Source organism: Streptomyces sp. NPDC033221 (genome assembly GCF_055577005.1).
Genome location: NZ_JBVIQN010000011.1, coordinates 1 through 57,671, shown reverse-complemented (window position 1 = coordinate 57,671; position 57,671 = coordinate 1). Strand labels below are relative to the sequence as shown.

At 72.3% G+C, this 57,671-nt stretch carries 44 protein-coding genes (1 of these 44 running past the window's edge); 27 read left to right on the top strand and 17 right to left on the bottom strand.

The window, feature by feature from the left end:
- Window positions 1–133, top strand: the end of a protein-coding gene (locus ACZ53K_RS16845; protein WP_468836643.1) for a hypothetical protein. It extends 1,277 nt beyond the left edge of the window; only the last 133 of its 1,410 coding nucleotides appear in the window; its start codon lies off the left edge, out of view; its stop codon occupies window positions 131–133.
- A gap of 71 nt (window positions 134–204) precedes the next feature.
- Here ACZ53K_RS16845 and ACZ53K_RS16840 read toward each other — a convergent pair whose 3' ends face one another.
- Window positions 205–1,734, bottom strand: a complete 1,530-nt coding sequence (locus ACZ53K_RS16840) for a peptide MFS transporter (RefSeq protein WP_468836640.1) — start codon at window positions 1,732–1,734, stop codon at window positions 205–207.
- A gap of 520 nt (window positions 1,735–2,254) precedes the next feature.
- On the opposite strand from ACZ53K_RS16840, the gene ACZ53K_RS16835 reads away from it, so the two are divergent.
- Window positions 2,255–2,935: a response regulator transcription factor gene (locus tag ACZ53K_RS16835; RefSeq protein WP_385238189.1), complete on the top strand. Its 681-nt coding sequence runs from the start codon at window positions 2,255–2,257 to the stop codon at window positions 2,933–2,935.
- Window positions 2,936–2,994: 59 nt separating this feature from the next.
- Window positions 2,995–4,242 carry an ATP-binding protein gene (locus ACZ53K_RS16830; RefSeq protein ID WP_468836637.1) on the top strand — a complete coding sequence of 416 codons (1,248 nt, stop codon included), beginning with the start codon at window positions 2,995–2,997 and terminating at the stop codon, window positions 4,240–4,242.
- A gap of 65 nt (window positions 4,243–4,307) precedes the next feature.
- Here ACZ53K_RS16830 and ACZ53K_RS16825 read toward each other — a convergent pair whose 3' ends face one another.
- Window positions 4,308–4,838 (bottom strand): GtrA family protein, encoded by a 531-nt coding sequence (locus tag ACZ53K_RS16825; RefSeq protein ID WP_468836634.1) that lies wholly within the window; start codon window positions 4,836–4,838, stop codon window positions 4,308–4,310.
- A 135-nt stretch (window positions 4,839–4,973) separates the two neighbouring features.
- Window positions 4,974–5,411, bottom strand: a complete 438-nt coding sequence (locus ACZ53K_RS16820; protein WP_468836632.1) for a protease inhibitor I42 family protein — start codon at window positions 5,409–5,411, stop codon at window positions 4,974–4,976.
- Between the two features lie 165 nt (window positions 5,412–5,576).
- Here ACZ53K_RS16820 and ACZ53K_RS16815 point away from each other — a divergent pair, with 165 nt between their 5' ends.
- The 3 genes from ACZ53K_RS16815 to ACZ53K_RS16805 all read left to right on the top strand — a co-directional run bounded on the left by ACZ53K_RS16815 (window position 5,577) and on the right by ACZ53K_RS16805 (window position 8,490).
- On the top strand, window positions 5,577–6,695 hold the full coding sequence (locus ACZ53K_RS16815; protein WP_468837047.1) for a 5-(carboxyamino)imidazole ribonucleotide synthase: 1,119 nt from the start codon (window positions 5,577–5,579) through the stop codon (window positions 6,693–6,695).
- Between the two features lie 107 nt (window positions 6,696–6,802).
- The gene (gene purE / locus ACZ53K_RS16810) at window positions 6,803–7,306 is read left to right on the top strand and encodes a 5-(carboxyamino)imidazole ribonucleotide mutase (RefSeq protein ID WP_468836629.1); all 504 of its coding nucleotides are present in this window, start codon (window positions 6,803–6,805) and stop codon (window positions 7,304–7,306) included.
- 8 nt (window positions 7,307–7,314) lie between these two features.
- Window positions 7,315–8,490 (top strand): dipeptidase, encoded by a 1,176-nt coding sequence (locus tag ACZ53K_RS16805; RefSeq protein WP_468837045.1) that lies wholly within the window; start codon window positions 7,315–7,317, stop codon window positions 8,488–8,490.
- An 89-nt stretch (window positions 8,491–8,579) separates the two neighbouring features.
- Here the strand turns inward: ACZ53K_RS16805 and ACZ53K_RS16800 are convergent, their stop codons facing one another.
- Window positions 8,580–9,920, bottom strand: coding sequence for a UDP-glucose dehydrogenase family protein (locus ACZ53K_RS16800; protein WP_468836627.1), 1,341 nt, complete (start codon window positions 9,918–9,920; stop codon window positions 8,580–8,582).
- Window positions 9,921–10,119: 199 nt separating this feature from the next.
- Between ACZ53K_RS16800 and ACZ53K_RS16795 the strand changes: the two genes are divergently transcribed.
- The gene (locus ACZ53K_RS16795) at window positions 10,120–11,292 is read left to right on the top strand and encodes an acyl-CoA dehydrogenase family protein (RefSeq protein ID WP_468836625.1); all 1,173 of its coding nucleotides are present in this window, start codon (window positions 10,120–10,122) and stop codon (window positions 11,290–11,292) included.
- Between the two features lie 109 nt (window positions 11,293–11,401).
- Here ACZ53K_RS16795 and ACZ53K_RS16790 read toward each other — a convergent pair whose 3' ends face one another.
- Both ACZ53K_RS16790 and ACZ53K_RS16785 read right to left on the bottom strand, forming a co-directional pair.
- The gene (locus ACZ53K_RS16790; RefSeq protein ID WP_468836622.1) at window positions 11,402–11,638 is read right to left on the bottom strand and encodes a hypothetical protein; all 237 of its coding nucleotides are present in this window, start codon (window positions 11,636–11,638) and stop codon (window positions 11,402–11,404) included.
- A 179-nt stretch (window positions 11,639–11,817) separates the two neighbouring features.
- The gene (locus ACZ53K_RS16785; protein WP_468836620.1) at window positions 11,818–13,131 is read right to left on the bottom strand and encodes an LCP family protein; all 1,314 of its coding nucleotides are present in this window, start codon (window positions 13,129–13,131) and stop codon (window positions 11,818–11,820) included.
- A 228-nt stretch (window positions 13,132–13,359) separates the two neighbouring features.
- On the opposite strand from ACZ53K_RS16785, the gene ACZ53K_RS16780 reads away from it, so the two are divergent.
- Window positions 13,360–13,911 (top strand): acyl-CoA thioesterase, encoded by a 552-nt coding sequence (locus tag ACZ53K_RS16780; RefSeq protein WP_468836618.1) that lies wholly within the window; start codon window positions 13,360–13,362, stop codon window positions 13,909–13,911.
- Window positions 13,912–14,106: 195 nt separating this feature from the next.
- On the opposite strand, the gene ACZ53K_RS16775 is transcribed toward ACZ53K_RS16780, so the two are convergent.
- Window positions 14,107–15,558: an LCP family protein gene (locus ACZ53K_RS16775; RefSeq protein ID WP_468836616.1), complete on the bottom strand. Its 1,452-nt coding sequence runs from the start codon at window positions 15,556–15,558 to the stop codon at window positions 14,107–14,109.
- A 255-nt stretch (window positions 15,559–15,813) separates the two neighbouring features.
- Between ACZ53K_RS16775 and ACZ53K_RS16770 the strand changes: the two genes are divergently transcribed.
- The 3 genes from ACZ53K_RS16770 to ACZ53K_RS16760 all read left to right on the top strand — a co-directional run bounded on the left by ACZ53K_RS16770 (window position 15,814) and on the right by ACZ53K_RS16760 (window position 19,740).
- On the top strand, window positions 15,814–16,875 hold the full coding sequence (locus ACZ53K_RS16770) for a glycosyltransferase family 2 protein (protein ID WP_468836613.1): 1,062 nt from the start codon (window positions 15,814–15,816) through the stop codon (window positions 16,873–16,875).
- Window positions 16,876–17,147: 272 nt separating this feature from the next.
- Entirely contained in the window at window positions 17,148–18,578 is a 1,431-nt protein-coding gene (locus ACZ53K_RS16765) for an MFS transporter (protein WP_468836611.1), read from the top strand.
- Window positions 18,579–18,633: 55 nt separating this feature from the next.
- Entirely contained in the window at window positions 18,634–19,740 is a 1,107-nt protein-coding gene (locus ACZ53K_RS16760; RefSeq protein WP_468836608.1) for a polyprenyl synthetase family protein, read from the top strand.
- Here the strand turns inward: ACZ53K_RS16760 and ACZ53K_RS16755 are convergent.
- From ACZ53K_RS16755 to ACZ53K_RS16740, 4 genes are all read right to left on the bottom strand, one after another.
- A complete protein-coding gene (locus tag ACZ53K_RS16755) occupies window positions 19,728–21,824 on the bottom strand; it encodes an LCP family protein (RefSeq protein ID WP_468836605.1) in 2,097 nt (698 codons plus the stop codon). The two genes, ACZ53K_RS16760 and ACZ53K_RS16755, sit on opposite strands and share 13 nt — an antisense overlap.
- A gap of 108 nt (window positions 21,825–21,932) precedes the next feature.
- Window positions 21,933–23,732 carry an LCP family protein gene (locus ACZ53K_RS16750; protein WP_468836603.1) on the bottom strand — a complete coding sequence of 600 codons (1,800 nt, stop codon included), beginning with the start codon at window positions 23,730–23,732 and terminating at the stop codon, window positions 21,933–21,935.
- A 239-nt stretch (window positions 23,733–23,971) separates the two neighbouring features.
- A complete protein-coding gene (locus tag ACZ53K_RS16745; RefSeq protein WP_468836601.1) occupies window positions 23,972–25,297 on the bottom strand; it encodes an LCP family protein in 1,326 nt (441 codons plus the stop codon).
- Window positions 25,298–25,493: 196 nt separating this feature from the next.
- The gene (locus ACZ53K_RS16740) at window positions 25,494–26,246 is read right to left on the bottom strand and encodes a TIGR03089 family protein (protein WP_468836598.1); all 753 of its coding nucleotides are present in this window, start codon (window positions 26,244–26,246) and stop codon (window positions 25,494–25,496) included.
- Window positions 26,247–26,373: 127 nt separating this feature from the next.
- Between ACZ53K_RS16740 and ACZ53K_RS16735 the strand changes: the two genes are divergently transcribed.
- From ACZ53K_RS16735 to ACZ53K_RS16725, 3 genes are all read left to right on the top strand, one after another.
- On the top strand, window positions 26,374–27,801 hold the full coding sequence (locus tag ACZ53K_RS16735; protein WP_468836596.1) for a peptidoglycan recognition protein family protein: 1,428 nt from the start codon (window positions 26,374–26,376) through the stop codon (window positions 27,799–27,801).
- A gap of 73 nt (window positions 27,802–27,874) precedes the next feature.
- Entirely contained in the window at window positions 27,875–28,957 is a 1,083-nt protein-coding gene (gene manB / locus ACZ53K_RS16730; protein WP_468836593.1) for a mannose-1-phosphate guanylyltransferase, read from the top strand.
- A gap of 111 nt (window positions 28,958–29,068) precedes the next feature.
- Window positions 29,069–29,983, top strand: coding sequence for a DNA-3-methyladenine glycosylase family protein (locus tag ACZ53K_RS16725; RefSeq protein WP_468836591.1), 915 nt, complete (start codon window positions 29,069–29,071; stop codon window positions 29,981–29,983).
- A 33-nt stretch (window positions 29,984–30,016) separates the two neighbouring features.
- Here ACZ53K_RS16725 and ACZ53K_RS16720 read toward each other — a convergent pair whose 3' ends face one another.
- Genes ACZ53K_RS16720 through ACZ53K_RS16710 form a run of 3 tightly spaced genes read right to left on the bottom strand, consistent with a single transcriptional unit; the run spans window position 30,017 to window position 32,966 of the window.
- On the bottom strand, window positions 30,017–31,435 hold the full coding sequence (locus ACZ53K_RS16720; RefSeq protein ID WP_468836588.1) for a coenzyme F420-0:L-glutamate ligase: 1,419 nt from the start codon (window positions 31,433–31,435) through the stop codon (window positions 30,017–30,019).
- On the bottom strand, window positions 31,432–32,388 hold the full coding sequence (gene cofD / locus ACZ53K_RS16715; RefSeq protein ID WP_468836586.1) for a 2-phospho-L-lactate transferase: 957 nt from the start codon (window positions 32,386–32,388) through the stop codon (window positions 31,432–31,434). Before cofD ends, ACZ53K_RS16720 begins: the two co-directional genes overlap by 4 nt.
- Before the next feature lie 41 nt (window positions 32,389–32,429).
- The gene (locus tag ACZ53K_RS16710; protein WP_468836583.1) at window positions 32,430–32,966 is read right to left on the bottom strand and encodes a cysteine dioxygenase; all 537 of its coding nucleotides are present in this window, start codon (window positions 32,964–32,966) and stop codon (window positions 32,430–32,432) included.
- Window positions 32,967–33,691: 725 nt separating this feature from the next.
- Between ACZ53K_RS16710 and ACZ53K_RS16705 the strand changes: the two genes are divergently transcribed.
- From ACZ53K_RS16705 to ACZ53K_RS16695, 3 genes are all read left to right on the top strand, one after another.
- A complete protein-coding gene (locus tag ACZ53K_RS16705) occupies window positions 33,692–33,955 on the top strand; it encodes a WhiB family transcriptional regulator (protein ID WP_003983763.1) in 264 nt (87 codons plus the stop codon).
- Window positions 33,956–34,249: 294 nt separating this feature from the next.
- Window positions 34,250–38,161, top strand: coding sequence for a glycosyltransferase (locus tag ACZ53K_RS16700; RefSeq protein ID WP_468836580.1), 3,912 nt, complete (start codon window positions 34,250–34,252; stop codon window positions 38,159–38,161).
- Complete coding sequence (locus ACZ53K_RS16695; RefSeq protein WP_468836578.1) at window positions 38,158–39,690, top strand: DUF5719 family protein; 1,533 nt, start codon at window positions 38,158–38,160, stop codon at window positions 39,688–39,690. The genes ACZ53K_RS16700 and ACZ53K_RS16695 overlap by 4 nt, the downstream gene beginning before the upstream one ends.
- 84 nt (window positions 39,691–39,774) lie before the next feature.
- Here ACZ53K_RS16695 and ACZ53K_RS16690 read toward each other — a convergent pair whose 3' ends face one another.
- Complete coding sequence (locus tag ACZ53K_RS16690) at window positions 39,775–40,314, bottom strand: metallopeptidase family protein (protein WP_468836576.1); 540 nt, start codon at window positions 40,312–40,314, stop codon at window positions 39,775–39,777.
- 271 nt (window positions 40,315–40,585) lie between these two features.
- Between ACZ53K_RS16690 and ACZ53K_RS16685 the strand changes: the two genes are divergently transcribed.
- From ACZ53K_RS16685 to ACZ53K_RS16655, 7 genes are all read left to right on the top strand, one after another.
- On the top strand, window positions 40,586–41,029 hold the full coding sequence (locus ACZ53K_RS16685) for a DUF3499 domain-containing protein (RefSeq protein ID WP_468836574.1): 444 nt from the start codon (window positions 40,586–40,588) through the stop codon (window positions 41,027–41,029).
- Between the two features lie 201 nt (window positions 41,030–41,230).
- The gene (locus tag ACZ53K_RS16680; RefSeq protein WP_468837042.1) at window positions 41,231–42,868 is read left to right on the top strand and encodes an L-lactate permease; all 1,638 of its coding nucleotides are present in this window, start codon (window positions 41,231–41,233) and stop codon (window positions 42,866–42,868) included.
- Between the two features lie 173 nt (window positions 42,869–43,041).
- The gene (locus ACZ53K_RS16675; protein ID WP_468836572.1) at window positions 43,042–44,400 is read left to right on the top strand and encodes a phosphomannomutase/phosphoglucomutase; all 1,359 of its coding nucleotides are present in this window, start codon (window positions 43,042–43,044) and stop codon (window positions 44,398–44,400) included.
- Window positions 44,401–44,607: 207 nt separating this feature from the next.
- On the top strand, window positions 44,608–44,790 hold the full coding sequence (locus tag ACZ53K_RS16670; RefSeq protein ID WP_468836570.1) for a Trm112 family protein: 183 nt from the start codon (window positions 44,608–44,610) through the stop codon (window positions 44,788–44,790).
- 64 nt (window positions 44,791–44,854) lie between these two features.
- Window positions 44,855–45,997 carry an SIS domain-containing protein gene (locus ACZ53K_RS16665; protein ID WP_468836568.1) on the top strand — a complete coding sequence of 381 codons (1,143 nt, stop codon included), beginning with the start codon at window positions 44,855–44,857 and terminating at the stop codon, window positions 45,995–45,997.
- A 177-nt stretch (window positions 45,998–46,174) separates the two neighbouring features.
- Window positions 46,175–47,482, top strand: a complete 1,308-nt coding sequence (gene manA / locus ACZ53K_RS16660) for a mannose-6-phosphate isomerase, class I (RefSeq protein ID WP_468836566.1) — start codon at window positions 46,175–46,177, stop codon at window positions 47,480–47,482.
- Between the two features lie 167 nt (window positions 47,483–47,649).
- Complete coding sequence (locus ACZ53K_RS16655; RefSeq protein WP_468836563.1) at window positions 47,650–48,609, top strand: cation diffusion facilitator family transporter; 960 nt, start codon at window positions 47,650–47,652, stop codon at window positions 48,607–48,609.
- A gap of 271 nt (window positions 48,610–48,880) precedes the next feature.
- On the opposite strand, the gene ACZ53K_RS16650 is transcribed toward ACZ53K_RS16655, so the two are convergent.
- Complete coding sequence (locus ACZ53K_RS16650; RefSeq protein ID WP_468836561.1) at window positions 48,881–51,364, bottom strand: fructose-specific PTS transporter subunit EIIC; 2,484 nt, start codon at window positions 51,362–51,364, stop codon at window positions 48,881–48,883.
- Between the two features lie 1,396 nt (window positions 51,365–52,760).
- On the opposite strand from ACZ53K_RS16650, the gene ahcY reads away from it, so the two are divergent.
- Both ahcY and ACZ53K_RS16640 read left to right on the top strand, forming a co-directional pair.
- Entirely contained in the window at window positions 52,761–54,218 is a 1,458-nt protein-coding gene (gene ahcY, locus ACZ53K_RS16645; protein WP_468836559.1) for an adenosylhomocysteinase, read from the top strand.
- 141 nt (window positions 54,219–54,359) lie between these two features.
- A complete protein-coding gene (locus ACZ53K_RS16640; RefSeq protein ID WP_468836557.1) occupies window positions 54,360–54,974 on the top strand; it encodes a hypothetical protein in 615 nt (204 codons plus the stop codon).
- Between the two features lie 118 nt (window positions 54,975–55,092).
- Here the strand turns inward: ACZ53K_RS16640 and ACZ53K_RS16635 are convergent, their stop codons facing one another.
- Window positions 55,093–56,109: an RDD family protein gene (locus tag ACZ53K_RS16635; RefSeq protein ID WP_468836555.1), complete on the bottom strand. Its 1,017-nt coding sequence runs from the start codon at window positions 56,107–56,109 to the stop codon at window positions 55,093–55,095.
- A 129-nt stretch (window positions 56,110–56,238) separates the two neighbouring features.
- Between ACZ53K_RS16635 and ACZ53K_RS16630 the strand changes: the two genes are divergently transcribed.
- Window positions 56,239–57,246 carry a stage II sporulation protein M gene (locus ACZ53K_RS16630; RefSeq protein ID WP_468836552.1) on the top strand — a complete coding sequence of 336 codons (1,008 nt, stop codon included), beginning with the start codon at window positions 56,239–56,241 and terminating at the stop codon, window positions 57,244–57,246.
- Window positions 57,247–57,671 lie beyond the last annotated feature (425 nt).

The following is a 57,671-nucleotide window of genomic DNA, read 5'->3' as shown; positions in this document are numbered from 1 at the left end:
GGGCGGCCTCGCGGAGACCGGCGCGAGCGGCCACGGCGGCCTGCGCGCCCTCGCCCTCGTCGCGGGCACGGTGGTCCTGCTGGGCGGGGCGGTCTTCACCTTCGTACCCGGCCGGAGGCCAGGGCGCCGCTGACCGACGCCAGAGGGGCCCGGTGCCCTCTGGCACCGAGCCCCTCCGCGAATCAGGGACGCGCTACGGCAGCGTCAGTGGACGTCGCCCATGGACGTCTCGATCTTCTTGCGGGAGGTCCAGATCGCGAAACCGGCCAGGACGGCCAGGGCCGCTTCGGCCGCCACCACCCCGACACCGCTGAGGTCGGCACCGGCCAGGGAGACCAGGCTGACCACGCAGTCACCGGTGGTGACGGCGAGGAACCACACGCCCATCATCTGGCTGGCGTACTTCTGCGGCGCCATCTTGGTGGTCACCGACAGGCCGACCGGGGAGAGGCACAGCTCACCCATGGTCTGGATCATGTAGACGCTGATCAGCCACATCGGGCTGACCTTGTCGCCGCCGGACGACATCTGCATCGGCACGATGAAGACGAAGTACGAGGCGCCGACGAGCAGCATCGACATCGCGAACTTCACGACGGTGGTGGGCTCCTTGGAGCGCCGGGCCAGGGCCGTCCACATCGCGGCGAAGATCGGCGCGAGCGCCAGGACCCAGGCCGAGTTCACCGACTGGAACCAGGTCGACGGGAAGTGCAGGCCGAAGACCGTGTCCGCGGTGTTCTTGTCGGCGAAGACGTTCAGCGTCGAACCGGCCTGGTCGAAGATCATGAAGAAGATCGCGGCGGCGACGAAGAACCAGATGTAGCCGCTGACCTTGGTCTGCTCGGACTGCGTCAGCTCCTTGTCGCGCTTGATGCGCACCAGGACCGAGATCGGAATGATCATGCCGAGCAGGCTGATCGGGATCAGCGCCCAGTTCAGCGTGAAGGAACCGGTGGCCACGACGATGCCGTAGAAGACGGCCGCGACGACGGTCCAGATCAGCCCCTTGCGCAGCCAGCCCATGCGCTCTTCACGGGTGAGCGGGGTCGGGACCTCGCTGCTGCGCGGGTTCAGGTTGCGGGTGCCGAACAGGAAGCCGACCAGACCCAGCGCCATGCCGAGACCGGCGGTCGCGAAGCCCACGTGCCAGTTGATGTTCTGGCCGATGGTGCCGACCACCAGGGGAGCGGCGACGCCACCGAGGTTGATGCCGATGTAGAAGATCGTGAAGCCGGCGTCGCGGCGCGGGTCCTGCGGGCCGTCGTAGAGCTGGCCGACCATCGTGGAGATGTTGGCCTTGAGCAGACCCGAGCCCAGCGCCACCAGCGCCAGACCGGCGAAGAACGTGCCCTGGCCGGGCAGTGCCAGCGTGAGGTGACCGACGATCACGACCATCGCGCCGATGACCACGGTCTTGCGCGGGCCCCAGACCCGGTCGCCGAACCAGCCGCCGGGCATGGCGAGCAGGTAGACCATCGCCATGTAGACCGCGTAGATCGCCGAGGCGGTCGCGGCGGTCATGGCCAGGCCACCGCCCTGCTCCCCCACCTTGGCGTCGGCGCCGCCCGAGATGAGGTAGAGGACGAGGAGCGCCCTCATGCCGTAGAAGCTGAACCGCTCCCACATCTCGGTCAGGAAAAGAGTGGCCAGTCCGCGGGGGTGGCCGAAGAAGGTTTTGCCGTCGCTGGCAGGGTTCCCCTGCGCGCCGGCGTCCTTCGTCAGGCTGGACGCCATGGTGCTTCCTAGGTGTGCTCGGGACGCGTGAGGAGACCGCAGCGCGCCCGGGTCGGCTGACCGGCACCGGCGTCACGTTGCCCGCCCCGCGTCCTCGGGGGCCGATGCCACTGGAAGAGGAATCGGCGGGACAGTCGCGACACCGGGATCCACGCCCCCGTGCTGCTCGCGCGGTGGACCCGGTCGACAGGTCATTCACTGTGCAGCAGGACTGGTGGTTCCAGCCCTGCACACAACAGGGACCGATGACGTCTCTTGAGAGTCATGGGTCCCGAGGCTGTGCTACGGACGTTGGGACACCATACGTCCAGCAGCCGCACCGGTGGGACGAGTGAGACAACGGTCACATGATCAACCGGGAACCGTACCGGGGGTTGCGCCTGCCGCCTCCCCCGTGCCCCGTGATCACCCGCCGGTCGCGATCACGCCGCCGCCACGCCGCCCGCGGGTCGTTTTCCGGCCACCTCCGGGCGCACCGGGTCCGGCCCGTGGAGGTAAGACCTGGGACTACCATCGGCCCATGACCCGTGTACTGCTCGCCGAGGATGACGCGTCCATCTCGGAGCCGCTCGCCCGCGCCCTGCGCCGCGAGGGTTACGAAGTCGAGGTGCGCGAGGACGGCCCCACGGCGCTCGACGCCGGTCTGCAGGGCAACATCGACCTGGTCGTCCTCGACCTGGGCCTGCCCGGCATGGACGGCCTGGAGGTGGCCCGCCGGCTGCGCAACGAAGGCCACAGCTTCCCCATCCTCGTACTCACCGCCCGCGCCGACGAGGTCGACACCGTCGTCGGCCTGGACGCCGGTGCCGACGATTACGTCACCAAGCCCTTCCGGCTCGCCGAACTGCTCGCCCGCGTCCGCGCCCTGCTGCGCCGCGGCTCGTCCGTCGAGCCGCAGCAGCCGCCCGCGACCCACGGCGTACGCATCGACGTCGAGTCGCACCGCGCCTGGATGGGGGACGACGAACTCCAGCTCACCGCGAAGGAGTTCGACCTGCTGCGGGTGCTGGTACGGGACGCCGGCCGGGTCGTCACCCGCGACCAGCTGATGCGCGAGGTCTGGGACACGACCTGGTGGTCGTCCACGAAGACGCTGGACATGCACATCTCCTGGCTCCGCAAGAAGCTCGGTGACGACGCGGCCAACCCGCGCTACATCGCCACCGTGCGCGGCGTCGGCTTCCGCTTCGAAAAGAGCTGAGCGCCCGCCGCCGGGCGGGAAGAAGTAGAAGAACGAACGCATCCCGCCCGGAGGACACCGTGCGCCGCCGTCTGATCAATTCCACCCTCGCCGTGGTGCTCGTCGTGATCGCCGTCTTCGGCGTCTCGCTGGTCATCGTCGAGACCCGCACCATCCAGTCGGGGGCGCAGGACAGCGTCGCCTCCGAGGCCGTACGGCTCGTCGGCATCGTGGAGAGCCGGCTGGGCAGCGGCGAGAAACTGACCCCCGAGATCCTCTCGGAACAGATCACCGCGAAGCGGTACGCCGAGATCAGGGTGCCCGGCCGGGCGCGTATCGAGATCGGCTCCCGGCCGACGGGCGACGTGATCGCCTCGACCCAGCACGGCGACCGCGGCGAGACCGTCACCGTCCAGGAGCCGCGCTCCGCGGTGAGCGCCGAGATCGGCCGGACGCTGCTGGTCATCCTGGCCGTCGCGATCCTGGCGATCCTGGCCGCCGTGGTGCTCGCCGTGCAGCAGGCCCGCCGGCTGACCGCACCGCTGACCGACCTCGCCGAGACCGCCGAACGCCTCGGCTCCGGCGATCCGCGCCCACGCCACCGCCGCTACGGCGTGCAGGAGCTGGACCGGGTCGCGGACGTGCTGGACGCCAGCGCCGAGCGGATCGCGCGGATGCTCACCGCCGAGCGCCGGCTCGCCGCCGACGCCTCCCACCAGCTGCGGACGCCGCTGACCGCGCTGTCCATGCGGCTGGAGGAGATCACCCTCACCGACGACCCGGACACGGTGAAGGAGGAGGCCACCATCGCGCTGGGCCAGGTCGAGCGGCTGACCGACGTCGTCCAGCGGCTGCTGACCAACTCCCGCGACCCGCGTTCCGGCTCCGCCGTCGCCTTCGATCTCGACGAGGTCGTCAAGCAGCAGGTCGAGGAGTGGCGCCCGGCCTACCGCAGCGCCGGCCGGGCCATCGTCCGCTCCGGGAAGAAGGGGCTGCGGGCGGTCGGTACGCCCGGGGCGGTGGCCCAGGTGCTCGCCACCCTGATCGAGAATTCGCTGATGCACGGGGACGGGACGGTGGCGCTGCGTACCCGCGTCACCGGCAACCAGGCGGTCGTCGAGGTCACGGACGCGGGCCGGGGCGTACCGCCGGATCTCGGTTCGCGGGTCTTCGAGCGGACGGTCAGTGGCCGGAATTCGACGGGGCTGGGGCTGGCCGTGGCCCGCGATCTGGCGGAGGCGGACGGCGGGCGGCTGGAACTGCTCCAGCAGTACCCGCCGGTGTTCGCCCTGTTCCTCGCCCGCGAGGCCGAGCCGTCCACGGAGTGATCCGGGACGCGCCGGCCGTTCGTCCCCGGCTGCCCGGCTGCCCGGCTGCCCGGCCGCCCGCGTTCCTAGTCGCGTGGCCGCTCGGCGGCGGCCGCGCTCGCGGCCTGCTGGGTCTGCGCGCCCTCGGCCAGGAAGGATTCCGCGGTTTCCACGGCCTCGCGTGCGGGCAGCGCGCGGAACACCCAGGTGCGGTAGGACCAGAAGCGGAAGAGGGTGGCCAGGCCGATGCCGAGGAACTTGAAGACGTTGCTCTGCAGTGACGTGTCCCACCCGAACCCGTACGTCGCCACGTACAGGACACCGTTCTCGATGATCAGGCCGATGACGCTGAACAGCAGGAAGAGCGTGAGCTCCTTGGTGCGTCCGTTCTTGTCCCGGTCCCGGTAGGTGAAGTAGCGGTAGCCGAGGTAGTTCGTGCCGGTGGCCACGACGGTCGCGACGATGCTGGCCCGGACGACGGGCAGCTCGGTCAGGTGCCGTACGAGGTTGAAGACGGCGAAGTTGACGAGGACCCCCGCACCCCCGACGGCGCCGAACTTCATGAGTTCGCGGGCCAGCGCGTCCAGTCGGGCCCGCAGTGCGCTCCGTTCACTCATCGTGATCGTTCAGCTCCTGTGGTGGGCGTTCTTGGGCGTCTTTGTGCGGTCGTCCTCATGCAACCGCACGCTCATGCTAACCAGGGGACCTGTGTGCTGCCTGCCACCCGGGACGGCAGGGGCGTGCGGGTTATGTCAGTCCACGGTCACACGGAACCGCAGCGTCCTGCCGTTCTCGTCCTGTTCGTCGGCCTGCGGGGTGCCACAGCGGAAGCAGTATCTGAGTGTCACCTCGGTACGTCCGGCGCCCCGCGCCATGAAATCGACGTAACGGATGCCACCCGACCCCGGGCGGACCGGCTCGTCGGCGTCGTAGTGGCCGCCGGTCCGCTTCAGTACGGCCGGGTCCGGCTCCGGCGCAGCCAGGACCCATCGGAAGCCGGTGGCGGGCCGGTCCGCGAGGCGGATCGAGAAGGGGGTGCCGGAGGAGACCGTGATCTCGCGGTCGTCCTCGCCGAAGACGACCGGGCCGGTCAGCTGGGTCACCACCGCGTAGACCGCGGCGGCCAGGGCCGCCACCGATACGACGATGCCCACGGTTCTGGTGCGCCCGGGTATCCGGCCGTCGCTCATGCGTTCCTTCCCCTCCGCGCGGGCGGCGAGCGTACCGCCCCCGCCGATCTTCGGGGGCCGGAACGGCGAGGATGGCGCACTTGTATTCGTACGTTCCTCCAAGGGGGCGGCGGGGCTCCGCGGGCGGGCGGATACCCTGGGGGCGTGACGTTCCCGGTAGTCGGCATGGTCGGCGGCGGCCAGCTCGCCCGTATGACCCACGAGGCGGGCATCCCCCTCGGCATCAAGTTCAAGCTCCTCAGCGACACCCCGCAGGACTCGGCGGCCCAGGTGGTGAGCGAGGTCGTCATCGGCGACCACCGCGACCTGGACACGCTGCGTGCCTTCGCCCGTGGCTGTGATGTGATCACTTTTGATCACGAGCATGTCCCCACCGAGCACTTGAGGGCTCTGGAGGCCGACGGTATCCCCGTACGGCCCGGCCCCGACGCGCTCGTGCACGCCCAGGACAAGGGGGTGATGCGAGCGAAGCTGGACGCGATCGGGGCCCCCTGCCCCCGGCACCGTATCGTCGACGATCCGGCGGATGTGGGGCGGTTCGCCGAGGAGATCGGGGGCTTCCCGGTGATCCTCAAGACGGTCCGCGGCGGCTATGACGGCAAGGGCGTCTGGGTCGTACGATCCTCCAAGGAGGCCGCCGAGCCGTTCCGTGCCGGAGTGCCGGTTCTGGCCGAGGAGAAGGTTCCCTTCGTACGGGAACTGGCCGCCAACGTCGTCCGCTCGCCGCACGGCCAGGCCGTCGCGTACCCGGTCGTGGAGTCCGTCCAGGTCGACGGCGTCTGCGACACGGTGATCGCGCCCGCCCCCGGCCTGAGCGACGAGCTGTCCGGCCAGGCGCAGGAACTGGCGCTGCGCATCGCGCACGAACTCGGCGTGATCGGCCACCTCGCGGTCGAGCTGTTCGAGACCGCCGACGGCCGCATCCTCGTCAACGAGCTGGCCATGCGCCCGCACAACTCCGGCCACTGGACCCAGGACGGCGCGATCACCTCGCAGTTCGCCAACCACCTGCGGGCCGTCCTCGACCTCCCGCTCGGCGACCCCCGCCCGCGCGCGCGGTGGACGGTGATGGCCAACGTCCTCGGCGGCGACTATCCGGACATGTATTCCGCGTACCTCCATTGCATGGCACGGGACCCGCAGCTGAAGATCCATATGTACGGAAAGGACGTGAAGCCCGGCCGCAAGGTCGGACACGTCAACACCTACGGCGACGACCTGGCCGACGTGCGCGAGCGCGCCGCGCACGCCGCCGGTTATCTGCGAGGAACCATCACCGAATGAGCGCCCGCCCGTCGCCCGACCACCGCCCCTCAACGAGCTCCCCCACACTCCGTGCGGGGGGACCCCCAGCGCGCCCCTACGATTCCTCTCCCCTGATCGGCATCGTCATGGGCTCCGACTCCGACTGGCCCGTCATGGAGGCCGCGGCCAAGGCCCTCGACGAGTTCGAGATCCCCTACGAGGTCGACGTCGTCTCCGCCCACCGCATGCCGCACGAGATGATCGCGTACGGCGAGCAGGCAGCCGGGCGGGGCCTGAAGGCGATCATTGCGGGCGCCGGGGGAGCGGCTCACCTGCCGGGGATGCTCGCGTCGGTCACGCCGCTGCCGGTCATCGGCGTGCCCGTACCGCTGAAGTACCTGGACGGCATGGACTCGCTGCTGTCCATCGTGCAGATGCCGGCCGGCGTGCCGGTCGCCACCGTCTCGGTCGGCGGCGCCCGCAACGCCGGGCTGCTCGCCGCCCGGATGCTCGCCGCCCACGACCCGGACCTCCAGGCCCGGATGCGTGAGTTCCAGCAGCACCTGAACGAGCAGGCCACCGAGAAGGGCAAGCGGCTGCGCAACAAGGTCGCCTCCCCGGCCGGCTTCGGCTTCGGGAGCGGCAAGTGAGCGCCTCCATGGAGGCGGCCCGCGCGCTGCTGGCCGAGCACCCCGTCGTCGACGGCCACAACGACCTGCCGTGGGCCCTGCGCGAGCAGGTCCGTTACGACCTCGACCGGCGCGACATCGCCGGTGACCAGGCCGAGCACCTGCACACCGACATCCCCCGGCTGCGGGCCGGCGGTGTCGGCGCGCAGTTCTGGTCGGTGTACGTACGGACCGATTACACCGGCGACCAGGCGGTCAGCGCCACCCTCGAACAGATCGACGTGGTGCGGCAGCTCGCCGCCCGTTACCCGGACGACCTGCGCCTGGCGTACACCGCCGACGACATGGAGGCGGCCCGCTCCGACGGCCGGATCGCGTCCCTGATGGGTGCCGAGGGCGGCCACTCCATCAACAACTCGCTGGCCACCCTGCGCGCGCTGTACGAACTGGGCGTGCGCTACATGACGCTCACCCACAACGACAACATCGCCTGGGCCGACTCGGCCACCGACGAGCCCCGCGCACACGGCCTGACTGCCTTCGGCCGCGAGGTCGTCCGCGAGATGAACCGCCTCGGGATGCTCGTCGACCTCTCGCACGTCTCCGCCGACACCATGCGCGACGCGCTGGACACCAGCGTCGCGCCGGTCGTCTTCTCGCACTCCTCCGCCCGCGCGGTCTGCGACCACCCGCGCAACATCCCGGACGACGTGCTGGAGCGGTTGCCCGCCAACGGCGGCATCGCGATGGCCACCTTCGTACCGAAGTTCATCCTGCCCGAGGCTGTCGACTGGACGCTGCGGGCGGACGAGAACATGCGCGCGCACGGCCTCCACCACCTGGACACCACCGCCGAGGGCATGGCCGTGCACCGCGCCTTCGAGGCGGCGAACCCCCGCCCGCTCGCCACCGCCGCCACTGTCGCCGACCACCTCGACCACATGCGCGAGGCCGCCGGGATCGACCACCTCGGCATCGGCGGCGACTTCGACGGCACCGCCTTCACCCCCGCCGACCTCGCCGATGTGTCCGGCTACCCGAACCTGATCGCCGAACTGCTCGACCGCAGCTGGTCCGCGGCCGACCTGGCCAAGCTGACCTGGCAGAACGCGGTCCGTACGCTGCGCGGCGCGGAGGACGTCGCAAGGGCGCTGCGCGCCGGGCGCGGACCGTCCAACGCGACGCTCGAACAGCTCGACGGCTGAGGACGCGCGGGACGCACGGGAAGCGACAACGGCACGAGGGGCCGTACTCCGCGGAGTACGGCCCCTCGTGTGCGTTCCGTCTCAGGGCCTCACGCCTGCGGACGGCCCAGCGCCCGGTACGTCCAGCCCGCCTTGCGCCACAGCTCCGGGTCGAGCGCGTTGCGCCCGTCCAGGATGCGCGGCGAGGCCACCACCTCGGCCAGCGCGGCCGGGTCCAGCTCCCGGAACTCCCGCCACTCGGTCAGGTGCAGCACCACGTCGGCGCCGCGCACCGCCTCCTGCGCCGACTCCGCGTACCCCAGCGTCGGGAACACGCGCCGCGCGTTCTCCATGCCCTTGGGGTCGTACACCGTCACCTGGCCGCCCTGGAGGTGGATCTGCCCGGCGACATTGAGCGCGGGCGAGTCCCGTACGTCGTCCGAATCCGGCTTGAAGGTGGCGCCGAGGACGGCGACCCGGGTGCCGAGGAAGGAACCGCCGACCGCCTCCCGGGTCAGCTCGACCATATGACCGCGGCGCCGCATGTTGATCGAGTCGACCTCGCGCAGGAACGTCAATGCCTGGTCGGCGCCCAGCTCACCGGCGCGCGCCATGAACGCCCTGATGTCCTTCGGCAGGCAGCCGCCGCCGAACCCGATACCGGCCCGCAGGAACTTCTTGCCGATCCGCTCGTCGTGGCCGATCGCCTCCGCCAGCTTCACCACATCGCCGCCGGCCGCCTCGCACACCTCCGCCATGGCGTTGATGAACGAGATCTTCGTGGCCAGGAAGGAGTTGGCGGACGTCTTGACCAGCTCGGCGGTGGGGAAGTCGGCCACCACGAACGGCGAGCCCTCGGCCACCGGCGTCGCGTACACCTCGCGCAGCAGCTCCTCGGCCCGCCCGCCGTCCACACCGATCACGATGCGGTCCGGGTGCAGGGTGTCCTGCACGGCGAAGCCCTCGCGCAGGAACTCCGGGTTCCAGGCCAGCTCCACGTCCGCACCGGCCGGCGCCAGCTCCACGAGCCGCTTCGCCAGCCGCGCCGCGCTGCCCACCGGGACCGTCGACTTGCCGACCACCAGCGCCGGGCGCCGCAGCAGCGGGGCCAGCGACTCGACGGCCGACTCGACGTACGACATGTCACAGGCGTACTCGCCGTGCTTCTGCGGCGTGTTCACGCACACGAAGTGCACATCGCCGAAGTCCGCCAGCTCTTCCCACGAGGTGGTGAAGCGCAGCCGGCCGCTGGCGCCCTCGATGCCCGCGACGTGCGCGCGCAGCAGTTCCTCCAGACCGGGCTCGTACATCGGGGTCTCGCCCCGCTCCAGCATCGCGATCTTCGCCGGGTCGATGTCCAGGCCCATCACCTCGAACCCCAGCTCCGCCATGGCCGCGGCATGCGTCGCGCCGAGGTAGCCGGTGCCGATCACGGTGATCTTCAGGGCCATGGGTGCTCCAGGTGCATACGGGGAGAAGTGCGCTGCCTGAGCATAGTCCGGCCGGTGTCCGGCGGTCCGGGCCCGGTGGCCGGGACCGTACGGGTGCTGTCGGCAAACTCACGTATCCCCAGTGCCGTACAGCCCCCTAGAATTCGGGTTACTTAACAGTAGTTAGCACTGCAGTCAGCTCTCAGGGGAGTGAGAAACCTTGGCGGGAACCGCTGATTTCGATCTGTACCGGACGTCCGAGGAGCACGACATGCTCCGCGAGTCGGTGCGCTCGCTCGCCGAGGCGAAGATCGCCCCGTTCGCCGCCGAGGTGGACGAGGAGGCCCGCTTCCCGCAGGAGGCCAGGGACGCGCTGACCCTCAACGACCTGCACGCCGTCCACGTACCGGAGGCGTACGGCGGTGCCGGCGCCGACGCGCTCGCCACCGTCATCGTCATCGAGGAGGTCGCCCGCGTCTGCGCCTCCTCCTCGCTGATCCCCGCGGTCAACAAGCTCGGCTCCCTCCCCGTGATCCTCTCCGGCTCCGAGGAGCTGAAGAAGAAGTACCTGGGCCCGCTCGCCAAGGGCGACGCGATGTTCTCGTACTGCCTCAGCGAGCCCGACGCGGGCTCCGACGCGGCCGGCATGAAGACCAAGGCCGTACGCGACGGCGACCACTACATCCTCAACGGCGTCAAGCGCTGGATCACCAACGCCGGCGTCAGCGAGTACTACACGGTCATGGCCGTGACCGACCCGGAGAAGCGCTCCAAGGGCATCTCCGCCTTCGTCGTCGAAAAGGACGACGAGGGTGTCTCCTTCGGCGCCCCCGAGAAGAAGCTCGGCATCAAGGGCTCGCCGACCCGCGAGGTCTACCTCGACAACGTCCGCATCCCCGCCGACCGCCTCATCGGCGCCGAGGGCACCGGCTTCGCCACCGCCATGAAGACCCTCGACCACACCCGCATCACCATCGCGGCCCAGGCCCTCGGCATCGCCCAGGGCGCCCTGGACTACGCCAAGGGCTATGTCCAGGAGCGCAAGCAGTTCGGCAAGCCGATCGGCGACTTCCAGGGCGTGCAGTTCATGCTCGCCGACATGGCCATGAAGCTGGAGGCCGCCCGCCAGCTCACCTACGCCGCCGCCGCCAAGTCCGAGCGCATCTCCGCCGGCGGCAAGCCCGAAGACCTCACCTTCTTCGGCGCCGCCGCCAAGTGCTACGCCTCCGACGCCGCCATGGAAATCACCACCGACGCCGTCCAGCTGCTCGGCGGCTACGGCTACACCCGAGATTACCCGCTGGAGCGCATGATGCGCGACGCCAAGATCACCCAGATTTATGAAGGCACGAACCAGGTGCAGCGGATCGTGATGGCGAGGAACCTGCCGTAGGGCGGCCCCGGCCAACCAGACGAACGCCCCGGCCTTGACGGTTCGGGGCGTTCGTGGCCAGAGGGTGTGCCTTCCTGGAGAAACAGTGAAAGGCCGGTGAAGGGCAGGCTCAGAACTGGCACTGATCCGGCTTCGGAACGTACAGAACGCCGGGGGCGAGAGCCGTCGCGGACTGCTGAAGAGGCCCGTGCAGCATGGATCCGTTATTTTCGCGCATCGCACTGGTCACGTTGTCGACCAGCAATTCCGCCTCGGACGGCAACAGGACCATTTCCGTGTCCGCCATATGCCGGCCGTTCTTCGTGAGCCACATCGGGAGGCTGCGTTTCTTCGGTTCGGTCGGCATGGTTACATCGTCGGCCACTCAGGCGGAGAATTCCAGCCTTATTCGCGTTGTCGGCGGGTAGAAGATCATGGTCAGGCCCCGCTCCGGCGGATCGCCATGGCGCGGAAACCGCCGTGGCGAGGCGGACACGAAGAGGCCCCCGCCGAGGCGGGGGCCTTCTCGTGCGGTCCGTGGAGTGGCTACTCGTTCCCGCTCACCGTCACCGGATCGTCGTTCTTCAGTTGTTCGACGAGCTTGGAGACCTTGGACTTGTCCCAGACGAGGTTGCCGCCGCGGGTGCCGGAGACGGGCATGTTCATCGACTTGCCGTCGCCGCCCGTGACGCCCTTCATGGCGAAGAACATCGAGCCGAGGTCGAACAGGCCCATGTCCTTGTCGACGATCACGGTGTCCAGGCCCGCGCCCATCGTCGGGTAGAGCTTGAAGGGGTTGATGATCGTGCCGGGGGTGGCCGTCTGGCTCGCCAGGGCCGCGAGGAACTTCTGCTGGTTCTTCGTGCGGTCCAGGTCGCTGCCCGCGAAGGCGTAGCGGGTGCGGACGAAGGCGAGGGCCTGTTCGCCGTTGAGGGTCTGCTTGCCGGCCTGGAAGTCGGCGCCGGACTTCTTGTCCTTGAAGGCCTTCGGGATGTCCATCTCGACGCCGCCGATCGCGTCCACGATATTGGCGAAGCCGGCGAAGCCGATCTCGACGTAGTGGTCGATGCGCAGGCCGGTGTTGTGCTCGACGGTGCGTACGAGCAGTTCGGGGCCGTCCTCGGCGTAGGCCGCGTTGAGCTTGGTGTGGCGGCCCTTGGCCGCGTACTTCTTGCCGGACTTGGAGCCGACGAACGAGGGGATCTCCACGTCGGAGTCGCGCGGCAGGGAGATCAGGGTCGGGCCGTTGCCGCCGTCGTGCAGGATCATCATCGAGTCCGTGCGCTTGCCCTCGGCGGAGCCGGTGTGCAGCTTCTTCTTGTCCTCGTCGGACATGCCCTCGCGGCTGTCGGAGCCGACGATCAGGTAGTTGGTGCCGTCGCCTTCCTCGGGCCGGTCGATGACCTTGCTCAGGTCGACCTCGCGGCGCAGCTTGCCGTCGGCCCAGAAGTACGTGGCGACCGAGGTGACGAGGAGGACGGCGACCAGCGTCAGGACGGTCCACTTGATGCGGCGGCCCCAGTTGGGGGCGGGACGCGGGGTACGGCCGCCGCCGCCTTGCCCGCCGCCCTGTCCGCGGCCGCCGCCGTAGACCTGGCCGGTGTTGTAGCCGTCGGCGTGCCCGCCGTCGTAACTGTTGCCGTACGGTTCCTGGCCCTGGCCCTGGTGGGGGACCGAGGGGGGGCGGCGCGGCGAGAGGTGCGGCGGCAGCGGCGGCTCGGGCGGCTGCTGTCCCGGCCCGGGTACGGGGCCGCCGGGCCCGTCGCGCCGTACGTGCGGCAGGGCGCGCGCGCCCTCCGGCTCGGCGCCGCTGCCACGTCCGTACCGGTCTCTGTTGTCGGACCCAGGCCACTCGTTCATGAGGGAAGTCTGCCTGGCCTACGGGGCCCCCATACAGGCCAGGTACGAGATCGGGCCGTCGCTGTTGCAGAGCTGATGCAAAGTGACGCGGGGCGTCGCTTGCGTAATACGGGCGGAGGGGATTATTCGGGTGGGGGGAGGTGGAGGGGGCTTGGGGTGAGAGGGGGCGTGGGTGGTGTGGGGTGGGCGCCGGGGAAGGAGTGTGCGCCCCGCGCATAAGCTGGGCGCATGACCGATCTCGTCACCACCGGCCCGGAGGGCGACCTTCCGGGCAAGCCCACCTCCGTCTCCCGTACGACGCTGTCGCACATCATGACGGCGGGGGACACGAACCTGCTGGGCACCGTGCACGGTGGCGTGATCATGAAACTTGTCGACGACGCGGCCGGCGCGGTCGCGGGACGGCACTCCGGCGGGCCCGCGGTCACCGCCTCCATGGACGAGATGGCGTTCTTGGAGCCGGTCCGGGTGGGGGACCTGGTGCATGTGAAGGCCCAGGTCAACTGGACCGGGCGGTCCTCGATGGAGATCGGGGTGCGGGTGCTGGCCGAGCGCTGGAACGAGTCGACGCCCGCGACGCAGGTCGGCTCGGCCTATCTGGTCTTCGCGGCGGTGGACGAGGACGGCAAGCCGCGCGCCGTACCGCCGGTGGTCCCGGAGACCGAGCGGGACAAGCGCCGTTACCAGGAGGCCCAGATCCGCCGTACCCACCGGCTGGCCCGGCGGCGCGCGATCAAGGAGCTGCGGGCCCAGCGGGTGGCGGACGGGATCGACGAGTAGGCAGGACGCGGTCGGTAACGGTCGCGGTCACGGGGCTCCGGCCCGGGGTTCGCGGTCGGATCGGCGGGGCGAGGGGGCGGCTCGTAACGGTCGTGGTTACGGGGTCTCCGGCCGGGTCAGGCCGAGGGATGCTTCGGCGGTGATCTCGTAGGCGCGGCGGATGCGGCCCGCTTCGGTGAGGGGGAGGTCTCAAGCTCAGGGACACGCCGCCTCGTCCCCGGTCAGCGTCCCGAAGTCGCCGGAGCCCGACGGCTGGGTCGGGTCGTCGGAGCGGACCCGGTGGACCGCCTTGAAGTCCTTGCCGACCGTGACGCGCAGCACCGGGCCCTGGCTGGGGGCCTGGCGCAGGGCCGCCCCGGGCAGGGCGGCGGCGAGGGAGCGTACCGAGCGGTTCCAGCGCGGGTCGTAGGTGATCGCGGTCTGCCGTACGCGGGTGGTGGCGTTGCCCGGGGCGCCGGTGGTGTCGAAGCCGGTCGCGCGCAGGGACTTGTCCACCGCGCGGCCCAGCCCCGTGCGGCCCGCGCCGTTGTCGACCTGTACCCGGATCGTGGCGGGTGGCACGTCCACGACCGTCGCGCGCTGCCGGCCGGACCGCCGTACGGCCAGCGGCCGGTCCTCGCGCAGGGCCTGGAAGAGTCTCCTGGCCTTCTCCTCGTTCCACATCACGGTCGAGCCCACATTGGGCACCTGGAAGTCGATGTCGCCCAGCGGTACGGAGGCGAATTCGGAGGACGACGGGTTGAAGCCGCGCAGGGCCTGGCCGAGGTCGACCATCTCGTCCGCGCCGAAGCCCTCGTCGGCCCGTACGGACTCCAGCAGCGCGTCGGTGATCTCCTTGAACCGGCCCGGGTGGAGCAGCGCCCCGGAGCTGGTGATCTTGTGCATCAGAGCGGCGAGGAAGCGCTGCTGGCGCTGCATCCGCCCGAGGTCGGAGGCGCTGTCCAGGTGCCGGGCGCGGACGTACTGCAGGGCCTGGCCGCCGTTGAGCCGGGAGCGTCCGGGGGGCAGGTCCAGCCCGCTGTAGCTGTCCTTCAGGGGGCGCGTGGTGCAGACGTTCACGCCGCCGACCGCGTCCACCGTCTTCATGAAGCTGGTGAAGTCGACCTCCAGGTAGTGGTCGATGTGCACACCGGTCATCCGCTCGACGGTCCGGATGGTCAGGTTGGGCCCGCCCTCGGCGTACGCCGCGTTGAGCTTCACGGGGTGGCCGTGGTGCTGCTTGCCGGTGGTCGCGTCGGTGTGCGGGGGCGTCTGCGCGTACGAGTCGCGCGGCAGGCTGACCACGCTGGCGCGGTTCCGGTCGGCGGACAGGTGCACCATCATGATCGTGTCCGTGCAGTGGCACGGCTCGCCGCCCAGGTGGTACCTGCGCTTCTCCTCGGGGGACAGCTTGTTCCGGCCGTCCGTGCCGACGACCAGGAAGTTCATACCGTCGCCGCCGCTGTTGTCCGGCCGGTTGCCCATGTTCTTGAAGGCGTCCACGCGGGCGATGCCGTCCTCGACGCCGGTGACCATGGCGTGCCCGATTCCGCCCGCGGCCAGCAGTAGCAGCGAGGCGCCCGCGGTGATGCGCAGACCCCAGCGGGGCCGGCCGCCCGGTCGCCGGTGACGGGCGGGCGGGCGGGGCGAGCGGGACGGTGCGGTCACGGGGGACACCTCCGCGGCGGGGTCGGGGCGAAACGGAGTGGGGGGCGGAGTGGGGGAGGAGAGGGCGGAGCGGGGGAGGAGGTGGAGGAGAGCGGCGGGCGCGGGGCCGGGACGGGCCGGGCGGAACGGGAACGAGCGGGCCGGGTCACCGTAGGCCCATATGATCGGCTGTAAAGCGCCACACGCCGGGTGCCGCCCCCAGGGCCACCCGGCTGCCGTCGGCCTCCGTCCCCCATACGCGGTAACGTGACCGCGATGAACGCCACGCCACCGCAGCAGCTCCCGGCCGTCTCCGTGATCATGCCGGTGCTCAACGAGGAACGTCATCTGCGCAGCTCCGTCCGGCACATCCTGGAACAGGAGTACGCCGGTGAGATGGAGGTGGTGATCGCGCTCGGACCCTCGACGGACCGTACCGACGAGATCGCCGCCGAGCTGGTCGCCGAGAACGCCGCGAACGAGCGCGCCCGGGTGCTGACCGTGCCCAACCCCACCGGCCGCACCCCGGCCGCCCTGAACGCGGCGATCAAGGCGTCCCGCCACCCGGTGGTGGTGCGCGTCGACGGCCACGGGATGCTCTCGCCGAACTACATCGCGACCGCGGTGCGCCTCCTGGAGGAGACCGGCGCGCAGAACGTCGGCGGCATCATGCACGCCGAGGGCGAGAACGCCTGGGAGGACGCGGTGGCCGCCGCGATGACCTCCAAGATCGGCGTCGGCAACGCCGCGTTTCACACGGGCGGCGAGGCGGGCCCGGCCGACACGGTCTACCTGGGCGTCTTCCGGCGCGAGGCGCTGGAACAGCAGGGCGGCTACAACGAGGAGTTCATCCGCGCCCAGGACTGGGAGCTGAACTTCCGCATCCGCGAGGCGGGCGGGCAGGTCTGGTTCTCGCCCGAGCTGCGGGTCCAGTACCGGCCGCGGCCCAGCGTCCGCGCGCTCGCCAAGCAGTACAAGGACTATGGGCGCTGGCGCCATGTCGTGGCCCGCTACCACGCCGGTTCGATCAACCTGCGGTACCTGGCGCCGCCGACCGCCGTGTGCGCCATCGCGGCGGGCACCGTCGTCGGCGCCCTCGTCACGCCGTGGGGCTTCGCCGTCCCGGCCGGATACCTGGCCGCCATCGCGGCGGGCTCGGTCCCGGCGGGCAAGGGCCTGCCGCTGAAGGCCCGCGCCCAGGTCCCGGTCGCGCTGGCGACCATGCACATGTCGTGGGGCTGGGGCTTCCTGACCAGCCCGCGGTCGCTGGCCAAGAAGGTCATCGCCAGCCGCCGCCCGGCGGTGACCGCGCCGCGGCAGACCGCCGCGGCCGAGTGAGCACGCGGACGGTTCGCTCACCTGACTGACGCGGGCGGCGCCCGTACCCGTACCGGATGCAGAACTTTCGGTACGGGTACGGGCGCCGACGCGTATCGGCGGCCTCCCAAAGCCCTCCGGAGTCCTCCGGCCCGTGCCGCCGCCCCTCCCGCACCACCCACCCCATTCGCCCCACCAGCACACGCGGGCTGGGCACAGACGCATCGGCATGGTTACGATACGTGCCTCAACCGTCACGTACCGTGCTCGATGACCGGCTGGAGGTGCCTCCCGTGCGTCCATGGGCGGCGCTGGTTGTCCTGTTGTGCGGCACGTTCCTCGCCAACCTCGATGTCTTCATCGTGGTCGTGGCGATGCCCGCGCTGGAACGGGACCTGGGCGCGGACGGCGGACAGCAGCAGCTCGTCCTCGCGGGCTATCAGCTGGTCTACGCCCTCGGCCTGGCCGCCGGCGGCCGGCTGGGGGACGCGCTGGGCTCGCTGCGGGTCTTCGGCCTCGGCATGGCGGTCTTCACCGGCGCCTCGGTCGCCTGCGGGTCGGCGCCCACCACGGCCGTCCTGGTCGTGGCCCGGCTGCTCCAGGGCGCCGGCACGGCGCTGATGGTGCCGCAGGTCTACCGGGCGGCGCAGACCCTGTTCACCGGGGCCGCGCAGCGCAGGGCGTACGCTGCGATCGGCGCGGTGATGGGGCTCGGTGCGATCGGCGGGCAACTGCTGGGCGGCTGGCTGCTGTCGGCGGACGTCCTCGGCCTCGGGTGGCGTGCCGTCTTCCTGGTCAACGTACCGGTGGGCGTCCTGGCGCTGACGCTCCTGCCGTGGGCGGCGGGCGGGCACCCGCCCGTACGCCGTGGGCCGGTGCGTGCCGACCTGCCCGGTGTGGGCCTCGCGGCGGCCGCGCTCGGACTGTTCACCGTCCCGCTCGTGGCGGGCGGCGCGGGCGGCATGGTGTGGTGGGGACCGGCCTGTCTGGCCGCCTCGATCCCCGTCGCGGCCTGCTTCCTGCGCCACGAACGCGCGCTGGACGCCCGGGGCGGCGCCCCGCTCGTACCGCCCCGGCTGCTGCGGCTCGGCGGCTTCCGCCGCGGCATCGTGCTGATCGTCCTGTTCAACTGCGGGCTCGCGGCGTTCGTCCTGATGCTCGGGCTGCTGCTGCAGAAGGGGTTGCGCTGGAGTCCGCTGGCCACGGGAGCGGGCATGGTGCCGGCCGCGGTCGCGTTCGCCTGCGGGTCGCTGATCGCGCCGCGGCTCGCCCGCGGCGCGGAGGTCCGGCTGCTGTTCCTGGCCTCCCTCGCCGCCACCGCCGGGTACGCGGGCTGCGCGGTGAGCGCCCTCGGCGACGACCCCCGGTGGCTGCTCGCCGCGGTGTGCGGCGTCGGAGGCGCGCTGGGCCTGTGCGTCACCCCGGCCCTGTCCGTGACCCTGCGGACGGTGCCGGAAGCGGTCGCGGGCGCCGCGTCCGGTGTGGTCTCCACGGCCCAGCAGCTCGGCGCCGCGTTCGGCGTGTGCGTCTTCGGGTTCCTCTTCTTCGCCCAGGTGCGCGCCACGGCCGACGTGGTCGCCGCCTTCGCGGTCACCACCACCGCACTGACCACGACGTCGGCGGCAGCGGCCGTCCTCGCCCGCGGCCTGCCCCGGGCGGCCGCACCCGCCGACCGGTGCGAAGAGGCCCTCGGCGCGCCGATGCCGCGGGACCTCCCGATGTGACCCCGGACCGGCCCCTTGACCGTACAGACCCCCCCTTGACCGTACGGAGACCCGCTTGTCCCCTCACCCCCGGTCCGCCGCCGTGCGGCCGAGCCCCGAAGACCGGCTCGCCGAGGTCTTCCCGCGGGTACGGCAGTACCTGGCGGGGCTCCTCGACGATTACCGGCCCCGGTACGCGTACCTGCGGCCCACGCTCGAACGGCTGGTCGTCCACGGCAGGCGGACCCCCCTCGAATGCGCGCTGCCGCTCCTGGTGCACGGCGCCGTCGAGGGCACCCTCGAACCGGCCGTCCCGGTGGCGGGGGTGCACGCCCTGTGGTGGCGGGCCGCCAACGCCTTCGACGACGTGTCGGACGGCGACGTCGGCCCCCGGCTGTACGGCGGCGACCCGGCCGCGGTCATGACGGCGGCCCTGGAGTGCGGCTACGCCCTGCCGCTGCGCGCCCTGGCCGCGCTGCCGGTGCCCGGCGCCCTGCGCGAGCGCCTGACCGCGGACTTCCTCGACGGCTGGACCGCCGCCTGCGACGGACAGGTCGGCGACATCCTCGGCTCACCGACCGGAACGAGCCCCGACGAGGTCCTGACGGTCTACCGGCACAAGAGCGGCTCGGTCTACGCCATGGCCGCCACGTTGGCGGCCCGCCTCGCGCTCGGCGCGGCCGGCGCCGACGACCCGCGGGCCGCCGCCTGGGGGGAGTTCGGGCAGGCCGTGGGGATGCTGGCGCAGTTCCGCAACGACGAGGACGACCTGCGCTCCGGCCACAGCGAGGATCTCGGCAACCGCACCGCCACCTACCTCCTGGTCCAGCTGCTGCACTCGGCCCCCGACCCGGCCAGGCAGCAGGCGGAGGAACTCCTCGGCCGGGCCGCCGAATCGGCCGCCGACCGCCGGCAGCTGGCCGCCATGATGTACGCCCCGGACAACCTGGCCCCGTACCAGCGCTTCCTCGCGGACCTCCACCAGCGCGCCCACGCCCTGCTGGACACCCTCGCCCCCGCCTCGCCGTTCACCGCGTCCCTGCACCGGCGCGTCGACGACGAGGTACGGACCACCGCGTACGCCGTCGCACCGGCGGACCCGCACGGCACGCACTGCACCCTGCCCCCGGGGCCGGCGGTGCCGCCCGGCCGCACCCAGGGGCGGTCCGGTCAGAAGGTGTAGGAAGGGTTCACCTTCATGCAGGCCTTCTTGTCCTCGCCGTTGAGGGCGTCGGCGCTCTCCGGCGCCTTGTCGGCCTCCTTCTTGTCGGCCGGCGGCTTGGGGAACGCCGTCCCCTTGCGCCAGTCGTTGCCGATCACCAGCCGCAGCCGGTCGGCCGCGCTGGACTCCTTGACCGCGTCCTTGGGCAGGCCGAGGGCCTTCGCGAGGGCGAGGGCGTCGCCGCGCCCCTCCTTGGCCGGGTAGGTGATCGTGGTGTCGGCCTGGGTGGTGAGGCGGGAGTCCGTGGTGGCGCTCGTGTAGCCGAGGGACTCCAGGTGGCCGGCGATCACGTTCGCGCGGCCGGAAACCGGGCCGGAGACCGTGCTGTTGGTGCCGTTCTGGACAATGATGTCCAGCTTGTCCTTGGCCGTGGTGGGCTGCGGGTCGGGCGCGGGTTTCTTCTTCTTGTCCTTGCCGTCCAGCGCGGTGTCGTTGCGGACGAGGGAGAAGGTCTGCTCGGCGTCGCCCGGCTTGGGTACGACGTACTCGCCGCCCGCCGCGTACTGCCACGGCATGGTGACCATCGTGATCCGCTCGGTCGGCACCCGCTGGAGGTCGCCGCCCAGGTCGTACAGCTTCTTGACGGTGCCCAGGCCCTCATCCACCGTCAGCGCCTTGGTGGCGGCCTCGGCCAGGTCGCGCAGCTTCATCGGGTCGGTGAGCTTGGTGCCCGACTTCAGCTCGCGGACCATCGAGTTCATGTACATGTGCTGGGCCTTGGCCCGGCCGATGTCGGTGTTGTCCTCGAAGCCATAACGGGTGCGCAGCCACTGGAGGGCCTGTACGCCCTTGACGGAGTGGGTGCCCGCGGTGAGCTTCAGACCGCTGCCGTGGCCCTTCTTGTCGTGCGAGTAGATGTTCTTGTCCACACACACGGGGACACCGCCGATCGCGTCCGCCATGTCCACCACGCCGGCGAAGTCGACCATCATGAAGTGGTCGATGTAGATGCCGGTCAGCTCCTTCCACGTGGCGACCGTGCAGCCGGGACCGCCGTGCTGGAGCGAGGTGTTGATGGCCGCGGTGGCCTGCGGGTAGACCTTGCCGTCGTCCGGGTCCTTGCACTCGGGGATCGGCACGCGGGTGTCGCGCGGGATCGAGATGACCGACATGTTGCTGCGGTCGGCGGAGACGTGCAGCAGCATCTGCACATCGGCCAGCGGCTTGCGGTCCGCGTCCTGCCGGGCACCGCCCAGCTCGATGTTCTTCTCGCTGTTCCGGCCGTCCGAGCCGAGCAGCAGGATGTTCAGCGGCGTCTGCCCGAAGGCGTTCGGCTCGGGCTTCTCCAGGCCGCCGGAGCCCAGGTCCAGGGCGTCCTTGCGGAGGTTGCCGTTGAGGTGCTCGTAGTACCAGTAACCGGCGCCGGCCGTGCCGACTATCAGCACGGCCAGGGTGATCGCGCTCCAGCGCAGGACGCGCCGGGCCTTGCTGCGCGGTCTGCGGGCGCGCCGGGAGCCTTTGGCCTCGGGTTCGGTGCCCGCGGCGGGGCTGCCGGAGGCGTCGGGCGCGGAGCCGTCGGCCGGGGAGGAGCCGGGGGCGGCGTCTTTGACGGCGGTGGCGGTGCCGGTGGGGGACGCTCCGGTGGTGGCGGTGCCGGCGGGGGCTGTTCCGGCAGCGGGCGTGCCGGGCGTTCCGGGCGTTCCGGGCGTGCCGGGTACGCCTGCACCTGCGACCGCCGTACCCGTGACCGCCGTACCCGTGACGGCCGGTGCGGGAGTCTGGCCGCCGGTGGCGCCGCCGCCCGTGGCCGGGCCCGCGACGCCGCCGGAGATCACGGGCGGTCCCGAAACCCCGCCGGTGATCACCGGCGGAACGTTCGTGCCGCTGCCCGCCGACGAGGTGCCGGTGCCGCCGGAAGCGCCCGGGGCGTTCGGAGTGCCCGGGGCGTCCGGGGGCGTCGCGCCTCCCGGGCCCGCCGCCTGCGGGCCGCCGGGGCCGGGCGGCCCGTCCTGCCCGTTCTGGTACAGGCTGTCGTCCCAGCCCAGGTCCTTGGCGTCGGGCCGGCGCCGGCGTGGCCCGTCACCACGCGCACTGCTGTGCCGCATTGGGTTTCTCCCCCGTCAGTCGGCGCCGGTCACGGCGGCCGGGGCTCGCTTGGTCTTTCCGGCTGCCCCGTGCAGCCGCGGACCGGCCGGGGGCCCGGCCGTGTCCCGCTACTTGGCGCAGATGTTCTTGTCGTCGGCGTTGACGTTCTGCACGCCGTCCGGCGTTTTCGTCGGCGCCTCGATCGACTTGCCCGGTCCCTTGAAGTCCTTGCCCAGGATCAGCTTCATCGGGACCTTGGGCCCCGCGTCCGCGGTGGTCTTCTTCAGCGCGCTCTTGGGCAGCCCCATCCAGTCGGCCAGGGTGGCTGCCTGGTCGGCCTGGTTGGGCGCGTACTCCAGCCGGGTCGCGGCCAGCTTCGTCGGGGCGTTGCCGGCGTTCGTCGACAGCTTCGCGGCCTTGCTGTTCTGCAGCCAGTCCACCGTCTCCTGGGCGGCACCGAACGGTCCGCCGCCGTTGCTGACATCGACCCGGACCTTGTCGGCCGGAGCCTTGGGAACCTGCTTCTCGTCCGAGGTGCCCTTGTCCTTCTTCTCCTTCGTCTTGGACAGCGAGTGGTCGGCGCGGATCATCTGGAACAGCGGTCCGGCCTTCGCCTCGTCCAATACGACGGTTGCGGGGTCCTTTGGGTTGTCCAGGACGGGAACTGTGGCGAAAGTGATGTTTTTGATGTCGACCCGGCTGAGGTCCTTGGCCAGGTCCACCAGCTTGCCCGCGCTGCCGATCCCGGTGTCCACGGTCAGCGCCTTGGTGGCGGCCTGGGCCAGGTCGTAGAGCTTGGGAACGCTGGTGAGGGTGTCGCCGGACTTCATCTTGCGGATCATCGAGCCGAGGAACTGCTGCTGCAGCTGGATGCGGCTCAGGTCGCTGCCGGTGCCGATGGAGTGCCGGGTACGGACGAAGGCCAGCGCCTGTTCGCCCTTGACGATGCTCTTGCCCGCCGGGAGCTTCAGATGGGACTTGGGGTCGTCGATGGGCTTGGCGGCGCACACCTCGACGCCGTCGACCGCCTCCGACAGCTCCTTGACGGCGTTGAAGTCGGCCATCATGAAGTGGTCTATGGACAGCCCGGTCATCTTCTCGACGGTCCGCCAGGTGCAGCCGGGGTCGCGGTCCTCCTGGCCCAGGCTGGTGTTGAAGCGGACGTTGCGCTCACCCGGGATCGTCCGGGTCGTGCCGTCCTTCTTCGTCGGGCAGTCCGGGATGTCGGTGATCATGTCGCGGGGGATGCTCAGGGCCGTCGCGTTGGTGCGGTCCTTGGAGACGTGCATCAGCAGCGTGGTGTCGGCGTGGCCCACGCTGCCCGCGTCGCCGTAGCCCTGGTTGCCCTTGCCGGAGCGGGCGTCCGTTCCGATGATCAGGATGTTGACCGGGCCGTCCTTGACCGCCGGGTTCTCCTTGCCGACGTCGACCTTGGAGATGTTCCCGTTCAGCTGCTGGTACAGGAAGAACGCGCCGCCGCAGCCCGCGACGAGGACGAAGCCGAGCGCGCCGGACGTCCAGTAGAGCGCCTTCTTCTTCGTGGACTTCTTCGGCTTGGGCTTACGCCGGCTCGGCGCGCCGCCACCGGGCGGCGCGGAGCGGTTGCCGGCGCGCCGGTCGCGCTGGGCCGGCAGTTCGCGGGTGCCGCTGTCCTTCCGGGGACCGCCGCTTCGAGAACCGTTTTGCCCCGTGCGGTTGCGGGGCGCGGGGGTGCCCCGGCCCTCCTCGGTCCGTGGCGTGCCACTGCCCCCGTCAGGCCGTGGCGTGCCACTGCCGCGTCTGGGTGCCGGAGTTTTGCGGTCGGCCGGCTGCGCTGCCGGAGCGTCGCCAGGGTTGAGCCGCAACTCGTAGCTGCCGGTGTTCGGATCGAACACCCACTGATCGGCGGGATCGATGTCGTCCCCTCGCCCACGGCCTTGCGCGTCCACGGTGCCTTGTGTCCTCCGTCGGTGCCACGCGGCGCCTCCCCCTCAAGGCGCTCGGTCGGTCGGTTGTGCAATGCGCGGTCAGCCTGGTCGTGCGGACCGGATCGCTCACACTATCCGCCCAGTTCAGCGTCGAGCGACGCCCGTGACACATTCCACTCCCCTACAACTGGGCAATTCACCCCATCTTTTCGGCAGCTTTTGAGCAGCCGAGAGCAGTAGAGCGTACCTTTGCGGAGCTTTTAGCGGCAGATCCCGCGTTCCGCTGTGGTTCCGCGGAACGTGGGCGCCGCGGACGGCGGGGCGGAACCGTCCGCGGAATCCTTACGCGATCCGGATGCCGGACCGGGGGATTCCGGCGTGGCCGCGGCGCCGCGCGCCCGGCCCGGCACGGCGGACGCCGCGGGGGCCGGCGAGGTGGGCCCGGAAGTGGGCCGCACGGCCACCGGGCGGTCCTTGCCCAGCTGCCGGAAGAGCTGTTCGGCGTCCGGCTGGACGAGTTCGTCGCGGTCCGCGTTCAAGCGGTACTCCTGGCGGGGAACGGTCAGGAATTGCACCTTGTCGGTCGGAATACTGCGCATACCGCGAACCCATTCGTACAGACCCCGAAGCGACGCCAGGTCCTCGTCGGTGGTCAGGGAGCTCGTCGCGGCGTCCAGCAGCGGGTAGAGCCGCCCCGGGTGCAGCAGCACGCCGTTGCTCTGCACCTTGTTCACCAGCGCCCCCAGGAACTGCTGCTGACGTTCCATGCGCTGGGTGTCGCTGCCGTCGCCGAGGCTCTTGCGGGCCCGTACGTAACCGAGCGCCTCCTCCCCGCGCAGCGTCTGCCAGCCGGCCGGCAGCCGCAGATGTGCCTCGTCGTCATTGACGGGCCGTTCCAGGCACACGTCCACGCCGTCCACCGCGTCCACCATTTTCTTGAATCCGGCGAAATCCACGATCATGTGGTGGTCGACGCGAATGCCGGTCATCTTCTCCACCGTCCGGATCGTGCAGGCCGCACCCGCGAACTCGAACGCCCAGTTGAACGGGATGAATTGCGGCGCCGACTGCTTTCCGTCGGAACGCTTGCAACCGGGAATCCGCACCATCAGATCGCGCGGGATACTGACCGCCGTCGCGCTCCGGCGGTCCGCCGCCGCGTGCAGCAGGATCGTGGTGTCCGAGCGCTGGGTGCCGGTGTCCTCGCCGTACTTGCCGTTGCTCTCCCCGGAGCGCCGGTCGGAGCCGATCAGCAGGACGTTCTCCGCGCCGCCGGGCTCCGACTTGGGCCGCTCCGCCTCGTACTTCTCCAGCTCGTTGCGGGTGTCCGCGTCGGTACGGATGTTGCCGTCCAGCTTGTTGTAGAGCAGCCAGCCGGTACCGGCCGCGGCCAGCACCAGCGCGGAGAGCCCGAGGGCGGCCCGGCGCACCCACCGCCGCCTGGGCCGCGGACCGGTGGCCGTCGCGCCGCTCTCCGCCGTGAGGTCCAGCGGCGGGGCCGCGAGCGGGGCGGTGCGCGCGGCCTTCTCGGCGGCGGGGCCCCGCGGGTCCGGCCGGCCGGAAGGTTTCTCCGGGCTGTCGCTCACGTGTGCGTCCCCATCCCTCCGGAGTCGGCGTCCCGCCCGCGCGGGAGCCGCCGTCCGGCGGGCGGACATGCGGGCCGCGGGGGCGTCCGTACCCCAAGATCATGGCCCGCCCGGGACGTGGCGGCCCCTCATGAAGGGCCGGGCGTCCGCCGGACGGGGGAGGGGGCGGGGCGTAGGAGCGCCCGGTGCCGGGGCGTCAGAGCGCCCGGTGCGTGACCCGCTCGCTCTCCTCGCGCCTGGCCAGGCCGTCCGCGTCCAGCCGGTCCGGGTTGCGGCACAGGACGACCGAACCGCCCGTGGCCAGCGGTGCCAGCAGCCCGGCGGACAGGCCCGCCCAGGAGTCGTACGGCAGGCCGGACAGCAGCCGGGACCCCTCGGACAGCCCGCGCTCCGCGGCGTCGGCCAGTGCCGCCGCCACCACCTCGGCGCCGGTCAGCTCCCGGCCGTCCACGGCGAGCGCCGGGTCCTGCGCGGAGACCGGCGCGTACGGGGCGAACCGGTCGCCCTGGCTCGGCACCTCGACCGCGTAGTCCGCGAAGCCCTCCGGCGGCTGCGGGAAGCGGCCGCCCAGCGGGCGCAGCGCCAGCGCCACCCGCTCCCCGGTGCAGGCGCGCGCCTCCTCCAGGGTGTCCGGGCCGCTCACCACGACGTCGGCCGCCGCCGGGTCGCCGCCGACGTCCGCGACCACGCCGGCCGAGGAGCAGGCCAGCAGCCAGACCGCGGTCTGCCAGTGGGCGGGCAGCAGCAGGGCCAGCCGGTCGCCGGGCTCGGCGGCGAGGTCGCCCTGGAGGTAGTTGGCGGTCTTCGCCACCCAATTGGCGAAGGTGGCGACGGAGAGTTCCACGCGCTCGCCGGTGGCGTCGTCGTAGAAGGTCACGAGCGGGCGGGCCGGGTCCGCGGCGAGCGCGGAACGCAGCAGGTCGGCGGGGGTGCGATCGGTGGTGTTCATCGGCGTCAGGGTACGCGCGGGGGCGGCCGCCGGTCAGCCGTACGGCGGGTGGGGGCGGGGTGGCCCGGCCGACGCGCCGTCAGTTTCAAGAATGGCATGTTATGTCCCATTCGTTCACGCTTTCTCCATGCGTGCCATTCTTGCTACCTCGATCGCCGTGACGTGCACCGCCGCCCTCGCCCTTCCGCTCACCCTGCCCGCCGGGGCGACCGCCGCCGGCCCGTCCGCCGCCGGCACGTCCCACCGGCCGGCCGCCGCACAGTCCGTACGGGCCGGCCGGCCCGCCCAGGCCGTCCCCGCCGGCATCCCCGGCAGCACCCGCTCCCTGCCGCTGCGCTCCCTGCGGACCTCGGACCGCGGCGCGGCCTCCGGCGCCCAGGGACTGTCCGCCCACGGCGTCTCCCCGTTCTCGCTGGTCGGCGTCGTCTGGGACGACCCGGCGGCCGAACTGCACGGCCGCGCCCAGGTCCGCACCCGGCCCGTCGGCGGCGCCGGCTGGTCCGGCTGGCAGGACATCGGGACCCACGACGACGACGCGCCCGACCCGCGCTCCGCCGAGCGCCGGGGCGGCTCCGTACGGGGCAGCACCGCGCCCCTGTGGGTCGGCGCCTCCGACGCCGTGGAACTGCGTGTCGTACCGGAGCGCGACGGAAGCGGCCGGACGGCGGCGCGCCGGGCACTCCCGGCCGGGATGCACCTGGAGCTCGTCGACCCCGGCCGGGACACCCCCCAGGTACGCGCCGCACGGACCGGCGCGGACACCACCGGCCAGGGCCGTCCGAAGCCGCCCCGCGGCAACTCCGGGACCGCCGGCTCCGCCCTCGGCTCCCTGCTCGGCATCTTCCGCATCCCGGCGCTGGACAGGCCCGCCGGGCCCGGCGATGACTACGACGACGAGCCCTCCACCCCGCGCCCCACCGCCACCCCCCGCCCCGACAACCCCCGCTCCCACATCGGCCCGCGCCCGGCCATCGTCACCCGGGCCGGCTGGGGCGCCGACGAGAAGCTGCGCGAGCGGAAGCTCGTGTACACCAGGACCATCCGGGCGGCCTTCGTCCACCACAGTGCCACCGGCAACCACTACCGGTGCTCACAGGCGCCCGCGGTCCTGCGCGGCATCTACCGCTTCCACGTCAAGAGCAGCGGCTGGCGCGACATGGGCTACAACTTCCTCATCGACAAGTGCGGCACCATCTACGAAGGCCGTGCGGGCGGCGTCGCCAGGCCGGTGATGGGCGCCCACACCCGCGGTTTCAACGCGAACAGCATGGGCATCGCCGTCCTCGGATCGTTCGAGAATGCAAACGCGCCGGCCCCGGCCGTGTCCGCGCTGGCGAAGCTGACGGCATGGAAACTCGGCCTCCACGGAGTGGACCCGCGAGCCACAACTTCCCTAGTGTCCGGCGGAGGCAATCGGTTCAAGAAGGGCACCCGGGCTAAGCTGCACGCCATCTCCGGACACCGGGACGGCTTCAACACCCAGTGCCCCGGAGACCGTCTCTACAGCAAGCTCGGCACCGCACGCAGTTCCGCGGCCCGCCTCCAAGGCCGCTGAAAGGGCGTTCGAAAGCATCTGCCTACACTGGTCCGCCGACCGGCCGACCCCAGCAGGAAGCAGAGAAGACAAGGTGACTGAAGCGATCCTTCTGGTCGGCGGCAAGGGCACCCGGTTGCGCCCGCTGACGGTGCACACGCCCAAGCCGATGGTCCCGGCCGCAGGCGTCCCCTTCCTCACCCACCAGCTGGCGCGGGCCCGCGCCGCGGGCGTGGAACACATCGTGCTGGCCACCTCCTACCTCGCCGAGGTCTTCGAGCCGTACTTCGGGGACGGGTCCGCGCTCGGCCTCCACCTGGAGTACGTCACCGAGGAGGAGCCGCTGGGCACCGGCGGCGCCATCCGCAACGTCGCCTCCCGTTTGCATTCGGCACCCGGCGACCCGGTTCTGATCTTCAACGGCGACATCCTCACCGGACTGGACATCGAGGCCCTGGTGGACACCCACCGCACCACGGGCGCCGATGTCTCCCTGCACCTGACCAAGGTCGCCGACCCGCGCGCCTTCGGTCTGGTGCCCACCGACGCCGACGGCCGGGTCACCGCCTTCCTGGAGAAGCCGCAGACGCCCGAGGAGATCGTCACCGACCAGATCAACGCGGGCGCCTACGTCTTCAACCGCTCGGTCATCGACACCATCCCCACCGGCCGCCCGGTCTCCGTCGAACGCGAGACCTTCCCCGGCCTGCTGGAGAGCGGCGCCCACCTCCAGGGCATGGTCGACTCCACCTACTGGCTCGACCTGGGCACCCCGCAGGCCTTCGTCCGCGGCTCCGCCGACCTGGTGCTGGGCCGCGCGCCGTCCCCGGCCGTCCCCGGCCGCTGCGGCGACCGCCTGATCATGGACACCGCCGACGTCGCCCCGGACGCCAAGATCACCGGCGGTACGGCCGTCGGCTCACGGGCCCGGGTCGGCGCCGGGGCGCGCATCGACGGCAGCACCGTCCTGGAGGACGCCGTCGTCGAGCCGGGCGCCCGCGTACGCGACTCGCTGATCGGCGCCGGAGCGCGCATCGGGGCGCGTACCGTCCTGGAAGGCGCGGTCATCGGCGACGGCGCGCGCATCGGCGCGGACAACGAGCTGCGCGACGGCATACGGGTGTGGTGCGGCGCCGAGATACCGGAGGCGTCGGTCCGTTTCTCGTCGGACCGGTAGACCGCGCACCGGCCGGCCCCGGACAGGCGCCGGCCCTCGCGGCGCCCCGGGCCCCGCGCCCGCGAACCCTGAGCCCCGCGCCCGTACACCCGCATCACTTACCCTGGCCGGATGCCCACCCCCCTCCGCCGCACCTGGGTCCCGCCCGGCCCGTACGACCTGCACCGCACCCTCGGTGTGCTCGGTCGCGGCCCCGGCGACCCGGCGTTCCGGGTGGTGGACGGCGCCGTCTGGCGGGCCAGCCGCACCCCGCGGGGCCCGGCCACCCTGTGCGTACGGGCCCGGCCCGGCGCCGGACAAGTCGAGGCCGAGGCGTGGGGGCCGGGCGCCGAATGGCTGCTGGACGGGCTGCCCGCCCTGCTGGGGGAGGGCGACGACCCGGCGGCGTTCACCCCGCGGCACCGCCTCGTCCACGAGGCGCGCCACCGCCACCCCGGCGTACGGCTCGCCCGTACCGGGCTGGTCCTGGAGTCGCTGATCCCCTCGGTCCTGGAGCAGAAGGTCACCGCCGACGAGGCGTACCGCGCCTGGCGGCTGCTGCTCCAGCGGCACGGCGAGCCCGCACCCGGCCCGTTCGACCGGCTGCGCGTGATGCCCGACCCGCGCGGCTGGGCGCTGATCCCGTCCTGGGAGTGGCACCGAGCCGGCGTCGACGACAAACGCTCGGCCACGATCCTGCGGGCCGTACGCGTCGCCCGCCGCCTGGAAGAGGCGGCGGCCATGGACCTGCCGGACGCCCTGCACCGGCTCCAGCTGGTCCAGGGCATCGGCCCGTGGACGGCCGCCGAGGCGCTCCAGCGCTCCAACGGCGCGCCCGACGCGATCACCGTCGGCGACCTGCACCTGCCGCGCATCGTCGGCTACGCGCTGACCGGGCGGCGGGACGGCACCGACGAGCAGATGCTCGACCTGCTCGCCCCGTACGAGGGACAGCGGCACCGCGCCGCCCGCTTCATCCTGCTGTCGGGCCGGACGCTGCCGCGCCGCGCCCCGCGCTTCCCCGTCGGGGACATCGCCCGGCTGTAGCGACGGCCGGGCGGTGCCCCCGCGGACACGGGCTCAGCGCACCACCACGAAGTCGTCCCCCGTGCGGTCCGGCCGCGGGCGGGGCGGCGCCGCCGGGCGGCCCACGGCCACCGCGCCCATCGGGTCCCAGTCCGCCGGCAGGTCCAGCACCTCGCGTACGACGTCGCGGCAGAACATCGTCGAGGACACCCACGCCGACCCCAGCCGCTCCCCGGCCAGCGCGACCAGGAAGTTCTGGATGCCCGCGCCGTTGGCGACGACGAACATCTCCCGCTCGGCGGCGTTGCGCCGCGCGTCCGGATACGTGTGCGAGCCGTCCATGACCAGGCACGGCACGACCAGGTACGGCGCGTTGCGCAGCACATCGCCCCGGCGCACCCGCTTGGCGACCGACTCCTCGCTGAAGCCGTCCCCGCGCAGGTCGGCGATCCAGGCATCCCGCATCGCGTCCAGCAGCTCCGTACGAGAACGCTCGGACTCCAGCAGGACGAACCGCCAGGGGGTGGTGTGGTGCGGCGCCGGCGCGGTGACCGCGGCGGCGACCGCGCGCCGTACCGCGCCGGGGTCCACCGGGTCGTCGGCGAACTCGCGGACTGTGCGCCGCAGGGTCACCGCTTCCCGTACGGCCTCGGAGGTGCCCAGCCTGAACATGTCGTTCTCGGCGCCGCGCACCAGGTCCCGGGCGCCCGCGTCGGGCTGCTCGCTCTCGCCGGCCTGCTCGTTCTCGGCAGGCTGCTCGTCCGCGTCCGTGCCGCCGCCGCGCACCACGTGGGGCAGCCCGCGGACCACCGCCACCGGCAGTCCGGCCGCCTTGCCCTTCACCAGATCGCCCGCCGCGGCCAGTTCGTCGGCGGTGGCGACCACCGTCGCGCTGAGCGGGTTGCCGTACGCGTCCGTGCCGCCGCGCAGGTCGTCCAGGACCCGGACCCCGGCGGCGCCGATCGCGACATCGGTCAGCCCGCTGCGCCACGGCCGCCCGAAGGTGTCGGTGACGACGACGCCGACCCGTACGCCCAGTGCCTCCCGCAGCCCGTCGCGGATGGCGCGCGCCGAGGCGTCCGGGTCCTCGGGCAGCAACAGCACGGTTCCGGCCGGAGTGTTGGACGCGTCGACACCTGCCGCGGCCATGATCAGGCCCTGCCGGTTCTCCACGATCCGCAGCGTGCCGCGGCGCGCCACCACCCGTACCGTCTCCTGGTCGATGGCCGCCTCGCGGTCGGTGGCCTCCATGACCCGGCCCTCGGCCTTGCTGACGATCTTCGAGGTCACCAGCAGCACGTCGCCGTCGGCGAGTCCGGGCAGCCCGTCGGCGGTCGCCGCGGCCGCGACGACCTTGGCGAGGTCGTCGCCGGCCCGCACCTCGGGGATGCCGGGCAGCGCCCACACCCGGTACCCGGCCGGGGCCGGCCCGGGGGAGCCGGCGGCGGCCGGCGCGGGCCCGGGGACGCTCACGCCCGGACCTCCTCGGCCAGCGCCAGCGCCTCGCGGGCCATCGCGGCGGTCGCGTCCAGGTCCGTCATCATCAGCGGTACGGCCTTGCAGCGGATGCCCGCCTCCTCGACCCCGGCGACCGCGCCCGCGTCCACCGTGTCGACGAGCCAGCCGTCCAGCAGCCCAGAGCCGTAGTGCTTGGCCACCGCGGCCGCCGTCGACTCGACGCCGACCGCGGCGAGGACCTTGTCCGCCATGCCGCGCACCGGCGCGTCGCCGACGATCGGCGACAGCCCGACCACCGGCACCCCGGCGTCCGCGATCGCCTCGCGGATGCCCGGCACCGCCAGGATCGTGCCGACGCTCACCACGGGGTTGGACGGCGGGAAGAGCACCACGTCGGCCTGGGCGATGGCGTCCAGCACACCCGGCGCGGGCTTGGCCTGCTCGGCGCCGACCGGCACCACCGCGTGCGCCTCCACCGAGGCGCGCAGCCGTACCCAGTACTCCTGGAAGTGGATGGCCTTGCGCTCACCGTCGACGTCCACGGCGACATGGGTCTCCACCCGGTCGTCGGACATCGGCAGCAGCCGCACCCCCGGCTTCCACCGCGCGCACAGCGCCTCGGTCACCGCGCTGAGCGGGTAACCGGCGGCGAGCATCTGCGTACGGACGATATGGGTGGCGAAGTCCCGGTCGCCGAGCCCGAACCACTCGGGCCCGACCCCGTACGCCGCCAACTCCTCCTTGACCCGGAAGGTTTCGTCGGTACGCCCCCAGCCCTGTTCCTCGTTGATGCCGCCGCCGAGCGTGTACATCACGGTGTCGAGGTCCGGGCACACCTTCAGCCCGAACAGATGGATGTCGTCACCGGTGTTGCCGATGACCGTGATGTCGGCGTCCGGCGCCGCTGCTTTCACACCCCGCAGGAAGCGGGCGCCGCCGATGCCGCCGGCGAGAACCACAATGCGCATGGGACCAGCATGTCAGGGGGCGGGCGTCCGGTGGGAAGCGGTCAGGAGGTGACCGCTTCCCGGGAGGCGCCTGCAGCGCACCGGGCACTGTGCATCGGCATGTCGGTGAGGCCCGGGAAGTACACGTGCAGGCTGACGGCGGGTACGAGCGCGTCGTTGACGACCTCGTGGACGTAGCCCGGCGCGAAGACCCGCTGCGCGCCGGCCGCCAGGGTGCGGTGCCCGCCGGTCGTGCGCTCGCTCAACTCGCCCTCCAGTACGGTCAGTACGCCGGAGGAGGGGCCGTGGTCGTGCCGTCCGCTGCCCTGCCCCGGCAGCCAGCTCAGCAGCCACACCTCGTAACCGGCCGGGGCCTGGACCGCCCGGCCGGGGCCGGTGGCCGCCGGAACGGCGCGCAGCCGGTGGTACCAGCGGGTGGTGGCGTCGTAGCGCACCAGCGGGGCCCAGCGGGACCGGTCGGCGGCGATCTCGCGGGCGAGTCCCGCGAAGCCGGCGACGGTGGAGGGGTGGGCGGGGACGGGCGGGAGCAGGTGCGGGACGGCCAGCGGGTCGCCGGCGATCTGGACATCGCTGTTCATGTGCGGGAGTTCCTCGGCAGGGTGCTCGGGTGGCGCGGATGGGGTGCGCCGCCGCGCGGGACGCGGGTGGCGGACACGGGAGCCGTGCGGGGTGCTGCGAGTACTGCGGATGCTGCGGTTACCGCGGGTGTGGTGCGTACCGCGGGCGCGGCGGGGAGAAGAAGCTGGAGCTCGGTGGCGTCAACAGCTGGAACAGCGACAGCGGGCCTGGGCAGCGCAGCGGGACCCGTAGGCACGGGTCAGGCGGAGCGCAGGGATCGCTGGCATGTATGCAAGGAGACCGGGTACTCGGCCCCATGTCAACCGGGTGTCTGATTTGGGGGAAATGTTTCACCTCATCCGGTTACTGCGTCCGGCGAAAGGTTTGTGCAGACGAGGTGCGGAGAAGACGGCCAGACATCCGCGCACTCCCGTGCGTCGTTGCGGTCTCGTGATCTGAATGTGACCTGGCCCGCTTCGGTGAGCGGGGTGCAACGGCCGCGCCGCCCGTCGCGTCCTTGGGTGTGAAAGGGGAGTTACGGGTGATGCCACTGAGGAAGTGTCCTGTTTTTTGCCGATTTGAACACTTTCTGCATAGGCTTGGTTCCGCAGAGTGAATAAGGGGCCCAATAGCAGATCTCGGCTTGACTGGCCCGGATCGGCACACTTGTAATTTCACTCGTGTCGTTCAGCCGTCATCGGTAACGGCTGCATCACGGGGACGCAAAGACAGACGAGGGGCGCACATGACCGAGCTGTTCCAGGAATTGCTGGTCGAAGAGGCGGACGAGGAGCTCGGCTGGCAGGAGCGCGCGCTGTGCGCCCAGACCGACCCCGAATCCTTCTTCCCGGAGAAGGGTGGCTCCACCCGCGAGGCCAAGAAGGTCTGCCTCGCGTGCGAGGTCCGCTCCGAATGTCTTGAATATGCCCTCGCCAACGACGAACGCTTCGGCATCTGGGGCGGACTGTCCGAGCGCGAGCGGCGCCGGCTCAAGAAGGCAGCGGTCTGACGTCCAGTGCGACGGCCCGGCTGCCGGGCCACCGATTCTCCCTATATCCCCCTATAGACAACGGTCCGCCTCCGGAGCCCACGTGCCGGAGGCGGACCGCTGTGTACGCGGCAGACGGACGTGACCGCCGAAGCATTAGTGTGGGGCCGCGTCCGAGGCGCACCGACGCGCCCTGACGGGCACCCGGCCACGGGACGTGCCGTCGGCCGCACCGCGTCGCCGTCCGTCGCAGTCCACAGCGCAGCGCTATGCCGGGGGAGGACCCCGAGACCCCCGGGGAGGGCCCCTACCTCGATGTCCGTGCACAGTCAGCCGGCCGCCCAGGCCGCGCAAGCCGCCGCCCAATACCACGACGGCACCCCCGAGTTCCCCCGGCACGTCGTCACCGCCGTCATCGTCTCGCACGACGGCGAACGCTGGCTCCCCGACGCGCTCGCCGGGCTGCTCGGCCAGGAACGCCCGGCCCAGCACATCGTCGGCGCCGACACCGGCAGCGCGGACGGCTCCGCCCGGCTGCTCGGCGAGGCCCTCGGCGACGACCGGGTGCTCCACCTCGCCCGCCGCTCCGGCTTCGGCACCGCCGTCGACGAGGCGGTCCGCGCCGCCCCCGTCCTCGGCCCCGACGACCTCCCGTACCTGCGCCGCCCCAGCGGCTGGGACCCGGTCGGCCGCACCTGGCGCGACGACGCCTACGACCTCCCGGAACTCCCGCACGGCGAACCCGTCCAGTGGCTGTGGCTGCTGCACGACGACTGCGCGCCCGAACCCGACGCGCTCGCCGAACTGCTGCGGGTGGCCGACTCCAGCCCCTCCACCGCCGTCATCGGGCCAAAACTGCGCAGCTGGTACGACCGCAGACAGCTCCTCGAAGCCGGCGTCAGCATCGCCCGCAGCGGCCGCCGTTGGACCGGCCTGGACCGCCGCGAACAGGACCAGGGCCAGCACGACCAGGTACGCCCGGTGCTCTCCGTCTCCAGCGCGGGCATGCTCGTCCGGCGCGACGTGTACGAGCAGTTGGGCGGCTTCGACCGCCGACTGCCCCTGATGCGCGACGACGTCGACCTGTGCTGGCGCGCCCAGGCCGCCGGACACCAGGTCCTCGTCGCCCCCGACGCCGTCCTGCGGCACGCCGAGGCGTCCGCCCGCGAACGCCGCCCCATCGACTGCGTCGGCCGCTCCACCGCCAGCCCCCACCGCGTCGACAAGGCCGGCGCCGTCTACACCCTCCTGGCCAACACCCGCGGCGCCCTGCTCCCGTACGTCGCCCTGCGCATCGTCCTCGGCACCCTGCTGCGCGTCCTCGCCTACCTCGTCGGCAAGGTCCCCGGCCAGGCCCTCGACGAACTCGCCGGACTCATCGGCACCCTGCTGCGCCCCGGCCGCATCCTCGCCGCGCGCAAGAAACGCGGCCGCCCCGCGACGGACGCCAGCGAGCTGCGGCCCCTCTTCCCGCCACCCGGCGCGACCGTACGGGCCACCGTCGAACAGGTCGCCGGCAACCTCGCCGGCCGCTCCGCCCCCGAAGCCGCCTCCGCCGGACGGCACGGCGCCGTCGAGTCGGGACCCGGCGGCGACGACGCCGACTACCTGGAGATCGAGCAGTTCGCCCGGCTCAAGCGGATCGCCCGCCAGCCCGCCCCGGTGCTCTTCCTCCTCCTGCTCGTCGTCTCGCTCATCGCCTGCCGCTCGCTGCTCGGCTCCGGCGCGCTCACCGGCGGCGCCCTGCTGCCGGTCCCCGGCAGCCTCGGCGACCTCTGGTCGGGCTACGCCGACGGCTGGCACGCCATCGGCACCGGCAGCACCGCCGCCGCACCCCCGTACGTCGCCGTCCTCGCCCTGGTCGCCACCCTCTTCCTCGGCAGCACCTCACTGGCCGTCACCGTCCTGCTCGTGTGCTCCGTACCGCTCGCCGGACTGAGCGCCTACTTCGCCTCCAGGCCGCTGGTCGGCTCCCGCCTGCTGCGCGCCTGGGGCAGCGTCGTCTACGCCTTCCTGCCCGCCGCCACCGGCGCCCTCGCCGGCGGCCGCATCGGCACCGCCGTCCTCGCGATACTGCTGCCGCTCATGGCACGGGCCGCCATCGCCGCCGGTGGCCTGCGACTGTCCCCCGGCACCCGGCCGAGCTGGCGCGCCGCCTGGGCCTACGCCCTGCTGCTCACCTTCACCACCGCCTTCACCCCCGTCGTCTGGCCCGTCGCCCTCCTGCTCGGCATCGCCCTGCTGGTGCTGCGCGCCCTGGACGGCAACCGCGGCCTGCTCCTGGCCTACGAGCTGCGCTTCCTCGCCGTCGCCGTGACCCCGCTCGTCGTCCTGGCGCCCTGGTCGCTGTCCCTCCTCACCCACCCCTCCCGCTTCTTCCGGGAGGCCGGACTGGACCTCGGCGCGGGCTCGGCCTCCGTACTGGACCTCGTCGGCATCAGCCCCGGTGGCCCGAAGGCCGCCGGCGGGGTGCTGCTCCTCGGCATCGTGCTGGCCGCGCTGGCCGCCACCCTGCGCGACGACCGGCAGCGCGCGGTCCGCATCGCCTGGGCCGTGGCCGTGACCGGACTGCTGTTCGCCGTACTGGCCAACCGCACCGCCTGGGCCGGACCGGCCGTCCTCGTCTACGGGCTGGCGCTGCTGAGCGCCGCCGCCGTGGGCGCCGAAGGCATCCGCTCCCGGATGGAGACCCTCGGCTTCGGCTGGAAGCAGCCGGTCGCCGTGCTGATCGCGATCTCCGCGCTGCTCGCCCCGCTGTACGCGGCGGCCGGCTGGATGATCACCGGCGCGGCCGGGCCGCTGGAACGCCGCGACCCCGTACAGGTCCCCGCGTTCGTCGCCGAGGACACCAGCTCCGTCGACCGGGCCCGCACCCTCGTCCTCGACGGCGACGCCGGCCACGTCGCGTACACCCTCGTACGCGGCTCCGGCGCGCGCCTCGGCGACGCCGACATCGCCGCCGAGGCCGGCGCTGACCGGCGGCTCGGCGGCATCGTCGCCAACCTCGTCGCCGGCTCCGGCGCCGACCAGAGCAACCAGCTCGGCGGCTACGCGATCCGCTACATCCTGGTCCGCGACGGCGCGCCCCGCGACATGGGCCGCGTCCTGGACGCCACCCCCGGCCTCATGCGGCTCAGCCAGGACGACGGCAGCGCCCTGTGGCGCGTGGACCGCCGCGTCTCACGGGTCTCGATCATGCCGGGGGAGACCAAGGACGGCACCCGCGCGGGCCGCGCCGCCGCACCGGTCCCGGTCCCGGCCGGACCCGTCGAGGCCCACACCGACCTGCCCGCCGGCGCCGAAGGCCGGGTGCTGCGCGTCGCCGACACCGCAGACCCGGGCTGGCAGGCCACCCTCGACGGCAAGCCCCTGAAGCCGGTCAAGGCCGACGGCTGGGCCCAGGCCTTCGAACTGCCCACGACCGGCGGCCGCCTGGACCTCACCTACGACGACCCCATGGGCCACACCGCGTGGCTGTGGGCCCAGGGCCTGCTCGCCGTGGTCCTGGTCGTGCTCGCCCTGCCGGGCCGCCGCCGCGAGATCGACGACGACCTGCCCGAGGACGGCGTGGCCGCGGTGCCCGCACAGGCCGTCGCGGGCGAAGGCCGCCGGGCACGGCGGCTGCGGGCGGCCCAGGCCGCCGACCCCCCCGAAGGCGGCGCGGAACCGGGCATCCCGGCCGCGCGCACCGGCGAGGAGCCGCTGCCCGATCCGATGGCGGTACCGCAGGACGCCGACCCGATGGCCGCCCAGGCCGCCGACCCGTACGCCGCCGTACCGCAGCAGCAGGGCTACGACCAGCAGCACGGGTACGGGCAGCAGGAGTACGACCAGCAGCTGTACCAGCAGTGGCAGGCACCGGCGCAGCCGTACGGGGAGGACCAGGGCTCTCAGGCGTACGAAGGCGCGCCGCAGTCTTACGAGGGCACGACTCAGGCGTACGAGGGTGCGCCGCAGCCGTATGAGGGCGCGCAGTCGTACGAGGGCGCGCCGGGCGCGCAGCCGTACGGGCAGGACCGGTACGGGCAGCCGTACGCGGGCGGCGCGGATTCCTACCAGGCCGACCCCGACCAGGCCGCCGCCCCCTACCAGCCCGGCGTCCACGACCCGTACCACTACGGCCAGCAGCCACCCCAGCAGCCGCCGCACGAGCAGCCCTACGGCGACGGCACGACGTACCCCGGCTCCTACCGCGAGCCCCGCCGCGACGGGAGCGACCAGCAGTGAAGCGCACCATCATGTCCCTGATCGGCGCAGCCGTGGCGCTCGGCGCGGTCACCGGCGTCGCCGCCGTCGCCGCCCCGGACGGGCAGCCGGACACCACGGCCAAGGGCGGCTCCCGGCTCCCCGTCGAGCGGTCCGCGCTGCTGTGCCCGCCGCCCACCTCGTCGGAGGTCGGCGCCACCACGTACACCGCGTTCACCCCCAAGGGCACCGGGGGCAAGGCCGGCTCCCCGGGTACCGCCGGGCTGCTGCCCGCCCAGCAGGGCAAGCCGGACGGCAACAAGGGCAAGCCGGACGACAAGGGCAAGCCGCAGGCGCAGCCGGACGCCCAGGCCGTCGCGCCCCTGAAGGAACCCGGCACGCCCGTCACCGCGGCCACCGACCGTGCCGACGCACCCGCCCTCGTCGGGGCCGCCGACGGTGCCCTCGCGCCCGGCTGGACCGTCCAGCAGACCACCAGCGTCGCGGCCGGCAGCGGACGCGGCCTGCTCGGCCTGTCCTGCGCGGCACCCGACACCGACTTCTGGTTCCCCGGCGTGAGCACCGGCAAGGACCGCCGGGACTACATCCACCTCACCAACCCCGACGACTCCCCGGCCGTCGTCGACCTCGACCTGCGCGGCAAGGACGGCCCGCTGAAATCCGCCTCCGGCGAGAACATCACCGTCCCGCCGCGCTCCACGGTGCCGGTCCTGCTGTCCACCCTGACCGGCGCCCCCACCCAGGACGCGGCACTGCACGTGGTCGCCCGCGAGGGCCGGGTCGGGGCCTCCGTACAGGCCGCCGACGCGAAACTGGGCGGCGACTGGCTGCCCGCCGCGGCCGACCCCGCGCCCGGCGCGGTCCTGCCGGGCATCCCGGCCGACGCCACCGCCGTCCACCTCGTCGCCGTCGCACCCGGCCGGGAGGACGCCGACCTGAAGGTCCAGCTGGCCACCCCGAACGGCCTGATCACCCCGGCCGGCGTGGAGACACTGCACGTCAAGAGCGGCATGACGGCCTCCGTCGACCTCAAGGACCTCACCAAGGGCGAGGCGGGCTCCCTCGTGCTGACCCCGGCCGACGGCTCCAAGGCACCGGTCGCGGCGACCCTCCAGGTCACCCGCGGCAAGGGCGACAAACAGGAGATGGCCTTCATCCCGGCCACCGGACCGGTCGGGCAGCGGGCCACCGCCGCCGACAACCGGGACAAGGGCAGCACGCTGTCCCTGGTCGCACCGCAGAAAGGCAAGGACGCCAAGGTCACCGTCACCGCGTCGGCGGGCAGCGGGGGCGGTACACCGGTGTCGAAGACGTACACGGTCAAGGGCGGCAGCACCCTCGCCGTCGAACCGCCGCGCCCCCAGGGCCTCAAGGGCTCCTACGCGCTGACCGTCGAACCGTCGGCGGGCAGCGGCCCGGTGCACGCGGCACGGACCCTGGAGCTGCCGCAGGGCGGTCTGCCCGCCTTCACCGTGCAGACACTGCCGGACGACCGGGGGACCGTGGTGGTGCCGACGGCGGGGGAGGACCTGTCACTGCTCACGAAGTGAGGCGGGGCGGACTGCCCGGGGCCGGCCCCGGGCAGCGCGGGACGGGCAGGCCCGCCCGGCCCCGCTCTCCGTCCGCGTCCGGAGTCAGTCCTGCCCGTACCGCGGGTCGACCGACTCCGGAGCCAGGCCGAGCAGCTCGGCGACCTGCTCGACGACGACCTCGTGGACCAGCAGCGCCCGCTCGTCGCGGTTCTTCGTACGGATCTCGACCGGGCGGCGGTAGACGATCACCCGTTCCGGCTGGTCGCCGCTGGCGGGCAGCAGCCGGCCCAGCGGCACCGTCTCCTCGTCGCCGGCCGGCCCGGCGTCCGCGTCCGGGCCGAACCCGGGCACCTCGACGACCAGGAAGTCGACGTCCGCCAGCTGCGGCCAGCGCCGCTCCAGCCGGTCCCGTGAGTCGTAGACCAGGTCGACGAAGGAGTCCGCGCGGCTGACCGAGAGCGGCACCTGGGGCGGGGCGACCGGCCCGCGCATTCCGCGGCCGTGCCGGTCGCGCCGTCGCGGGCGGGGGCCCGCCGGGGCGGGGGGCCGCGCGGCGCCGCCGGGCGCGGCGGAGGAGCCGCCGGTGCCGGTCGGTGCGGGGGTTCCGCCGGCGTCGGCCGGAGGAGGTACGGGGCTGTCCATCAGAACCGAGCGTAACCGTCCGGGGGCGGGCGGCGCGGAAGAGCGGCGGATCCGGTGCCATGTCGTCGAGTGACCGGTCGTAGGCTCGTTGAGTCCGGTCGCGGCCCCGCATCGGACCATGAAGGGCATGGGGAATGACGTGAAATGTATAGAGTCGTGACAGGTTTCGACGCCCTGCGCCGTCCGGCGCAGTGTTCACCGCATCGTCCGGCCCGAGCGCCCGCAGGTCAGGCGCACCGGACGAACCGGGACGACACGGTTGGGTGAGGTCGTGGAGAGTCATCGCGGCCCGCTCAAGAGTGCGGTACCGTCCAACGTCGTGAGCCCTGTACGTCGCTGTTCGCGCACTGCGTGCGGCCGCCCCGCCGTCGCAACGCTGACGTACGTCTACGCGGATTCGACCGCTGTGCTCGGTCCGCTCGCCACCTACGCCGAGCCCCACTGCTACGACCTGTGCGCCGAGCACTCCGAGCGGCTGACCGCGCCGCGCGGCTGGGAAGTCGTGCGCCTGGCCACCGACACCGGCCCGCCCCGCCCCAGCGGCGACGACCTCGAAGCGCTCGCCAACGCGGTGCGCGAGGCGGCCCGGCCCCAGGAGCGCGCGGCGGGCGGCGGCAACGCCCCACAGGTCAGCGGCCCCAACGGGCGCGACGCCCACCCGATGGAGGTCGCCCGCCGGGGCCACCTGCGGGTCCTGCGGTCGCCGGACAACTGACGGCGGGGAGCGGGGCGGTGTGCCCCGCTCCCGGTCACTTTCGCCCGCGGCATTGACGCCGCCTCGGCCCGGACACCACCATGCCTCCACTCCCGAATGATCCGCTTCCGTATGCCGGAAGTGACGGGGAGCTGTCCACCGGGAGGCCGTGTGTCCGTACAGCAGCGGGAGTTCGTGCAGCAGCTGGGATCCGTGCAACAGCTGGGGCCCGTACAGCAGCCGGAGTTCGTGCAGCAGCTGGAACCCGTAGCCGGTTCGCTCGCCCTGTCCGCACTCGTCGCCGCACTCCCGCTGGTCACCGTCCTCGTCCTGCTCGGCGCCGTACGGATGCGCGCCCACCTCGCCGGGCTCACCGGCCTCGCCGTCGCCCTCGCCACCGCCTGCCTCGGCTACCGGATGCCCGCCGGACAGGCCCTGTCCAGCGCCGCGCAGGGCGCCCTCTTCGGCCTGTTCCCCATCCTGTGGATCGTCGTCAACGCCCTGTGGGTGTACCGGATGACGGTCCGCACCCGGCACTTCGACGTCCTGCGCCGCTCCTTCTCCGGGCTCTCCGCCGACCCCCGCATCCAGGCCCTGGTCATCGCCTTCTGCTTCGGGGCGCTGCTCGAAGCGCTCGCCGGGTTCGGAGCGCCCGTCGCGATCAGCGCGGTGATGCTGGTCGCGCTGGGCTTCACCCCGGTACGGGCCGCCGTCGTCGCGCTCGTCGCCAACACCGCGCCGGTCGCCTTCGGCGCCATGGGCACACCCGTGGTGACGCTCGCCCAGGTCACCGGCCTGCCACTGGACGCCGTCGCGCCGGTCGTCGGCCGCCAGACGCCGCTGCTCGCCCTCGTCGTACCGCTGCTGCTGGTCTTCCTGGTCGACGGGCGGCGCGGCCTGCGCGAGACCTGGATGCCCGCGCTCGCCTGCGGACTGGCCTTCGCCGCCGTGCAGTTCGCGGCCGCCAACTACGTGTCCGCGCAGCTCGCCGACATCGGCGCGGCCCTCGCGGGCGCCGCCGCGCTGGTCGCCGTACCCGGCGCCCGCAGGCCCGCCGCCGAGCCGGTACGGGCCGCCGTGCTGACCGGCACCCGCAGCGCGGACCTCGACGTACGCGACTCCCGCGCCGACGTCGTACGGGCCTACGCGCCGTACGCCCTCATCGTCGGCGTCTTCTCCCTCGCCCAGGTCCCGCCCGTCAAAGACCTCCTCGCCCGCGCGACCCGCACCTTCGACTGGCCCTTCCTGGACGTCGCGGGCCCGGACGGCGAACCGGTCGGCGGCAACGTCTTCGCGCTCCCGCTGCTCGCCACCGGAGGCACCCTGGTGCTGCTGGCCGGCGTACTAAGCGCCGCGGTCCTGGGCGTACGGGCCGCCACCGCCGTACGCGAATGGGCCGCGACCGTACGCGAACTGCGCTTCGCGGTCCTCACCGTCACGTCCGTCCTGGCCCTCGCCTACGTCATGAACCTCTCCGGACAGGCCGCCGCCATCGGCCACTTCGTCGCCGCCGCCGGCGCCGGACTGGCCTTCCTCTCGCCCGTCCTCGGCTGGTTCGGCGTCGCCGTCACCGGCTCCGACACCTCCGCCAACGCCCTCTTCGGCGCCCTCCAGGTCACCGCCGCCCGGCAGTCCGGCCTCTCGCCCGTCCTGCTCGCCGCGGCCAACAGCTCCGGCGGCGTACTCGGCAAGATGATCTCCCCGCAGAACCTCGCGATCGCCTGCGCGGCGGTCGGGCTGGCCGGACGCGAAGGAGATCTGCTGCGCAAGGTGCTGCCGTGGAGTCTGGGGCTTTTGCTGGTGATGTGCTTGATCGTGGTGGGACAGAGCACAGCGGTGCTGGGATGGATGCTGCCGTAGAGGTCGGGGGGCGGGGGCCGGTGCCGGTCGCCGGTGCGGAATCCGCGCGAATGATCACCGGCCGTACGGGAAACCAGACGTACCGGGCAGCCGGACCCCGCCCCCGATCCCGCCTCCCGCCGGCCTCGTACGGGTAGGTTTGAGACCCCGTCATGACATCAGGAGGGCTGGCTGTGACTGATCTGTCGCAGATCGTGAAGGCGTACGACGTGCGCGGTGTGGTCCCCGACCAGTGGGACGAGACGCTGGCCGAGCTGTTCGGCGCGGCCTTCGTCCAGGTGACCGGAGCGGACGCGATCGTGACCGGGCACGACATGCGGCCCTCCTCGCCCGGCCTGTCCCGGGCCTTCGCCCGCGGCGCCGCCGCGCGCGGAGCGGACGTGACCGAGATCGGGCTGTGCTCGACCGACCAGCTGTACTACGCCAGCGGCGCGCTGGACCTGCCCGGCGCGATGTTCACCGCCTCGCACAACCCCGCGCAGTACAACGGCATCAAGATGTGCCGGGCGGGCGCCGCCCCGGTCGGCCAGGACACCGGCCTCGCCGAGATCCGCGCCCTCGTCGAACAGTGGCGCGACGGCGACGGCCCGGAGCCCGCGGCCACCCCCGGCACCATCACGCAGCGCGACGTCCTCGGTGACTACGCGGCCCACCTGCGCCGCCTCGTCGACCTCTCCGGCATCCGCCGCCTGAAGGTCGTGGTGGACGCCGGCAACGGCATGGGCGGCCACACCGTCCCCACCGTCTTCGAGGGCCTGCCCATCGACCTGGACGCCCTGTACTTCGAACTTGACGGCACCTTCCCGAACCACGAGGCCAACCCCCTGGACCCGGCGAACATCGTCGACCTCCAGGCCCGGGTCCGCGAGGTCGGCGCCGACCTCGGCCTGGCCTTCGACGGCGACGCGGACCGCTGCTTCGTCGTCGACGGCAACGGCGACCCGGTCTCCCCGTCCGCCATCACCGCCCTGGTCGCCGCCCGCGAACTGGCCAAGCACCCCGGCGGCACGGTCATCCACAACTGCATCACCTCCTGGTCCGTCCCCGAGGTCGTCAAGGAGAACGGCGGCACGCCCGTACGCACCCGCGTCGGTCACTCGTTCATCAAGGGCGAGATGGCCAGGACCGGAGCGATCTTCGGCGGCGAGCACTCCGCGCACTACTACTTCCGCGACTTCTGGAACGCCGACACCGGCATGCTCGCCGCCCTGCACGTCCTGGCGGCCCTCGGCGGCCAGGACGGCCCGCTGTCCGCACTGGTCGCCGAGTACGACCGGTACGCCGCCTCCGGCGAGATCAACAGCACCGTCGACGACCAGGCGGACCGCCTCGCCGCCGTCCGGACCGCGTACGAAGGCCGCGAGGACACCGAACTCGACGAGCTGGACGGCCTCACCATCGGCACCGCCGACTGGTGGTTCAACCTCCGCCCCTCCAACACCGAACCCCTGCTGCGCCTGAACGTCGAGGCGCGGGACGTGGAGACGGTCGAGCGGGTACGGGACGAGGTGCTGGAGATCGTCCGGGGCTGAGGCGGCGAGGGGCCGAGGGGCTGCGGGACCGAGGCTGCGGGACCGAGGGCTTCCGAGGGGCTGCGCGGCTGTGGGGCTGTGAGGTTGCGAGACGCTGTGGGGCGTGGTGGCCGGTACCCCGGCCGCCCCGCCCGCCCGCGGCGCGTCCCCGCACCCCGCCCGGCGGTACGCTGGCAGTGCCGTATTTCCGCCGAAGGAGAAGCCCCCATGCCGGTCGACGCCAGCCTGATCGAGATCCTCGCCTGCCCGGCGTGCCACGCCCCGCTGGCGGACCGGTCGGACGCCGACCCGGCCGAGCTGCAGTGCACCGGCCAGGAATGCGGCCTCGCCTACCCCGTCCGTGACGGCATCCCCGTCCTCCTGGTGGACGAGGCACGCCGCCCCGCCTGACCCGGGCGACGGAGCCGCCCGGACCCCACCCCGCCCGTAACGGCGATCGGAGGCAGCGCACACCATGCTCGACGAGTCCCTGTTGGACGCACCCGAAGCGCTGGCCGGCGCCGACCGTTACGGACTGCTGCGCGGCGTCGCCGAATCCGGCGCACGGGTTCGCACCGCGGCCCGTAACGCCGCCGAGTCCGGCATCGCCGACCTGCGGCCCGACGGCCGGCCCCGCACCGTCCTCGTGGCGGGCCCGGGACCGGCCGCCGCCTGCGTGGCCGACCTCTTCGGCGCCCTCGGCGGCGGCACCTGCCCGGTCACCCTCATCCGGCCCACCGGCGTCGCGGCCCGGCCCGGCGCACTGCGCTGGACGCTGCCCGGCTGGTCGGGGCCGCTCGACCTGCTCCTGATCGCCGGCCCGGACGGCTCCGACCCCGGCCTCGCGCAACTCGTCGAGCAGGCGTACCGCCGCGGCTGCTCCGTCGTCGCCGTCACCCCGGCGGGCGGCCCGCTCGCCGACGCCGTCGTACAGGCCCGCGGCCTGTCCGTGCCGCTGGCCACCACCCCGTACGACGCCGAGTTCGACGTGGAGGGCGCACCGCCCGCCGCCCCCGGCACCCTCTGGTCGCTGCTCATCCCGATGCTCGCGCTCGCCGACCGGATCGGCCTGCTCAGCGCCCCGGCCGAGCTGCTCGCACAGCTCGCCGACCGCCTCGACCAGGTCGCCGAACGCTGCGGCCCCGCCATCGAGACGTACTCCAACCCCGCCAAGACCCTCGCCGCCGAACTCGCCGACGCGCTCCCGCTGGTCTGGACCGAAGGAACCGTCTCCGGCGCCGTGGGCCGGCACTTCGCGACCGTGCTGGCCGGACTCGCCGGCCGGCCCGCGCTCGCCGGCGAACTCCCCGAGACGATGACCACGCACGGCGCGCTGCTCGCCGGCCCGTTCGCGGCCGGCGCCGACCCGGACGACTTCTTCCGCGACCGCGTCGAGCAGCCCACCGCCCTGCACGCCCGCGTCGTACTGCTCCGCGAAGAGGCCCCCGGCCCGCTCTCCGCCGCGCCCGCCGCCCGCGAACTGGCGCTGGAGCACGACACCCCCGTCAGCGAACTGGAACCGGACGACGGCAGCGCCCTGGAGCGGGCCGCGGAACTTCTCGCCGTCACGGATTTCGCCGCCGTTTACCTGGCGCTCGCCGGCACCGAGGGAGCATGAGGGCCGGGCGGCCGGACGTACGGGGGAACTGAGGACGACGGCCGGACGGTGGGACGACCGGGCAGCGACACCTCGCACCACCACCTCCCCCCGGCCGTAAGGCCGCCCCACCGGCCGCTCCACTCCGTAAGGCCGCCCACCCGAGCAGCCCGACCGAAGAATCAGGAAGCCCGTCACATGGACCGCCTCACCAACACCGTGCGCCCCTACGCCTGGGGCTCCACCACCGCCATCCCGGAACTCCTCGGTACCGAGCCGACCGGCGAACCCCAGGCCGAGATGTGGATGGGCGCCCACCCCGGCGCACCCTCCCGCGCCGACCGCGGCGCCGGTCCGGTGTCGCTGGCCGACGTCATAGCCGCCGACCCGGAAGGCGAACTGGGCCCCGACGCGGTACGCGCCTTCGGCCCCCGCCTGCCCTTCCTGCTCAAGCTGCTCGCCGCCGGCTCCCCGCTCTCCCTCCAGGTCCACCCCGACCTGGCCCAGGCTCAGGAGGGGTACGCGGACGAGGAGAAGCGCGGCGTCCCCGCCGACGCCCCCCACCGCAACTACAAGGACGCCAACCACAAGCCCGAACTGATCGTCGCCCTCAGCCCCTTCGAAGGGCTCTGCGGCTTCCGGCACCCGGCCGAGGCCGCCGCCCTCCTCGAAGGACTCGGCGTGGGCGCCCTCAAGCCGTACGCCGACATCCTGCGCGCCGCCCCGGAGGGCGCCGCGCTGCGCGAGGTGCTCACCGCCGTACTCACCGCCGACCGGGACGAGACGGCCGAAACCGTCGAACAGGCCGCGGCCGCCGCGCAGCGCCTGGCCGCCGAGGGCGGCCCGCAGGCAGACTCCCACGCCGCGTACGCCGCCATCGCCCACCACTACCCGGGCGACCCGGGCGTGCTCGCCGCCATGCTCCTCAACCACGTACGGCTGCAGCCCGGCGAAGCGCTCTTCCTGGGCGCCGGCATCCCGCACGCCTACCTCAGCGGCCTCGGCGTGGAACTGATGGCCAACTCCGACAATGTGCTGCGCTGCGGCCTGACCCCCAAGCACGTCGACGTACCGGAACTGCTGCGCGTCGTCCGCTTCGAGTCCCGTGACGCGGGGGTGCTGCGGCCGGAGGAGGCCACGGAGTCGGGCGAGGAGGTCTACGAGACCCCGATCGACGAGTTCCGCCTCTCCCGCTTCGTCCTGGCCCCCGGCGGCGCACCCCGAGCTCTCGGCGACCGCACCCCGCAGATCCTGCTGTGTACCGCAGGAACGATTGCTCTGCGCGCGACCGGGGCGAGCCCGAGCGCGGGCATCGGGGCGAGCCCGAGCGCGGGCATCGGCTCGGGCTCGGGCACAGGCTCGGAATCCGGGTCCGGCCCGGGCACCGGCTCCGGCTCGCGTACGGGCCTGACGCTCGCCCCGGGCGAGTCGGCCTTCGTGCCGGCCGGGGAACGCGTGGAACTGACGGGGGAGGGCACGATCTTCCGGGCGACGGTGGCGGTCTGACGGCCCCCCCGACGGTCACCGGCGGCGGTCCGAGGGCGCCCCGTGCGCGCCCCGGCGACCGGGCTGCAACAATGACCCGCCTAAAGGGTTCGTAAAGAGGACCCTCGGAGCGGCCTCGGAGCAGGCTGCGCACCGCAGCCGGTCGACGGAAGGGAAATGCGCCACCCATGAGTGCATCAGGCGGTACCAAGGCGATCGTGGCGGCGCTGGGCGCCAACCTGGCCATCGCGGCGGCGAAGTTCGTGGCCTTCGCCTTCAGCGGATCGTCCTCGATGCTGGCCGAAGGCGTCCACTCCGTCGCCGACTCCGGCAATCAGGGACTGCTGCTGCTCGGCGGCAAGAAGGCCAAGCGCGCCGCCACCGAGGAACACCCCTTCGGCTACGGCCGCGAGCGCTACATCTACGGCTTCCTCGTCTCCATCGTCCTGTTCACCATCGGCGGCGTCTTCGCCCTCTACGAGGGCTACGAGAAGATCCACGACCCGCACGAGCTGGACAACTGGGTCTGGCCGGTCGGCGTCCTCGTCTTCGCGATCATCGCCGAGGGCTTCTCCTTCCGTACGGCCATCAAGGAGTCCAACGAACTGCGCGGCAAGCAGACCTGGCCCCAGTTCGTCCGCCGCGCCAAGGCCCCCGAACTCCCCGTCGTCCTCCTGGAGGACTTCGGCGCGCTCGTCGGCCTGGTGCTCGCGCTCGGCGGCGTCGGCCTCACCCTCGCCACCGGCAACGGCGTGTGGGACGGCATCGGCACGATGTGCATCGGCGCCCTCCTCGTCCTGATCGCCCTGGTCCTCGCCGCCGAGACCAAGTCGCTGCTGCTGGGCGAGGCGGCCGGCCCCGAACAGGTCGCCAAGATCCGCGCGGCGGTGGCCGACGGCGACACCGTCACCCGCGTCATCCACATGCGCACCCTCCACCTCGGCCCGGAAGAACTGCTCGTCGCCGCCAAGATCGCCGTCCAGCACGACGACACGGCCAAGGAGGTCGCCGACGCGATCAACGCCGCCGAGGACCGTATCCGCGCCGCCGTCCCGATTGCCCGCGTGATCTACCTCGAACCCGACATCTACCACGAGTCCGCCGCCGCCTCGGGCGACAACCCGGCCAAGACACCGGGCGGGGCCTGACCGAGCCGGGACAGCGGACGGAACTGACCGAGCCGGACCACGGGCCGACAGTGCTCCGCGCTCGTACGGGAGGGGCCCACACCAGAACTGGTGCGGGCCCCTCCCGTTTCCGACTGCCGGCCGCTTCGGCGACCCGGTGGCTGCCCGGCCGTTCGACGGCCGCTTGGTCACCTGACGGCCGCCCCGCTACTCGGCCGCCGCCCTGTTACTCGATGGCTACCCGGGTACTCGGCAGCCCGCCCGGCTACCCGGGGGCAGCCCGGCTGTCCGGCTACCCCACCTCGCCCAACACCCGCAGAATCGCCGTCTCGTCCGGCGCGCTTTGCAACCGCGCCCGGAAATCCGCGTCCATCAGCTTCCGCGACAACAACGCCAGGATGCGCAGATGCTCGTCGCCCGCGGCGGCCTCCGGTACCGAGATCATGAACACCAGCCTGGCGCGCGTACCGTCCAGCGAATCCCAGTCGATGCCGTCCGCGGAACGTGCGAAGCCGACGACGGGGGCGGTCACCGCATCCGTCTTGGCGTGCGGGATCGCGATCTCCTCACCGAGGCCGGTGGTGCCCTGCGCCTCGCGCGCCAGCGCCACCCGGACGAGCTCGTCCACGTCCGCAACCTTGCCGGTACGGGCCGCGAGTTCCGCCATCTCGCGGATCGCGGCCTCCTTGCCGCCGGCAGCCAGCCGCACCTTCACGGTCTCCCGCGTGAGATACCCGGAAAGCACCTCACCCTCCGAGCCACCGTCACTCACCCCCGAGCCATCCGCCTCTGCACGCGCCGCCTCTGCACGCGCCGAGTCCTCACGCGCCGAGTCCTCACGCTCCGAGTCCTCGCCGCGCGGGCTTCCGCCTGCCGTGCTTCCGTCCGCCGCACTCCCGCCCGGCGCGACTCCACCTGCCACGCTTCCACCCGCCACGCTTCCGGCCGTCGTGGCCCCGGCCGCCACCGCTCCGGCCGCCAGGGCTCCGGTAGCCGCGGCGGTCGGCGGTACGGCGGCCGCGGCTACGCCGGCCCCGGCCAGAACCGTCTCCGACGCCGGTACCGCCCCTTCACTTCCAGCCTTTACCTGACCATCAATCAATACCTGACCACCAACCGATCCGTGATGATCAACCGATCCGTGATCATCGGCCGGTACGTGATCATCGGCCGGCACGTGGTCCTTCTGCGGGCCTTCCTGCCGCCCCTTCCGCCGCGCCGAAACACCCACCAGGGCGATCGTCGCCAGCGCCGTCACGACCGACCCGGCCGCCACGGCCACGAAGAACATCGGCACCCCGCCGACCGCGCCGAGGATCGCCACGATCGGACCGCCGTGCGGCACCGCGTCCGTCACCCCGGCCATGCCGGCCACCGCACCGGCGACCGCGCCGCCCAGCATGTTCGCCGGAATGACCTGCGCGGGCCGCGCCGCCGCGAACGGGATCGCCCCCTCCGATATGCCGAACAGGCCCATGAAGAGCGACGCCATGCCGGTCTCCCGCTCCTGCTCGGAGTACAGGCGCCGGCGGATCAGTGTGGCCAGGCCCTGGCCGAGCGGCATCACCGGGATCGCGGCGGCGCACATACCCATGACGGTCTGGTTGCCGGTCGCGATCAGCCCCGTACCGAAAAGGAACGCCGTCTTGTTGACCGGCCCGCCCATGTCGAACGCGATCATCAGGCCGAGGACCGCGCCGAGCGCGATCGCGCTGGTGCCCGTCATCCCGCTGAGCCAGTCCGTCAGGTGCGTGAAGACCCACGAGATCGGCTTGCCCAGTACGTAGATGAAGAACAGCCCGAGCGCCGCCGTCGCCACGATCGGGATCACGATGATGGGCATGATCGGCCGCACGAAGCGGGGGACCCGCACCTTCTTGATCCACAGGACCAGGTACCCGGCCAGGAAGCCGGTGACGATCGCCCCGATGAATCCGGCGCCCGCCTTGGAGTCGTACAGCTCGCCGGTGTTGGCTATCCAGCCGCCGATCATGCCCGGTACGAGCGCGGGCCGGTCCCCGATCGCGTACGCGATGTAGCCGGAGAGGATCGGCACCATCAGCTGGAAGCCGATCGTGCCGATGTCGTTGACGTGCGCCCAGAAGGTGCCCTCCGGGATGACCAGCCCCTTGGGCGTGGCCTCCCCGCCGACCGCCAGGGACAGCGCCAGCAGCAGACCGCCGACCACGACGAACGGGATCATGTAACTGACACCGTTCATCAGCGCCTTGTACGCGACGCTGCGCTCCCTGCCCCCCGAAGCACCGCCCCCACCGCCGCCGCCCCTGCTCCGGCCGGCCCCACCACCCCGGGCACCGGCCGCACCCGCACCTCCGCCCGGACCACTTCCGATCCCGGCTCCGACGCCCCCCGCTCCGGCTCCGGCTCCGCCCCTGGCTCCAGCCCCGTCCACTCCGTACAAGGGCGCGCTCAGCACCCGTTCGATCAGTTCCTCAGGGTGGCGTATGCCCTCGGCCACGCCCACCACCAGCAGTCTCTTGCCGACGAACCGGGCCGGATCGACGTCCTTGTCCGCCGCGATGATGATGCCGTCGGCGTGGTTGACATCGTTGTCAGACAGGACGTTCTCGGCACCGATCGACCCTTGCGTCTCCACCTTCATCTCATGGCCGAGCGATTCGGCGGCCTGGGTCAGCTTCTCGGCGGCCATGTACGTATGGGCGATGCCGGTCGGGCAGGCCGTCACTGCGAGCAGCTTCAGCCCTTGCCCGCTCGTCCCCGCACCTTTGGGGGGATCAGCTGGACTGGTGGTCACGTGGTTCTCCTAACGGACGTACGCGCAAGGTGACGTGCGAGTGTCCTCGCGCTCCCGGCATCCTGCAATACGCAGCAACGAAGGCAAAGTGCCCGCCCCCACACCACCCGGAACCACCACCCCACCCACCACTCACCCCCGCCCGCGATACGCACCCACCCCCGCCCGTCCGCCACCCGCACCCGCCTGTCCGTCACCGCACCCACCCGCCGGCTCGCGCCCTCACCCACCCAGCGCCCTGCCGATACGCGGCGCGGCACGCGACGGCGATACACCTGGTCGGCGGTGTCCGCCCCCACCTGCCTGCACGAACCGGCCCGCCTGGCACTCGCGCCCGTCCGACGCCCCGCCGATACACGACGCGGCACGTGTCGGCCGTACTCCTGCCCAACGGGCCGGCACCCACCTACCCGCCACCCGCACCCGCCCTCCCGCGCCCCCTTGCCCGGTGCCCGCGCCCGCCCGCCAGGCGTCCTGCCGACACGCGACGCGGCACGTGTCGTCGCCGACGACACCCCGCGCCCACCTACCCGCCCAAACGGGTCCGCCCGCCCATCACCCGCCCTCGCCCCAGACCGCCACCTGCACCCGCCTCCCCGGATACTCGCGCCCACCCGCCCACCCGCCCACCCGCCCGGCGCCCTACTGACACGAGCCCTCCCGCCCGGTGTCCTGCCGACACACGTCCTCCCGCCGGGCGCCTTGCCGATACGAGGCCGCGGCCTGACGCCCCGCCCATACGCGACGCGGCACGCGACCGCCATACGCCTGACCGACGGCACCCACACCCCGCCCAACCGTTCGCCCGCGCCCGCGCCCGCACCCGCACCGCCCGCCCGGCGCCAGTACCCCGCCCCCTCACCCACCCGGCCGCCCCCCGCACCCCCAACCCTTCACTCCCTCACCCTTCCCCTCGCGTTCCCCCCTCGCCCTCACCTCCCCCTCCCCCTAGCCCTAGCCCCCGCCCTCGACCCCGTCCTCTCCCTCTCCCCCAGCCCCTCCCATCCAGCCTCCTCCCTCCAGCCTCCGTGCCGGCCGCCGGTCCGTGGGTGCTGCCGGTCGCGCGCATTTTCCATGGGCGGGCTGGGGTTCCCGGGGGCGATCGGTGTAGATTCGTGACCAGTGCCAGACGTCGCTGCTGATGGCGGTCGGGCGGTCCGCCCCGCGGGCCGGCCGAGGGAGAGAGGGCCTCCGACGGACTGCGCTGCGGCCAGGGAGAGGTGTATCCGCCCGCGCGGAACCGCCCGTACGGTATGCCGTCGCAGGCGGTATTTCGCTGATGCGGTATTTCGTCCATGCGGTACGTCCGCCCGCGCGGAATTCCGGGCGGCGACGTCCCCACCTGCCCGCGCCGCAGACTGCCAGCCAACCACCCTCGACCCCGGGAGCAACCCGAATGTCGACCGCAGCCAACAGCCAGGACTTCAAGGTCGCCGACCTGTCCCTCGCCTCCTTCGGCCGCAAGGAGATCACCCTCGCCGAGCACGAGATGCCCGGCCTGATGGCGATCCGCAAGGAGTACGCCGCCACGCAGCCGCTGGCCGGCGCCCGTGTCACCGGTTCGCTGCACATGACCGTGCAGACCGCCGTGCTGATCGAGACCCTCACCGCTCTGGGCGCCGAGGTCCGCTGGGCCTCCTGCAACATCTTCTCCACCCAGGACCACGCCGCCGCCGCGATCGCGGTCGGCCCGGACGGTACCCCCGAGAACCCGCAGGGCGTCCCGGTCTTCGCCTGGAAGGGCGAGACGCTCGAAGAGTACTGGTGGTGCACGGAGCAGGCGCTGACCTGGCCCAACTCGCCCACCGGCGGCCCGAACATGATCCTGGACGACGGCGGCGACGCCACGCTCCTGGTCCACAAGGGCGTCGAGTACGAGAAGGACGGCAAGGCTCCCGCCGTCGAGACCGCGGAGAACGACGAGCACCGCGCGATCCTGGAGCTCCTCAACCGCACTCTCGCCGAGAACCCGCAGAAGTGGACCAAGCTCGCCTCCGAGATCCGCGGTGTCACCGAGGAGACCACCACCGGCGTGCACCGCCTCTACGAAATGCAGCGCGACGGCCAGCTGCTCTTCCCGGCGATCAACGTGAACGACGCCGTGACCAAGTCGAAGTTCGACAACAAGTACGGCTGCCGCCACTCCCTGATCGACGGCATCAACCGCGCCACCGACACCCTCATCGGCGGCAAGACCGCCGTCGTCTGCGGCTACGGCGACGTCGGCAAGGGCTGCGCCGAGTCGCTGCGCGGCCAGGGCGCCCGCGTGATCATCACCGAGATCGACCCGATCTGCGCGCTCCAGGCCGCGATGGACGGTTACCAGGTCACCACCCTGGACGAGGTCGTCGAGACCGCCGACATCTTCGTCACCACGACGGGCAACAAGGACATCATCATGGCCGCCGACATGGCCAAGATGAAGCACCAGGCGATCGTCGGCAACATCGGCCACTTCGACAACGAGATCGACATGGCCGGCCTGGCCGCCATCGACGGCATCGTCAAGGACGAGGTCAAGCCGCAGGTCCACACCTGGACCTTCGCCGACGGCAAGGTCCTGATCGTGCTGTCCGAGGGCCGCCTGCTGAACCTGGGCAACGCGACCGGCCACCCCTCCTTCGTGATGTCCAACTCCTTCGCGGACCAGACCCTGGCCCAGATCGAGCTGTTCACCAAGCCGGAGGAGTACCCGACCGACGTCTACGTGCTGCCCAAGCACCTGGACGAGAAGGTCGCCCGCCTCCACCTCGACGCCCTCGGCGTCAAGCTCACGACCCTCCGCCCCGAGCAGGCCGCCTACATCGGCGTCACGGTCGAAGGCCCCTACAAGTCCGACCACTACCGCTACTGATCCCCGTGCCCCCGGTTCCCGGCCCGCCACCGCGCACATCGGGCACAGCGGGCACCACCACCGGCAGCCGGTGATCCAGGCCCCCGCCCAGCACCATGGCGGGGGCCTGACCCGTACCACCGGACCCGACCAAGGACCCCCATGCCCCGCGGCCGCTACTCCCTCCACGACCCGCACGATCACACCCCCCTCGGTGAAGAACACTTCCACTGCGCCACCGGCCCCTCAGGCTGGCGTTACGTCTCCCAGCTCACCACCCCCTCCGGAGACCGGGCGGGCTCCGTCGACCTCACCCTCGACGACCTCGGCCGCCCCATCCGTCTCGAACTTCACGCCGGCGGCTGGCAGGTACGCGGCGCCGCCTTGGAAGGCGTCACCTGGGTCCGTACCGACCCGACCGGCGACCACGCCACCGAAGGCAATGTCCCCGCCCATGCCTTCACCGGCGCATCCCCCGCTTTTCTCATCGCCACTGCCCGGCTGCTCCGCCCCGCCCCCGGCGCCGGAGCCGTCCGCACCCGTCTCGTGGCCTTCACACCCCCCGTCCTCGCGCCCCGCACGCTCGACCAGTCCTGGGCCCTGGTGAAAAGGACAGCACACCCCACTGACAACGGCCCGCTGACCGCAGAGGAATACCAGGTCAACGACCTGGAGACCGGTGAACAGCACACCGTCCACCTCGCCGGCGACGTCGTCCTGTCGGCGCCCGGCATCGAACTCGAAGACCTGGAAACCCCACCCTCGACCTTCACCTGACCAACTCGGCCCTCAACTGACCAACTCGGCCGTGACCTGGCCAGGCAGCACTACCGGCGCGCCATCCCACACCGGCACGCCCTCACAGGCCCGTCCGCCAACCCGCACCGGCCGGCCCTCACACCGGCGGCGTGAACCCTGTACGACGCTGCCGCCCGTCCTCCGGCCCGTTCCCGCCCCCGGCCTCCCCAACTCCGGCCTGCGCGGCAGCACCCCCGCCACCGGCCAAAGCGCCACCCTCGGCCCCACTACCGCCCGCAGAACCGCTCCCGTACGAGCCGGTTCCGTACGCATGCCCTCCGTACGCATCGCCCTCGCCCCCGTACGTACCCCTGTAAGAAGCGCCATCCGCCCCGGCGGCCACCGGCCCCGGAGGTCCCAGCGGCGCGCCGAACGCCCGCTGCGCCTCCCGCGCCTGCCGCTCGCCCACCACGGCGGCCAGATACACCGCCGGGTACATGCCCGTCGGCGCCGAAGCTCCTGTCCAACCGCACAGATCCTGTGCCAGCCGAGCCCCCATCGCCCCGCCGACCTGCGGATCGAGCTGTCGTATTCGGGACAGGTACTGGCGTACCGTCAGCCACCAGCTGTCCGGAACCCGCGACAGGTCCAGCGCGCCGAGTTCCGCCGCCAGCCAGGGCGGCGGGGGCGGCAGCACCGGCATCCCGCGCGGGGTGGGTATCCGCTCCCGAACGACGACGGTGCCCGCGAACACGTCCCCGAGCCGCCGCCCCCTGGCCGAGACCAGCGAGGCGATGCACGCCACCACACCCATGGTCAGCACGATCTCCACGGCCCCCAGCGCGCCGCGCACCAGCGCGTGCCGGAACCGGACCGGCCCGCCGTCCTCGCGCACCACCCGCAGTCCGCACACCAGCTTCCCGAGCGACCGGCCACGGCTCAGCGTCTCCACCACGATCGGGACCCCGACCAGCACCAGCACGAACAACGCCACCGACACGGCGGCCGTCGCCGCCTCGTCCATGGACGCCGTGGCACTCAGCATCAGCAGCGACACCAGGACGTACGCACTCCAGGTCACCGCGAGATCGACGAGGACCGCCAGCGCCCGGCTCGGCAACCGGGCCGGCCGCAGCCCCAACACCACCGCCTCGCCCGTCACGAGCTCGTTCACCTGCACTGTCCTCCCATGCCCCGATCCGTACCGGTCCGTCCCCGGACCGCCGCCCGCCCCACTGCTGGCCGGCCCAGTCTGCCAAGCTGACGGCACAGTCACCTCACGGCGCCGCCAGGAGCTGAATCCATGGACCTCGATGTCTTCGTAAGGGCCCACCGTGCCGAGTGGGACCGGCTCGAAGAACTGCTGCGCCGCAAACGCCGCCTCACCGGGGCCGAGGCCGACGAACTCATCACCCTTTACCAGCGCACCACCACCCATCTGTCCCTCCTCCAGGCCAGCGCCCCGGACCCCGTCCTCACGGGAAGCCTCACCTCCCTGGTGGCCCGCGCCCGCAGTACGGTCGCCGGCGCACGCAAGGCTTCCTGGCGCGACGCGGCCCGCTTCTTCACGGTGTCGTTCCCCGCCGCGGTCTACCGCCTGCGCCACTGGTGGATACCGACAGCCCTGCTCTCCACCGCGGTCGGTGCCCTCATCGCCTGGTGGATCGCCGGCCACCCCGAGGTCCAGGCAGCCATCGGCGCCCCCGAGGACCTCCGTGCCATGACCCGGCCCGGCGGCGAGTACGAGACGTACTACTCCAGTCACCCCGCCGCGTCCTTCGCGGCCCAGGTCTGGACGAACAACGCACAGGCCGTCGCCCTGTGCCTGGTCCTCGGCGCCTTCCTCGGCCTCCCCGTCTTCTGGGTGCTCTTCCAGAACATGCTCAATCTGGGCGTCGGCCTCGGTCTGATGTCCTCGGCCGGCCGCCTCGACTCCTTCCTCGGGCTGCTCCTGCCGCACGGCCTCCTGGAACTCACCGCGGTCTTCGTCGCGGCCGGAATCGGCCTGCGCCTCGGCTGGACCGTCATCGATCCCGGCCCGCGCACCCGTCGCACCGCCCTCGCCGAAGAAGGCCGCTCCGCCCTCGGGGTCGCCATCGGCCTGGCCGCCGTGCTGTTCGTGTCAGGCATCCTCGAAGGCTTCGTCACCCCCTCCGGCCTGCCCACCTGGACGCGCATCACCATCGGCGTCGTCGCCGAGCTGGCCTTTCTCGCGTACGTGTACGTACTCGGCGGCCGTGCCGTCCGATCGGGCGAAACCGGGGACGTTGACGAGTCGGACCGCGAGGCGGCCCTCCCGACGGCTGCCTGATGTGCGTACGGCACCTCTGACCTGCTAATCTCCTCATCTCCCCAAGAAGTCCGTTGACACGGACCGGGAGGGGAGGTAGATTCGAACGGTTGCCACGGACTAGACATGTTCGAGCGTAACGGCTAGTCTCTAGTCTGCTTCGGTTCGGGACTTTGATTCCGCGAAGCACCTCCGAATCTTTATCCGGAAAACGTTCACCGATTTCAGGTCGGCGAAACGCTTCTGATAAAGTCGGAACAGCCGAAAGGCAAACCCCTCCGACAAACATCGGAAACGAATTCCGTCCGGAAACGGACTGCGGATCGGATCTGATAGAGTCGGAAAGGCCGAAAAGCGAAAGCCGGACGGCCGCCCCGCTCCAGCAGGGAGCCGGAAACGGAAAGCGGAAACGCCGAACGGATCTGGTAAGGTTGGAACCGCGAAGA

What these genes read in the sequence shown, in the direction of transcription:
- ACZ53K_RS16700 (WP_468836580.1), top strand. Translation starts at nt 34,250, where the DNA reads ATGTCCGTGCACAGTCAGCCGGCCGCCCAGGCCGCGCAAGCCGCCGCC.
- ACZ53K_RS16725 (WP_468836591.1), top strand. Translation starts at nt 29,069, where the DNA reads ATGCCCACCCCCCTCCGCCGCACCTGGGTCCCGCCCGGCCCGTACGAC.
- ACZ53K_RS16800 (WP_468836627.1), bottom strand. Translation starts at nt 9,920, where the DNA reads ATGGCCCTGAAGATCACCGTGATCGGCACCGGCTACCTCGGCGCGACG.
- ACZ53K_RS16785 (WP_468836620.1), bottom strand. Translation starts at nt 13,131, where the DNA reads ATGAACGAGTGGCCTGGGTCCGACAACAGAGACCGGTACGGACGTGGC.
- ACZ53K_RS16835 (WP_385238189.1), top strand. Translation starts at nt 2,255, where the DNA reads ATGACCCGTGTACTGCTCGCCGAGGATGACGCGTCCATCTCGGAGCCG.
- ACZ53K_RS16655 (WP_468836563.1), top strand. Translation starts at nt 47,650, where the DNA reads ATGAGTGCATCAGGCGGTACCAAGGCGATCGTGGCGGCGCTGGGCGCC.
- ACZ53K_RS16705 (WP_003983763.1), top strand. Translation starts at nt 33,692, where the DNA reads ATGACCGAGCTGTTCCAGGAATTGCTGGTCGAAGAGGCGGACGAGGAG.
- ACZ53K_RS16780 (WP_468836618.1), top strand. Translation starts at nt 13,360, where the DNA reads ATGACCGATCTCGTCACCACCGGCCCGGAGGGCGACCTTCCGGGCAAG.
- ACZ53K_RS16820 (WP_468836632.1), bottom strand. Translation starts at nt 5,411, where the DNA reads ATGAGCGACGGCCGGATACCCGGGCGCACCAGAACCGTGGGCATCGTC.
- ACZ53K_RS16755 (WP_468836605.1), bottom strand. Translation starts at nt 21,824, where the DNA reads ATGCGGCACAGCAGTGCGCGTGGTGACGGGCCACGCCGGCGCCGGCCC.
- ACZ53K_RS16840 (WP_468836640.1), bottom strand. Translation starts at nt 1,734, where the DNA reads ATGGCGTCCAGCCTGACGAAGGACGCCGGCGCGCAGGGGAACCCTGCC.
- ACZ53K_RS16815 (WP_468837047.1), top strand. Translation starts at nt 5,577, where the DNA reads ATGGTCGGCGGCGGCCAGCTCGCCCGTATGACCCACGAGGCGGGCATC.
- ACZ53K_RS16630 (WP_468836552.1), top strand. Translation starts at nt 56,239, where the DNA reads ATGGACCTCGATGTCTTCGTAAGGGCCCACCGTGCCGAGTGGGACCGG.
- ACZ53K_RS16790 (WP_468836622.1), bottom strand. Translation starts at nt 11,638, where the DNA reads ATGCCGACCGAACCGAAGAAACGCAGCCTCCCGATGTGGCTCACGAAG.
- ACZ53K_RS16770 (WP_468836613.1), top strand. Translation starts at nt 15,814, where the DNA reads ATGAACGCCACGCCACCGCAGCAGCTCCCGGCCGTCTCCGTGATCATG.
- ACZ53K_RS16825 (WP_468836634.1), bottom strand. Translation starts at nt 4,838, where the DNA reads ATGAGTGAACGGAGCGCACTGCGGGCCCGACTGGACGCGCTGGCCCGC.
- ACZ53K_RS16640 (WP_468836557.1), top strand. Translation starts at nt 54,360, where the DNA reads ATGCCCCGCGGCCGCTACTCCCTCCACGACCCGCACGATCACACCCCC.
- ACZ53K_RS16690 (WP_468836576.1), bottom strand. Translation starts at nt 40,314, where the DNA reads ATGGACAGCCCCGTACCTCCTCCGGCCGACGCCGGCGGAACCCCCGCA.
- ACZ53K_RS16710 (WP_468836583.1), bottom strand. Translation starts at nt 32,966, where the DNA reads ATGAACAGCGATGTCCAGATCGCCGGCGACCCGCTGGCCGTCCCGCAC.
- ACZ53K_RS16735 (WP_468836596.1), top strand. Translation starts at nt 26,374, where the DNA reads ATGCGTGCCATTCTTGCTACCTCGATCGCCGTGACGTGCACCGCCGCC.
- ahcY (WP_468836559.1), top strand. Translation starts at nt 52,761, where the DNA reads ATGTCGACCGCAGCCAACAGCCAGGACTTCAAGGTCGCCGACCTGTCC.
- ACZ53K_RS16805 (WP_468837045.1), top strand. Translation starts at nt 7,315, where the DNA reads ATGGAGGCGGCCCGCGCGCTGCTGGCCGAGCACCCCGTCGTCGACGGC.
- purE (WP_468836629.1), top strand. Translation starts at nt 6,803, where the DNA reads ATGGGCTCCGACTCCGACTGGCCCGTCATGGAGGCCGCGGCCAAGGCC.
- ACZ53K_RS16740 (WP_468836598.1), bottom strand. Translation starts at nt 26,246, where the DNA reads ATGAACACCACCGATCGCACCCCCGCCGACCTGCTGCGTTCCGCGCTC.
- ACZ53K_RS16670 (WP_468836570.1), top strand. Translation starts at nt 44,608, where the DNA reads ATGCCGGTCGACGCCAGCCTGATCGAGATCCTCGCCTGCCCGGCGTGC.
- cofD (WP_468836586.1), bottom strand. Translation starts at nt 32,388, where the DNA reads ATGCGCATTGTGGTTCTCGCCGGCGGCATCGGCGGCGCCCGCTTCCTG.
- ACZ53K_RS16665 (WP_468836568.1), top strand. Translation starts at nt 44,855, where the DNA reads ATGCTCGACGAGTCCCTGTTGGACGCACCCGAAGCGCTGGCCGGCGCC.
- manA (WP_468836566.1), top strand. Translation starts at nt 46,175, where the DNA reads ATGGACCGCCTCACCAACACCGTGCGCCCCTACGCCTGGGGCTCCACC.